The organism is Tenacibaculum sp. SDUM215027 (genome assembly GCF_050566205.1).
Lineage (GTDB): Bacteria > Bacteroidota > Bacteroidia > Flavobacteriales > Flavobacteriaceae > Polaribacter.
The window spans coordinates 115343-155972 of record NZ_JBNXUE010000007.1 but is presented as its reverse complement, the minus strand read 5'-3'; the positions used below and the strand labels follow the sequence as shown (position 1 = coordinate 155972).

General features: G+C 29.7%; 48 protein-coding genes and 1 pseudogene (1 of these 49 only partly in view). 43 read left to right on the top strand and 6 right to left on the bottom strand.

The genetic code is table 11. The features are described 5' to 3' along the window. Window positions 1-586 precede the first annotated feature (586 nt). Window positions 587-2062 carry a WG repeat-containing protein gene (locus ACQYZ7_RS15480; protein WP_430730617.1) on the top strand — a complete coding sequence of 492 codons (1476 nt, stop codon included), beginning with the start codon at window positions 587-589 and terminating at the stop codon, window positions 2060-2062. A gap of 535 nt (window positions 2063-2597) precedes the next feature. On the opposite strand, the gene ACQYZ7_RS15475 is transcribed toward ACQYZ7_RS15480, so the two are convergent. Continuing rightward, entirely contained in the window at window positions 2598-2765 is a 168-nt protein-coding gene (locus ACQYZ7_RS15475; RefSeq protein ID WP_430730616.1) for a transposase, read from the bottom strand. Here ACQYZ7_RS15475 and ACQYZ7_RS15470 point away from each other — a divergent pair. The 22 genes and pseudogenes from ACQYZ7_RS15470 (at window position 2729) to ACQYZ7_RS15365 (ending at window position 18708) form a co-directional block, all read left to right on the top strand. Further along, window positions 2729-2887 carry a hypothetical protein gene (locus ACQYZ7_RS15470; protein ID WP_430730621.1) on the top strand — a complete coding sequence of 53 codons (159 nt, stop codon included), beginning with the start codon at window positions 2729-2731 and terminating at the stop codon, window positions 2885-2887. The two genes, ACQYZ7_RS15475 and ACQYZ7_RS15470, sit on opposite strands and share 37 nt — an antisense overlap. Before the next feature lie 126 nt (window positions 2888-3013). After that, window positions 3014-3418 (top strand): OsmC family protein, encoded by a 405-nt coding sequence (locus tag ACQYZ7_RS15465; RefSeq protein WP_430730615.1) that lies wholly within the window; start codon window positions 3014-3016, stop codon window positions 3416-3418. Between the two features lie 267 nt (window positions 3419-3685). Further along, window positions 3686-4018: an ArsR/SmtB family transcription factor gene (locus ACQYZ7_RS15460; RefSeq protein WP_430730614.1), complete on the top strand. Its 333-nt coding sequence runs from the start codon at window positions 3686-3688 to the stop codon at window positions 4016-4018. Beyond that, on the top strand, window positions 4008-4514 hold the full coding sequence (locus tag ACQYZ7_RS15455) for an SRPBCC family protein (protein WP_430730613.1): 507 nt from the start codon (window positions 4008-4010) through the stop codon (window positions 4512-4514). The genes ACQYZ7_RS15460 and ACQYZ7_RS15455 overlap by 11 nt, the downstream gene beginning before the upstream one ends. Before the next feature lie 6 nt (window positions 4515-4520). Continuing rightward, the gene (locus ACQYZ7_RS15450; protein WP_430730612.1) at window positions 4521-5177 is read left to right on the top strand and encodes a DUF998 domain-containing protein; all 657 of its coding nucleotides are present in this window, start codon (window positions 4521-4523) and stop codon (window positions 5175-5177) included. Window positions 5178-5261: 84 nt separating this feature from the next. Further along, the gene (locus tag ACQYZ7_RS15445; protein WP_430730611.1) at window positions 5262-5837 is read left to right on the top strand and encodes a sigma-70 family RNA polymerase sigma factor; all 576 of its coding nucleotides are present in this window, start codon (window positions 5262-5264) and stop codon (window positions 5835-5837) included. 49 nt (window positions 5838-5886) lie between these two features. Beyond that, a complete protein-coding gene (locus ACQYZ7_RS15440; protein ID WP_430730610.1) occupies window positions 5887-6786 on the top strand; it encodes a sterol desaturase family protein in 900 nt (299 codons plus the stop codon). Between the two features lie 490 nt (window positions 6787-7276). After that, window positions 7277-7423 (top strand): annotated as a pseudogene (locus ACQYZ7_RS15435) (P1 family peptidase); the annotation flags it as partial. A 288-nt stretch (window positions 7424-7711) separates the two neighbouring features. Beyond that, entirely contained in the window at window positions 7712-8023 is a 312-nt protein-coding gene (locus ACQYZ7_RS15430) for a hypothetical protein (protein ID WP_430730609.1), read from the top strand. A 167-nt stretch (window positions 8024-8190) separates the two neighbouring features. Next, a complete protein-coding gene (locus ACQYZ7_RS15425) occupies window positions 8191-8646 on the top strand; it encodes a hypothetical protein (RefSeq protein ID WP_430730608.1) in 456 nt (151 codons plus the stop codon). Between the two features lie 220 nt (window positions 8647-8866). Continuing rightward, window positions 8867-9781 carry an alpha/beta hydrolase family protein gene (locus ACQYZ7_RS15420; protein ID WP_430730607.1) on the top strand — a complete coding sequence of 305 codons (915 nt, stop codon included), beginning with the start codon at window positions 8867-8869 and terminating at the stop codon, window positions 9779-9781. 274 nt (window positions 9782-10055) lie between these two features. Further along, window positions 10056-10229 (top strand): hypothetical protein, encoded by a 174-nt coding sequence (locus ACQYZ7_RS15415; protein WP_430730606.1) that lies wholly within the window; start codon window positions 10056-10058, stop codon window positions 10227-10229. 146 nt (window positions 10230-10375) lie between these two features. Beyond that, window positions 10376-12028: a hypothetical protein gene (locus tag ACQYZ7_RS15410; RefSeq protein WP_430730605.1), complete on the top strand. Its 1653-nt coding sequence runs from the start codon at window positions 10376-10378 to the stop codon at window positions 12026-12028. Window positions 12029-12285: 257 nt separating this feature from the next. Beyond that, the gene (locus tag ACQYZ7_RS15405; protein ID WP_430730604.1) at window positions 12286-13188 is read left to right on the top strand and encodes a hypothetical protein; all 903 of its coding nucleotides are present in this window, start codon (window positions 12286-12288) and stop codon (window positions 13186-13188) included. Window positions 13189-13266: 78 nt separating this feature from the next. Beyond that, entirely contained in the window at window positions 13267-13764 is a 498-nt protein-coding gene (locus ACQYZ7_RS15400) for a hypothetical protein (protein WP_430730603.1), read from the top strand. Between the two features lie 121 nt (window positions 13765-13885). Further along, the gene (locus ACQYZ7_RS15395) at window positions 13886-14758 is read left to right on the top strand and encodes an XAC2610-related protein (protein ID WP_430730602.1); all 873 of its coding nucleotides are present in this window, start codon (window positions 13886-13888) and stop codon (window positions 14756-14758) included. Between the two features lie 42 nt (window positions 14759-14800). After that, window positions 14801-14983, top strand: a complete 183-nt coding sequence (locus ACQYZ7_RS15390; RefSeq protein WP_430730601.1) for a hypothetical protein — start codon at window positions 14801-14803, stop codon at window positions 14981-14983. Continuing rightward, on the top strand, window positions 14973-15401 hold the full coding sequence (locus ACQYZ7_RS15385) for a leucine-rich repeat domain-containing protein (RefSeq protein ID WP_430730600.1): 429 nt from the start codon (window positions 14973-14975) through the stop codon (window positions 15399-15401). The genes ACQYZ7_RS15390 and ACQYZ7_RS15385 overlap by 11 nt, the downstream gene beginning before the upstream one ends. A 313-nt stretch (window positions 15402-15714) precedes the next feature. Next, window positions 15715-16650 carry a DKNYY domain-containing protein gene (locus ACQYZ7_RS15380; RefSeq protein WP_430730599.1) on the top strand — a complete coding sequence of 312 codons (936 nt, stop codon included), beginning with the start codon at window positions 15715-15717 and terminating at the stop codon, window positions 16648-16650. A 43-nt stretch (window positions 16651-16693) separates the two neighbouring features. Continuing rightward, window positions 16694-17149, top strand: coding sequence for an N-acetyltransferase family protein (locus ACQYZ7_RS15375; RefSeq protein ID WP_430730598.1), 456 nt, complete (start codon window positions 16694-16696; stop codon window positions 17147-17149). A 198-nt stretch (window positions 17150-17347) separates the two neighbouring features. Then, window positions 17348-18199 carry a hypothetical protein gene (locus ACQYZ7_RS15370; RefSeq protein ID WP_430730597.1) on the top strand — a complete coding sequence of 284 codons (852 nt, stop codon included), beginning with the start codon at window positions 17348-17350 and terminating at the stop codon, window positions 18197-18199. 113 nt (window positions 18200-18312) lie between these two features. Continuing rightward, on the top strand, window positions 18313-18708 hold the full coding sequence (locus ACQYZ7_RS15365; protein ID WP_430730620.1) for a VOC family protein: 396 nt from the start codon (window positions 18313-18315) through the stop codon (window positions 18706-18708). 21 nt (window positions 18709-18729) lie between these two features. Here the strand turns inward: ACQYZ7_RS15365 and ACQYZ7_RS15360 are convergent, their stop codons facing one another. Continuing rightward, window positions 18730-19578: an AraC family transcriptional regulator gene (locus ACQYZ7_RS15360; RefSeq protein WP_430730596.1), complete on the bottom strand. Its 849-nt coding sequence runs from the start codon at window positions 19576-19578 to the stop codon at window positions 18730-18732. Between the two features lie 100 nt (window positions 19579-19678). Here ACQYZ7_RS15360 and ACQYZ7_RS15355 point away from each other — a divergent pair, with 100 nt between their 5' ends. The 11 genes from ACQYZ7_RS15355 to ACQYZ7_RS15305 all read left to right on the top strand — a co-directional run bounded on the left by ACQYZ7_RS15355 (window position 19679) and on the right by ACQYZ7_RS15305 (window position 27218). Beyond that, complete coding sequence (locus ACQYZ7_RS15355) at window positions 19679-20662, top strand: polysaccharide deacetylase family protein (protein WP_430730595.1); 984 nt, start codon at window positions 19679-19681, stop codon at window positions 20660-20662. 10 nt (window positions 20663-20672) lie between these two features. Next, window positions 20673-21560 (top strand): SMP-30/gluconolactonase/LRE family protein, encoded by an 888-nt coding sequence (locus ACQYZ7_RS15350; RefSeq protein ID WP_430730594.1) that lies wholly within the window; start codon window positions 20673-20675, stop codon window positions 21558-21560. 4 nt (window positions 21561-21564) lie between these two features. Then, the gene (locus ACQYZ7_RS15345; protein WP_430730593.1) at window positions 21565-22029 is read left to right on the top strand and encodes a cupin domain-containing protein; all 465 of its coding nucleotides are present in this window, start codon (window positions 21565-21567) and stop codon (window positions 22027-22029) included. Next, on the top strand, window positions 22030-22452 hold the full coding sequence (locus ACQYZ7_RS15340; RefSeq protein WP_430730592.1) for a DoxX family protein: 423 nt from the start codon (window positions 22030-22032) through the stop codon (window positions 22450-22452). It abuts the gene before it with no gap. 14 nt (window positions 22453-22466) lie between these two features. After that, window positions 22467-22982 (top strand): GNAT family N-acetyltransferase, encoded by a 516-nt coding sequence (locus tag ACQYZ7_RS15335; protein WP_430730591.1) that lies wholly within the window; start codon window positions 22467-22469, stop codon window positions 22980-22982. 10 nt (window positions 22983-22992) lie between these two features. Next, a complete protein-coding gene (locus tag ACQYZ7_RS15330) occupies window positions 22993-23376 on the top strand; it encodes a hypothetical protein (RefSeq protein WP_430730590.1) in 384 nt (127 codons plus the stop codon). Window positions 23377-23478: 102 nt separating this feature from the next. Further along, entirely contained in the window at window positions 23479-24585 is a 1107-nt protein-coding gene (locus ACQYZ7_RS15325) for an alkene reductase (RefSeq protein ID WP_430730589.1), read from the top strand. Window positions 24586-24592: 7 nt separating this feature from the next. Continuing rightward, window positions 24593-24715 (top strand): hypothetical protein, encoded by a 123-nt coding sequence (locus tag ACQYZ7_RS15320; protein WP_430730588.1) that lies wholly within the window; start codon window positions 24593-24595, stop codon window positions 24713-24715. Continuing rightward, entirely contained in the window at window positions 24716-25060 is a 345-nt protein-coding gene (locus ACQYZ7_RS15315; protein WP_430730619.1) for a RidA family protein, read from the top strand. It abuts the gene before it with no gap. An 11-nt stretch (window positions 25061-25071) separates the two neighbouring features. Continuing rightward, window positions 25072-25848, top strand: a complete 777-nt coding sequence (locus ACQYZ7_RS15310; protein WP_430730587.1) for a glycine betaine ABC transporter substrate-binding protein — start codon at window positions 25072-25074, stop codon at window positions 25846-25848. A gap of 89 nt (window positions 25849-25937) precedes the next feature. Then, window positions 25938-27218 (top strand): APC family permease, encoded by a 1281-nt coding sequence (locus ACQYZ7_RS15305; protein WP_430730586.1) that lies wholly within the window; start codon window positions 25938-25940, stop codon window positions 27216-27218. A 57-nt stretch (window positions 27219-27275) separates the two neighbouring features. Here the strand turns inward: ACQYZ7_RS15305 and ACQYZ7_RS15300 are convergent, their stop codons facing one another. After that, on the bottom strand, window positions 27276-28310 hold the full coding sequence (locus tag ACQYZ7_RS15300; protein WP_430730585.1) for an RluA family pseudouridine synthase: 1035 nt from the start codon (window positions 28308-28310) through the stop codon (window positions 27276-27278). Between the two features lie 17 nt (window positions 28311-28327). Next, window positions 28328-28909: a PASTA domain-containing protein gene (locus ACQYZ7_RS15295; RefSeq protein WP_430730584.1), complete on the bottom strand. Its 582-nt coding sequence runs from the start codon at window positions 28907-28909 to the stop codon at window positions 28328-28330. A gap of 154 nt (window positions 28910-29063) precedes the next feature. Between ACQYZ7_RS15295 and ACQYZ7_RS15290 the strand changes: the two genes are divergently transcribed. The 6 genes from ACQYZ7_RS15290 to ACQYZ7_RS15265 all read left to right on the top strand — a co-directional run bounded on the left by ACQYZ7_RS15290 (window position 29064) and on the right by ACQYZ7_RS15265 (window position 36257). Next, window positions 29064-30047: a D-alanine--D-alanine ligase gene (locus ACQYZ7_RS15290; RefSeq protein WP_430730583.1), complete on the top strand. Its 984-nt coding sequence runs from the start codon at window positions 29064-29066 to the stop codon at window positions 30045-30047. After that, window positions 30047-30499 (top strand): pantetheine-phosphate adenylyltransferase, encoded by a 453-nt coding sequence (gene coaD / locus ACQYZ7_RS15285; RefSeq protein WP_303510865.1) that lies wholly within the window; start codon window positions 30047-30049, stop codon window positions 30497-30499. Before ACQYZ7_RS15290 ends, coaD begins: the two co-directional genes overlap by 1 nt. Before the next feature lie 65 nt (window positions 30500-30564). Continuing rightward, window positions 30565-32310, top strand: coding sequence for a M14 family metallopeptidase (locus ACQYZ7_RS15280; protein WP_430730582.1), 1746 nt, complete (start codon window positions 30565-30567; stop codon window positions 32308-32310). Between the two features lie 62 nt (window positions 32311-32372). Further along, window positions 32373-32891, top strand: a complete 519-nt coding sequence (locus tag ACQYZ7_RS15275; RefSeq protein WP_430730581.1) for an RNA polymerase sigma factor — start codon at window positions 32373-32375, stop codon at window positions 32889-32891. 76 nt (window positions 32892-32967) lie between these two features. After that, complete coding sequence (locus ACQYZ7_RS15270) at window positions 32968-33888, top strand: FecR family protein (RefSeq protein ID WP_430730580.1); 921 nt, start codon at window positions 32968-32970, stop codon at window positions 33886-33888. Continuing rightward, complete coding sequence (locus ACQYZ7_RS15265) at window positions 33885-36257, top strand: TonB-dependent receptor plug domain-containing protein (RefSeq protein ID WP_430730579.1); 2373 nt, start codon at window positions 33885-33887, stop codon at window positions 36255-36257. The genes ACQYZ7_RS15270 and ACQYZ7_RS15265 overlap by 4 nt, the downstream gene beginning before the upstream one ends. Before the next feature lie 38 nt (window positions 36258-36295). Here the strand turns inward: ACQYZ7_RS15265 and ACQYZ7_RS15260 are convergent, their stop codons facing one another. Beyond that, window positions 36296-37471, bottom strand: a complete 1176-nt coding sequence (locus tag ACQYZ7_RS15260; RefSeq protein ID WP_430730578.1) for a GlmU family protein — start codon at window positions 37469-37471, stop codon at window positions 36296-36298. Window positions 37472-37575: 104 nt separating this feature from the next. Between ACQYZ7_RS15260 and ACQYZ7_RS15255 the strand changes: the two genes are divergently transcribed. Genes ACQYZ7_RS15255 through ACQYZ7_RS15245 form a run of 3 tightly spaced genes read left to right on the top strand, consistent with a single transcriptional unit; the run spans window position 37576 to window position 39195 of the window. Further along, the gene (locus tag ACQYZ7_RS15255) at window positions 37576-37962 is read left to right on the top strand and encodes a 6-phosphogluconate dehydrogenase (RefSeq protein ID WP_430730577.1); all 387 of its coding nucleotides are present in this window, start codon (window positions 37576-37578) and stop codon (window positions 37960-37962) included. Then, entirely contained in the window at window positions 37952-38500 is a 549-nt protein-coding gene (locus tag ACQYZ7_RS15250; RefSeq protein WP_430730576.1) for an acyl-CoA thioesterase, read from the top strand. Before ACQYZ7_RS15255 ends, ACQYZ7_RS15250 begins: the two co-directional genes overlap by 11 nt. Window positions 38501-38502: 2 nt before the next feature. Further along, on the top strand, window positions 38503-39195 hold the full coding sequence (locus ACQYZ7_RS15245) for a cyclase family protein (protein ID WP_430730575.1): 693 nt from the start codon (window positions 38503-38505) through the stop codon (window positions 39193-39195). 61 nt (window positions 39196-39256) lie between these two features. Here the strand turns inward: ACQYZ7_RS15245 and carB are convergent, their stop codons facing one another. After that, a protein-coding gene (carB, locus tag ACQYZ7_RS15240; protein WP_430730574.1) for a carbamoyl-phosphate synthase large subunit crosses the window boundary here: on the bottom strand, window positions 39257-40630 show its end. It continues 1479 nt past the right edge of the window; only the last 1374 of its 2853 coding nucleotides appear in the window; its start codon lies off the right edge, out of view — the gene reads right to left on this strand; the stop codon is at window positions 39257-39259.

Sequence of the window (40630 nt, the reverse complement as noted above, 5' to 3'; positions counted from 1 at the left end):
TTTGAGTGTTCATATCTTTTATTGTTTTGATGAACTTTAAAGATACTCGACTTACTGCTTTTTCATGGATGCTATAATTAATGGCCAGTGAACGGCTGCCAGCAAGGTTTACGCTCCGTAGCCAACTTTGGTTTCGGTGGACAGGAAAGTGCTTCGAAACCGCCACAAGCCATATGCAAACCGTTGGCAGCAATTAAAACCTAGCCTAAAAATCAGGAATAAACACAAAAAATTGTGAAGAAGAACACCATATAGATATTAAAATATTACTAATTATATAATAATGACGTTTATCAGTTTTACTTTAATTACGGTAATTTATCTAGTTTTTTTTAGGGCTGCATAAAAAATTTGCACTAACCAAACAAAAAAAATATTTTAAATCTTTATCATTAACAATTATACCTATAAGTTTAATTTATGGTATTTCAGAAGGCACACTATACTCTCACGATTTTGATGTTCCTTGGTGGGTTTTTAGTTTTTTATTCATTATTACTATCCTAATAATAAGTATTTTATTTGTTTTAATAATACGAAATATACCTTTTGGCGGTAATTAACAAAATTCTTGTAAAAAAAATAAATGAAACAATTAACCACTATAATTAGCGCAGTACTTTTTCTATTAATATCTTCTTGTAATTCACAAAAAAAAGAAGTCATTGAGATAAAAAATAAACTTAATAAAAGTATTACTTCTATGCAATCAACATTAGACTATTTTGAAAATGGTTTTATTATGATTCCGACTAAATCTGAAGTCAATAAAAGACTTCAAGATAATGATTTTGATGAAGAATTTAAAATATCAGATTCTACATCTATTAAAAAGGGGTTTGAAGAAGTTTTTAAAAAAGCGTCTCTTCAGCAATCTTTTGAATATCCATTAGCATCTTCAATTTTAGTGAAAAAGGACTTAAGCCCTGTGAGTAAATTATTAAGAGATTATCAATATTTCAGAGAGTATGATGAAGAAAGGCCAAAATTTATACCAATAAAAATAGTATTCAAAAATAAGACCAAAAAAACAAGTTCTTTTGATTTTGACGGTTTAGATGGAGAAATATTTCTAAAAAATGCTAAGCCAGTTGAAAGTGTCACATTCAAAATTGATTATCAATTTCCTGTAATAAATAAATTTGAATTTAACAAAAATAGCACAAAAACTAATATTGATAGTAAGGAAATAATATTAAAAGAAATTAAAGACAACAAAGCAACTTTCATAATCCCAGAACACATAAAAAATAACATTATTGCTATAAATGGGATATATAAAGATGGAAGAGTTTTAAGAAACTTAGGCGAATCTTCCAAGAGTATTCCATCTAAAGAAAAACGATTATTTATTAAAAAAATGATAGCCTTTCAAAAGCAAGTTGTTAATAAGATTGAAAATAAAGATTTTAAAACAATAGAAGAAATAAAAAGTTTTATAACAAAAAACACACCTAAAACAGCCATTTTTAAAAAAAACCTGCTAAAAACCACAAGTTATACTTTTCATTTTTCAGGAGATATTAAATCCATAAATATATTTATGAAAACAAAAAACAGTTTTCAACAAAAGACTGTAGTTATTAATAGAGTAATAGGTTCATCTACATTCATAAACGAAAAAGACAAGTATTTCGTTGTAAATGATACTGTAACTTGGGAAGAAGGCTTAATAGATTTAAATGGAAAACTAATAATTAAACCAAAATATGATAAGTTATCCGTTTTTAACAATCATTTCTTTGAGCAATGTATTGTTAACGAAAAGTGTAAACTTTATTGGTTGAACACAAGAAAAAAACGTTTAGAAGAAGTGGACTATGAATTAACAACATATATGTCTAGCGCCAAATACAATTATTATCAAAAATATTTATTAATAGAGAATCAAGAAAGGCAAGGAGATATGATAAAAGTTCAATATGGTGTTGTAAATTGTGTAACAGGAAAAATAGTAGTGCCTATAAAATATGATGACATAAATATTATTGAAAATAAAATTCACACAAATAAAAATTCAAAAAAAGAGACATTTAGCCTTAATGGAGTCAAATTAAAATAACTATTGCCAACACCGTATCCTATGAAAAGCACTAGCCTAGTTCTCCAAAGTTAATATTTATTTTTTAATTATCTCATAATGATGATTCTGTGGTGTTGGAGTGTTGATAATTCCGATAGGATTATCAATACTTCAATACCTTATAACTTGCTCCGCATCCTATATGTGATCAACTCTTTTGGGTCGTCACCAGCATCTGTATGATTATAAGTTATAATAAGTCCAGCCACTTGCTATAAAAATGTGATCTTCAATTCAATACTGAAGTCACCCACGTTGTTTTGTGATATGAACTTTTAATACTTCTTTGTGAGCTTTGTTATTGGTTTATATACTATTCTATAACTCCTATCTCATAAGGAGTCTCTGTTTTTATAACTGCTAAAGTTCTGCTAAGTAACTTACGGGCTATTTTAATAATTATCTTTTTGGTGTCCTTGCCATAATCCTTTCGATAATAATCCTGCATCACCGGATCCGTTCGAATGGCTTGCCATGAAGCTTCTATAAAATAGCTACGCATCAAACTGTGTGCTCACATAGTGATACCTCTGTGTTTTTGGTTATCTCCGCTTTGATGAACCCCTGGAGCTAGACCAACGTAACCTCCCAAATGTTTTATACTGGTGAATCTCCGTAAATCGCCAAGTTCACAGATAATACCACTTGCAACTATTCCCCCAATCCCAGGAATACTGCGCATCAAGAGATTTAGAGATTAATGGCAAAACGGTTAAAGCAGATGATGTACATCATGCTATTTTAGCAGCGCTCGATTTTATTCCAGCAGATGTAAAAAACACAAAAGATTATCTTTCAGCTTAAATATGGAAACAATACTGATAAACTTATAAATATGTATCTTACTATCTGAAAATTAACACTTATAAATTCGCTACTACTCATACACATTGTTAACCACAAGTTAAATAATAAAAACCAAATTAATTTATGAAGTATTGTATTAAAGCAAGTTCCTATTCAAAAAATAACGCTTCAATAAACATTAAACACTCCGAAATTTATTTTGAGATTACTTCAGAATCAGCTGATAATTTATCAAACCCAGCCGAATTGTTTTTAGGTTCATTTTCTGCATTTATTCTTAAGAATGTTGAACGCTTTTCACATTTAATGAATTTTGAATACTCTAATACTGAATTAATAGTCAACGCAACACGTTTAGAAAAACCTCCAAGGATGGATGAATTAAACTATGAGTTAAAAATCTACAGTCAAGATGATAATTTAAATATTGATTTGCTAAAAAAGAATATCGAGAAATATGGAACAATATTTAATACAGTAAAGTCTTCTTGCTCTATTGTTGGTGAAATAAAAAAATATCTTAACTAAAACTGAATTGTTAAAAACCGGTGACTGACAACGTTAATAATTAATTGTTAGTTCTCGCCTTCTTACAAAAACCCTCACGGATTTTCAGTTTGACGCTTACTACACAAAACAAATAAAACCCAATAAATCAAATAATTACAAATCTATTAAAATAACTTACGAACTAACCACAAACATTCCAATTTCATACTATACTACATAAAATATTATTTAAATATTTGCGTAGCTAAATAACTTCACATATATTTGTAGTCAAATAACTTCATAATGAAATTAAGAAGAGATATTTTTCAAGCTATTTCCGACCCAACAAGACGAGCTATTTTAGTATTGCTTACATCACAATCTATGACAGCAGGTGCTATAGCATCAAACTTTGATGTGTCAAGGCCAACAATATCAAAGCACATTCAAATATTGAACGAATGTGAACTTGTTGAAGCAAATCAACAAGGAAGAGAAATTCATTATCAAATTAAAATTGATAAAATGAAAGAAATTGACAAATGGTTAGAGCAATTCAGAAAAATTTGGGAAAACCGCTTTAATCAATTAGACAACGTAATATCTAACCTAAAGAATAAAAAAAATGAACAGTAATTTATTATTTGACTTCACTGTCAATAAAGAAAATAATACGATTAACATAAAACGTGAGTTCGATGCCAATCTTCAATTAGTTTGGAAAGCATGGACCTCCGCTGAAATCCTAGACCAATGGTGGGCGCCAGAACCTTTTAAAAATAAAACTAAAATTCTAGACTTTAAGGAAGGCGGAATGTGGCATTATGCAATGGTAAGCCCTGAAAATAAAATGCATTGGAACAGATTCGACTACGAAAAAATTGAAGTGCAAAAAATGTTTACAGGTTGGGATGGATTTTGTAATGAAGAAGGGGCGTTTGTGGAGACGGAATTTTCGAGAATACATTGGAAAAACAACTTTAGTGATAACTCTGGAAGTACCATAGTAAATGTTACTCTAACACTAGATTCTCTTGAAGGTTTGGAAAAAATAATAGAAATGGGCTTCAAAGAAGGTTTTACCGCAGGCTTAAATCAACTAGACAAATTATTATTAGTGTTAAATAAATAACTACTTATGAAAAAGAAAACAAACTTTGGTAACATTTCAGTCTTTGTGGGTATTCTTGCTATTATTCTAACAGTTATTGCTCATTTTGTAAATCCCGAAATCGATCCGTCTTGGCAGCCTATTAGCGAAACAGCTCTTGGTAATAACGGTTGGTTAATGAACATTGCATTTTTATTAATGGCTTTGAGTATAATCTCTTTTATTATGCAATCAAGAAAATGTTACACAAATATTGGAGGAAAAATCGGAAAAATATTTTTAGCCATTTCGGCAATCGGATTTTTACTGGCTGGATTTTTCAACACAGACCCAGCAATTCTTCCACAGGAACAATCGACTACAGGCGGATTAATCCATAGCATCGGAGCAGGATTTTTGTTTTTTTTCGTAATTGCTTCATTGCTATTTATTTGGATTTTTATTAAAAATGCGAATTACAAAAAATATAAGACTCCTATCTTGCTAATGACAATTCTACTTTGGGTTTCGGAAATATATGTGATAATGGATATGGCAACAGAACTACCTAAAAATAATGGAGAATTAGGTCCTAATGTATTAATTGGTTGGTCAGGAAGAATAGTTATGCTATTATGTGTCTTATGGTTAATCACAATTTCATTACAAACTAAAAAGTATAAAATTGAAATAATCAAATATTAGTAAAGTATATACATAATAGAAAAGTAAATGAAATAAAACCACTACTATTCTTATACCCCCCCACCTACAAGCTAAACAAAGACAATGACATTTAACGAAATCTGGAATAAGCACAAAGATCATTTGCTAATTTTTATCAAAACTAAAATTGATGAAAACCATATTGCAGAAGATATATTACAAGAAGTTAGTATAAAACTACTTGACAATCTAAATCGAAAAACAATAATTAATAATGAAAAAGCTTGGCTTTTTCAAGTGACTAGAAATACAATTGTAGATTATTACAGAAAGAACAAAAAACAATTAGAGTTATTAATAGACCAACCAGAAATCAATATTCATTCAAGTGCTTGCTTCTGTGATTTGTCTGGTTTTGTAATCCAAACTTACCTACCAGAAAAATATAGCAAACCACTTTATTTAAGTGATATTGAACAGAAACCACAACAAGAAATATCCGAAATGCTTAATTTGAGTTTATCTGCAACAAAATCGCGTATTCAAAGAGGGCGAAAAAAACTAAAAGAAATAGTAAGTGACTGCATTGACATTACTTATAACAGTAAAGGTCAAATATCTGATTTTGAATTAAAAAACAACTGTGAACTCCCACAAGAGTTAAAAGATGAAATGGAAAGAATACATTTAATTCTATAATCCTGCATCTTTTTACTTTCATCTAACGACTACAAGAGAAAGTAAAAACATGAAACATAAAATTGTATCTACAGTAGCTGTACCAACACTATTATTTTTAACAGGTGTTTTTAGTTACTTAACAATCGTTTACAAATGGAATTTTGAAATAGCTTCGTATTCAATATTTCTATTTTCCCTCGTTTATATTTTAACATTAGAAAGAATTGTTCCTCTAAAACAAGATTGGCGGCCTAAGAAACAAATACTTTGGACAGATATTAAACATTTCATTTTTTCAACAGCCATATTTGACGCTTTAGGAAAAATGCTAGCATTATCATTGGTTATTTATATTCAAAAAAGATTCTTTACAGTAACTAATTTTTGGAACTCCTTACCATTTTTTACAACATACGTTATTGCAAATTTGATAGGTGAATTTCTTCCATACGTATATCATCGAATTAGCCACAAAGGTAATATTGACTCTTACTTAAGTCTTCTTATGTGGAAAATACATTCAATTCACCATTTACCTACAAGTATGAATTGGTTTAAAACAAATTGGATTCATCCCATTAATATGTTTTTAAACATTTTCCTTAAAATGACTCCTCTTCTATTTTTAGGATTTAATAAAAAAATCATTTTTTTAGTAGGTATTACACATACTGTTGTTGCATATATATCGCACGCTAACATTAAAACAAAGAAAAGTTTTTGGGATTATTTGATAGTAACACCTCAAACTCACCATTTTCATCATAGTAAAAAAATGGAAGAAGCTAAAAACTTTGGAAATATTTTTCCTTTTTGGGACTTATTGTTCGGAACTTATTACAATAGAAAAGGTGTAGTTAAAGAAGTTGGAGTTATCAAAAATTCTGAAACCAATTATCCAAAAGACAAAGAATATTTAAGGCAATTATTATTCCCTATAACAACTGTAAAGGAATGTTGTAAATAAAAACCTGTGGGTAATAATTCATAAAAAACATAAGCTAAATACAAAATATTTATATTCAGCTCTGTAACAACCCGAAACGAAGTGACATATAACCTCCCTGCGTTTTTTATATAAACCGCTGTAACACATTAAAACTAACTTATATGAAAAGAATATTTATATTTTTTTAGTAACACTAATTAATTCTCAATCTTACGGACAAAAACCGAGAGAAAGAGGTTTAGGAGTTCTATTTGTTGGTAAAACTAGAGAGTTTAATGCAATTACTGATGTTAAAGGAGTTGAAGTAGGATACAGCACTATAATTTCTGGAGATGAAAAAAATATTATTAGCAAAGGACCTGTAAGAACTTGGGTCACCGAATCGGGTTTTTAGAAACACCAATTATGATAACTAATAAATAGCGTTAGAGTTGTTCGAGACGCAGTTTTAAAGTGGTATGTGGATACGGATTGGTATAACGGAGAAGATTAGTGGTATACATATCCTGTAGTAGCTGAAACTTATGATGGTTTGCTTAATGACATATACGGTTTTCACGTAAAAGAAAAACACGTATTAGAAGCTATAGAAAATTCATTGAGCGGAAAAGAAATCTTTACGAGTTTTCTATTCTGTTCGTATTTGCTAAATTAGTTGCTTAAAAAGAGACAACTAATCATAAATATATTTGCATAAATAGCAAAAAAATATGACGCAAGAATTATATCAAAAAGCAATGAAATTTGCTGGTGAAAACATAGTAATCAAAAAGTTCCTGGAACAAGCGCTAACTATCTTTTACATATTTCTAATGTAGCTATGGAGGTTCTGATAGCCTATAATTTTGATAATAATTTTGACATTAACTTGCTATTCAAGTAGCAATACTTCACGACGTTATAGAGGATACTAATACTGATTTTGAAGAAGTAAAAAATAAATTTGGAGAGTCTTATAGCTAAAGCTGTACAAGCATTGAGTAAAGATGAAAACCTACAATCCAAAAAAGAAAGGATGATTGATAGTCTAAATAGAATAAATGAATTACAAAAAGAAGTCGGGATTATAAAAATAGCAGACAGAATCACAAACTTACAAAGACCTCATAGACATTGGGATAAGAAAAAAATAATTACATATTATGAAGAAGCTAAATTTATTTCATCTATTCTTTCTAACAAGAATGATTATTTAAACCAAAGGTTAAAATCAAAAATTTTAGATTATAAAAAAATGATTGATGATCTTATATGATAAGTGATAGACTAAATCAAATAATATTAGAAATTAAACAAAAGTGTGACGAAGTCAATTGTTTTGAATTTGAATATTATTGGGAAATATGGAGAGTAATATAAAAATTACTGTTTTAAACTAGATAAAAAAATCGTTGTACACTTGCTACTTCTAAAAATCAATAAATGAACAAAATACTAAAAGTCAGCTTAATAATAGCACTAACAATAGGTGTGTTATTCTCATATTTTTTATGGCGATTTCTTGGAAAACCTTATTATAAAATAACCCTTCTTGGAACTGAATACATAGAGAACTCGGATGAACTGAGATATGCTAACGACCAACTTAAAGATGACCTCTATTTAATTAAAAAATATAAATACTCAAAAGATGTCATGTTGATTGGTTTTGGTGGTGGAGGAAGTAGAACTGATGATTATTATTCTTACGGTATTGCCGATAGAAATAAAAACATCCTATTGAAACCTAAATATCAATTTCTAAATACTAAAACAAACTCGCATAAAGAATTAATTATATACGGGCTTCCGTATGTAGAAAAAGGAAATGAAAAGATGATGTTTTATAAAATTGTAAACGGACAAATAGAATTGATTGAAGAAAAAAATAGTTGGTAACAATGTATAGTTGAAATATACTTTTTTTAACTCTATATTTTTGTATGTTTTCTATTTTGTTTTATCTTGGCTAACGCTAATAAAAAAAGAACAAAAAATTGCTAAAAACCTTTACTTACCTTAGTAAAAAAGGAGTGTAATAAGTTTGTTATATATATAAACTAGTGCTAGCAATACATTCTAGATTCAGGTAAGAAATAACCCAACAGAAACATTACTTATGAAACATATCAGTCATCTTTTACTACTATCTTTATTTGTGATTTTAATTGGTTGTAATAAATTAAGTAAACAAAAAAACGTCTCAGTTACTCAAGCAAAAGTCGAATCAATAGATTCAATAAAAACAAAAGATGTAACATTCGAGAGTGAAGAAGTTACTTTGGCTGGTACAATTTACACACCCAAAAACCCTCTGGCATCTGTTGTTATGGTGCACGGTTCTGATAGTGTTCCTAGAATGACCAAATTTGCTGAATTATTAGCAAAAAATGACATTTTGGTATTTACTTATGATAAGCGTGGTGTTGGAGAGTCAGGTGGAATTTATGCAGGTCCCGAAGTAGGAACTAACAATATTAGCATGGATAACCTTGATTTATTAGCAAAAGATGCAAGTGCAGCTGTAAATTTAATTCAACAAGAAAACAAAAGCCTACCTATTGGTTTATTAGGTTTTAGTCAAGCAGGTTGGATAATTCCAATTGCTGCAAACAAAAATCCACATGTAGAATTCATGGTATTATTTAGTTGTCCTACTATTACTACTCTTGAACAGCTAAGGTTTCAATTTTACACTAATGGAAATTCTGACTTTTGGAAAAATCATACCGAAGAGGATGCCAAACAACACACTAAAAATGATCCTGACAGATACCAATTTAAAGCTACTGACCCTCTAGATGCGCTTAGCACTCTTTCAATTTCTGGTCTTTGGCTTTTTGGTGAAAAAGATATTCAGATACCTGTAAAATTATGCATACAAAACCTTAATAACTTAAAAGCTCAGAATAAACCTTTCGAACATGTTCTATTTCCAACTTTAGGTCATAATACTGGATATTCAGCCTCTAAAGAACCATTTAACATAGCAATGAAATGGATAAAAAAAGAAGCTATAGAATTACGACAATGATAATTGAAATAAACTATTATTCCTAGACAAGGAAAATATGGAAATATGAAGTAATTAGATTACACTATTAACTTATTTAAAACTAAATAGAAAAACATCAACTAATAATTTCCTTTAACAAAGCTCTAAAAATTAAATAAAAAGATTATAATTATTTAATGAATTTAATTACAAACCACCCTTATATATAACAATTATACTTATTTTGAATTCTATAATTAAAAAAATTATACGAGCTAAACATTCCCCACTTGTAAAAGTATCCTTGTTTATCATGGCTATAATTAGCCAAGCCTGTAGTCCTTTTGCAGGACCAGTTGATAAATCCATTTCAGATTCTTATTACTATTCAAAATCAAAAAGAAATATTTGTTATTCCCCTATGGGAAATTGGTTTGAACTGGGTAAAGAAAAAAAAGATATAAATAAAATAATTATGAAATTTTAGACAAACCATTTATACTGAACTCAAGCACTCGATTAATTATATTTAAAATAAAAATTCACTCAAATTAAAAATAAAAACAATAGTTGATGCTCTTTATGAATACTATTTTCTTACTATTAAAAAATCTTAAAATTAAAACAATTGTTATGTTTAAAGTAAAATCGGTAATCATATTATGTTTACTTTACTCTTGCCCTACTAAAGCTCAGGAAACAATTACCAAAGAACCTGTTACAGAACTAATGGTTATAAAACAAGAAAAGTTATGTGAAGACAAAAGCATAATCGAAAAAAAAGAAAAAGAAATAAAATCTTTTTTAGATACGATAAGCATTAATAATTTAAAGAAACAAGTTAATGAGAATTTAAATTACTACATAAAAAATGAAAGTAGTATCATTGAATCACTTAACAATCATCAAAAAGATATAAATGAAAGAATTAATAGTAACATAAAATTATACTTACCTAACGAAGAAAAATATACTAATAAGGAAAATATACTTTTAAAATTAGTAAACAACAACCATTTAGAATATAGAGATACTATACAAAAAGGCACTTATTTTAATCAGCTTTTTGAACACAATAAATCTTACATTAAACCTCTAGTAATGAATAGTGGTTTTACTACTTATAATTTAAAAAATAAAGTAACCACTCTCCCCTACTATTCTTTAAACTCTCATTCTGAACAGAATTTGAGGATTTTTAATATTTACTATCATGATGGTACAAGAAAAAAAACACCAATCATCATTGATCCACATTTATTCCCATTGAATTCTATTCCTGTTAAACAAATGAAACATGTTGACAGTTTACAAATGGAGTTTAAAATTAATTACTTAACCAAAATTGATTCTATTCATTTTAAAAAAAATGAAATAGGAATACAAAAAGGAAATTTTAAACTGCTTAAAATGAATAAAAATTATATAGAATATGAAACTCCAGATGCTTACTCTCCCTATCTTGAAGTATACTACTGCAATAATGAAGGAAAAGCCTTAAAAACTAAATTCAGTATAAGTAATCTATCCACTGAGACACCTGTACAAGAATACAATGAAACGCTGAATTATATAAAAAGTACTTCTGAATATATAAATAGAATAACTACTAAAGAAGAAGCTTTTCTTACATTAAAATACCTAGATTTAAAAAACTATAATAGTCCACTTAAAAAAACTAAATGTAGAGTAACCTTAGAAGGAAATGTTGATTCTTTTACCTTATATATAGAAAATAAGAGAGATACTATTACCTTCATAACCACACTTAAAAACAACTCATCTGTAAAAAAACTTTACCTTCATAAATTAGAGGACAAGACAGAGTTTATTGACAAAGACGGAAAAGTAATTACTTCAATTCCTTCTTCTGTTCACTTTTTATCACATCATACAGGCTATCATTCCGATAAATATTTCTACACAGAAAGAGCTAAAGAAAAAACTAGTTATTATCTTAACCAAGAGAAAAACTATTATTACCTTGATCAAAACAAACAAGTTGTTTCTAAACTTCCTCATTCTCAAATAGAGTACTTATGCTCGCCTATATTACTTGTTAAAGAAAAAGGAAAGGAAGGCTTTAAATTATTATCTGCAGAAAAAAACCTATTACTATCTGACAAAACATTTACTAATGTTTTTATTCAGCGTTATACAGGTGAAGGTATTTTGGTATATAACAGCGAAGGAAATTTTCTGCTTTATGATCAAGACAACAAATTAATTACCGAAAACACAAAAAAAGTAGATAAAATAATTCTAAAAAAATCAACAGGGTGGTAATACGTACATAATTTGCGTGTAAAGAATTGAAAGTTTTCGTATTACTTACATAGTATAGATTCAATAACTTACTTTCCAAAGCTCAAAAACTTCTAATTTAACCGTACATTTTTGTACGGTTTTTTATTTTGTTTTATCTTGGCTAACACTAATAGAAAAAGAATAAAAATTGCTAAAAACTTCTACCCATTATTTCTTTTATTGATTTTTATTCTCTGTTAAAATAAACTTTAGTACTAATAAAAATTGAAATAATAATGAACTTTAAAATCTCCCTTGTTATACTTCTTAACTTAAGTTTAACCTTCTCATGTTTAGCTCAAGATAATACCCCTATTACTCTTGAAGGAAAATGGCAAGTAGTTGATTGGACTTATATGAGCTTCGTAGGAAGAGGTCTTGATGGGAAAGAAAAACAAGATATAGACAAAACTGTAAGTGATTTAGTTTTAGATTTTAAATTAAATCAAACTTTTTCTAGTAACAAACCTGCTTTTCAGTTTTTAGAAAACCAAAAGTTCTTTGTAAATAATTTTAGCGAAGTTGTAATAAACAACCAATATTACCCCTTCTTTATTAAGAATAACACATGTTACTTTTTACTAAGTAATATTATGCTTCAAATTAAAAAAACAGAGAACTATAAGAATTCAAAAATAAACATTGAAAAGTTTCCTAGTAAATATAATGAAATAGAAGAAAGTTTCAAGAAAGAAAAGAAAATTTCAGGAGAAGTATATAGTATTAATGATTTAGATAAACCTCCTAAATTCAAGACAGTCGAATTTGATGAAAATTGTTTAATCGATTGCCTTCTTAACTCTTTTAACTCAAACATGAAGTACTATATAGATTTTTCAAAAGTAGAAAAAGATACAAGTTATTTTATAGAGTTTACTGTAGATAATACAGGTAACATTTATAACATACATATAAAATCTAAAAACAACAAACCCAGTAATGGACTTACTATGACTGCTAAAGTAATTTATGGAACTAAAGAAAATAACAAAGAAAGTAAAAAAGGTAAAATTACTGGAATTGAAAAAAATATTATAAGCAGTATACTAGCTTTTAAAAATCAACTGATTGCTGGCAAGAAGAATAATAAAAATGTAAATACCAAACTAAATTTAGAACTAAGGTTAATTTCAAAATAAGAGCACACATATCTTCAAATAAAATACAACCAACTTAAAATTAACACTAAACAAATACATTAGTAATAATTAAACTTTATGAATAAAAAGAAATACCTAATTGTATTTTTAGCGTTTTTAAATGTTTCTTATATCAATAAACCAAAAGAACATAATATTGATTATTATAAGCAAATTTTAAATCTAAAAAACATACGCTTTGACCAAATTGAAACATTACTAGTAATTGAGGAATATATTAATGATAAGGGACTCCAAAGTTCAGGCAGAAAAGGTATAGTTGTTTATAACACAAGTAACAATGGAGGCGGAATATATACTTACTCAGTAGATTTGAAAAAGAAAAACTCTTTAAGTTTATCTGATGAATTTTACAAAACAAATATGTATAGAAAAGAAAGAGACTTTATTTTTCAATTAGCTGTATCAGACTTCAAATATATTCATGTATTAGAAAAAATTAATCCTGATAAAGAAGGTAAATTAAATTATGTAATTGCTGGCTATAATAAAAGCAAAAATACAGGTTTAAAAATAATCAATTTATATGACATAGTAATGAATGAAGAAAAATAAACAAAACTTCTGTTAATATTATCTATAAATAATTGCTACCCTAACTACTCAATTATCTTTATATTTTTTGAGTTAGTTACTTAAATAAGTATTATATATAACTTAACAATTTTAGAGAAAAATGAAATTTCCATTATTTATATTATTCCTGTTATTTTCAATAACAAGTAAAGGTCAATCTAGTTATTCTGGTCATTTAGGAAAGCTCCCCATTACATTGGTTATGTACCACTATAGTGATGGAGTTTCTTTAGCTTATTATGTTTATAATAAATATGATAACCCGATAATAATAAACGGAAACCTTAAAAATGAAGAATTAAAACTTTTAGAAAAGGATAAGAAAGGAAACACTTCTGCTACTCTTATTTTTGAAAATTTTAAAGAAAGTGATACAGAAGTTACAGGAAAATGGATTAATGCTGACTCTACAAAAACTTATCAAATTTTATTGAAAAAAGATTTTGATGTAAGTTATGGAGACGATATAGAATGGAAAAGTAGAGAACTAATCCAGTCTAACACTACAAAAAAACACTACTTTAAAACCATAATAACTAAAGAAAAGGGAAATTTTTATGCTAGAGTTTCTGGTATAAAAATATTTAAAAAGAAAACAGATAAACTAATTCAAACTATTGAATTAGACTGCCAACTTTTTGGAATAGATAATGTAAGTATTGGTGATTATAACTTTGATGGAATTGAAGATTTTTCTGTTTTTGAAGCTAGTTATGCTGGTCCAAATACTTCCAGTATTTATATTTTAAGGACTCCTAATTCGAATAATTATTTTAAAAGTAGTTTCAGCGGTACTTCCTTAATATTCGATAATGAATCAAAGTTAATTCACGAGCACAACCAATGCTGTGCAGGAAGAATCCACATGAATGCAACTTACAAAGTGGTTAATAACGAAATGGTTTTAATTTCACAAAAATGTATTGAATATAATGACGATAAAGAAGAATTTATTGATACCAAATGTCAATAAAAAATAATAAAACAAAATCTATAAATAATTTAAACATAAGCTATGAAAACAAATACTTTACTTTACTTATTATTATTTTTTTCTTCATTTATATACTCTCAAGAAATTGAAGAAGTAATATACACAAAAGAAGAAATAAATAGTGAACCCGAAGAAATAGTTACTTATTACTCGTTAAAAGAAGCTTTAAAAACCCCAAAAAAAAGTAAAAGCTTTGCAAATTAGAGATAAAGGTTTACACGAATTACCTAAAGAAATTAAAGAACTAGTAAACTTAGAAACTTTAAGAGTTCATCATAATAGATTAACTGAAATACCAGATTTTATTTTTTCTCTTACTAAATTAAAAGAGTTAGAAATAGGAGCTAATAACTTAGGTATCTTAACTAAAAATATTGGTAAATTAACAAACCTTGAATACTTAGGATTAAAAGCTAATGGATTAACAACCTTACCTAAATCAATTGGAAAATTGACAAAATTAAAAACACTTAACTTAGATTTTAACCCTATTACTTCATTACCAGAATCAATTAAAAACTTAAAAAAACTAGAGCTCTTTTATTTAACTGGAAATAAAATACCTAAAAATGATATAAAAAAAATTAAAGCATTACTACCTCATTATTATAGAAGGTACTAGTTTAAATCACTAAACTCTTACATCTATAGATTAACTTAAAATGAAAAAGAAAACAACAAAAGTTAAAACCTAAGTTTACTTAATGAACTTAATTACAAACCATCCTTATATATCAACAATCATAATTATACTTATTTTGAATTTTATAATTAAAAAAATTACACGAACTAAACACTCTCCATTAAAAAAAGTGCTCTTATTTATCATAGCAATAATTAGCCATGCCTGTAGTCCTTTTGCGGGCCCCGTTGATAAATCTATCTCTGACTCCTATTACTATTCAAAATCAAAAAGTAACATCTGTTATTCTCCTATGGGAAATTGGTTTGAACTGGGTAATACCAAAATAAATGCGGATGTTAAGAGCTTTAAGGTTTTAGGAAGAGATTTTGGTAAAGACAAAAATCACCTATACTTTAAAACTCATATAATAGATAATGAAGTAGATGTTGCTACTTTTTATGTTCATAAAGACAATTACATCTGTTTTGATAAAGACCATGTATACTTAGCTGTAGATTATTTACCACAAGATATTAATGAAGTAAATCAAGAAAAAAAACACCTATGGAAGATAGCAAAAGCCAATCCAAAAACATTTAAAAAAATTGATAGTGACTGGTCTAAAGACGACAAGTTTTATTTTTACAACTATAAGCCTATAGATGTAGATTATAGTTCATTTACAATTATAAATAACAATTTTGTTAAAGATCAAAATCGAGTATACGCATTAAAAAATTATGAACTACTTGCATTAACAATAGATCCTACCATAACAAAAAAAATCAACAATAGATATATTTCAGATGAAAACAACATTTATGATTTTCAAGAATATCAAAATCGTCAAATAGTAGATTCATTAATCTCAATACCGTACCAAAATATTGATAATTTAACCATTTTAGAAGATAAATTTTTGTTATTTGACAATAAGGTTATTTATGATGGAGTAAGAGTTAAAAACGCTGAGGCTTCATCTTTTACAATAATTCAATTTCCGTATTCAAAAGATAAAAATCATGTATTCTATCACGGAGATGTTATTGAAAAAGCTGACCCAAATACCTTTAGTATTTTTGAAACATCTTTTTACTCAAAAGATAAAAACCATGTATTCGTTTATGGGAAGCTATTAAAAGATGCTGATGTAGCTACTTTTGGACCAGTAAACAAAAAACATTCTTTATTATATAAAGATAAAAATCATACTTATCGTGGTGATGAAATAGTAGAGAATAACTAAAGTTTTATAAAGCTATTGACAATAAGTTCAAAAAACTAAAAATATGATATTTAGAAAAGCGACAAGAAATGACGTTTCAAAAATAGTTGAAATGATTGCGGATGATGAACTTGGTAAAAAAAGAGAAAAATTTCAAATACCATTACCGCCTGAATATCTTGAGGCTTTTGAAAATATAAATGCAGATAAAAATCAAGAGTTAATTGTTATCGAAAATGAAAACTTCGAAATCATCGGAACTTTACAATTGTCTTTTATTCAATATCTGACTTATTGTGGAGGAATTAGAGCTCAAATAGAAGCTGTAAGGGTTAAAAAGGGAAAAAGAGGATTAGGAATTGGAAAAAAAATGTTTGAATGGGCAATTAATAGAGCAAAAGAGCGCAATGCACATTTATTACAACTAACAACTGACAAAGAAAGACCAAAAGCTATTAAGTTCTACGAAGATTTAGGATTTAAAGCCACTCACGAAGGAATGAAAATGCACTTTGAATAAAAACAATTATCAGTTAATCAGAATTACAATTAAAACGAGTTCAACTCCTCTTCTACTTCACTCAAGATAAACTGAATTCACTTTAAACTTTTATAATTAACACTTCACAAAAACAAACAGTTAAAAACTGTAAACAAAACACATAAATCTTTTATTATCATTTTTTTGTATTTTTATTAAGAATAAAAACATAAGATTATGAAAAACTCATTTAACACTGCCTCTCTTACTATTTTATCTTTTTTAATGTTCTTTTTATCTTTTTCTATTACTGCACAAGAAAGTTCTGATATAGTTGTAATGATGGATGGAAAAGAAAGGAAAGGAAAAGTAACAGCTATTGACGATAATGAAATTACATTTACTTTTACAGGTGAAACTTTAGAGTATAAAATCAAACGATCAAAAGTAAACAAGATAATATTTGCTAGTGGACGAACCCAGTTCATTTCTGAAAAGACAATGCAACAAAGCGCTCCTGAAACTTCACAAAACATCTCAAACCTTACGGTTAGAAAAGGCAAAATGGCTGTACTACCTTTTAAAATTATAACCAATATGACATCTATAGATAAAGAGGCTGTTGGTAGGCAAATTCAGACTGATTGCTCTAATACCATTAAGGAAGATGCACCTATGATTGATGTTGTAGACCCAAGAATAGTGAACGCTACCTTAGCTAAAAATAATATTTCTGTTGACCAGCTTCAAGTTATGCTGCCTAATGAATTGGCTTTACTATTAGGTGTAGAACATGTTGTTTTTGGTTCTTACGATATTGAAAACACAGGTACTCGAACCTCTGGATCAACAGTAACTTCATACAAATCGAAAAAAGAAAGAAAAAAGAGGAAAGGAACAACTATTAGCTCAGGAAATTCATCTACATCAGATACATATGACTCTAAGATTACAATGGATATATACAATGATAAAGGTTCTAATATTTACTCTGTTTCTCGCAAGCCTTTTATGTCAGGTTTAGACAAATATCATAGTACTATAAAGTATTTAATAAAAAGAGCTCCTTTTGGTAGTAAACACAAATAATGATTTTAATAAGTAAAACATTAAAACCTCGTAAACTATATATTGATGCTATTCTTTTTTAGAAAAAAAATTAAGTAATTTTACCTGTATTAAAAATGCTAAAGAAAAACTAAATAATGAAATACGGATACACAATACTTTATGTTGAAAATGTAAAAAAGACGATTAGCTTTTATGAAAAAGCTTTTGGCTTTACTCCTAAATTCATCACACCAGAAAACGATTATGGAGAGTTAATTTCAGGAGAAACAACCATTGCTTTTGCTTCTTACGAATTAGGAAAATCTAACTTTAAACAAGAGTTTAAGAAATCAAGCTCGTCTGATAGACCTTTGGGAGTAGAAATGGCTTTTGTATCTGAAAACATAGAAGCTGACTTTAAAAAAGCTATTGATATGGGCGCTGTTGAATTTGAATCACTCAAAGAAAAACCTTGGGGACAAAAAGTAGGTTATATAAGAGATATTAATGGTTTTTTAATAGAAATCTGTACACCTATAAAGCTCTAATAATATAAAAAACAACTTAAATTACTTAGAACCCTGATATTCACTCGGGTTTTTACCTATATATTTTTTAAATGTTTTATTAAAGTGGCTAGAGTCTGTAAAACCAATTTTATCAGCTATTTCACTTATACTTAAACTACTTTGTTTTAATAAACTTTCAGCCATTTTAATTTTAGTTTCCATTATATAACGCTGTAACGATATACCTGTATGCTTTTTTATAAAAATCCCCACATAATTTGGCGATAAATGAAAAGCTTCTGCAATAGCACCAACTTTTATAAGGTCTTTGTTTTGTACATTTTGTCTTATATAAGTCAACATTAAATCAACTTTATTCTTATCATAAACATCTCCACTATTTTTTAATGTCGACTTTAGGTTTCTGGACAATATAATTAACAAAGCTCCAAACAATTCAGTAAGTACATTACGGCTATAGGTTAACGGACTATGCAATTCACTTTTAATTAAATGATAAAGCCTAAAGAGCTGTTCTTTATCCGTAGCACAGCTAATCACACTTTTGGCAACAATATTTCGATGAAAAATTACAGACTCTAAATTCTTTCTCCAATAAGTACTTGTTGAGAAAGTCGCTTTTTCTATAAACATCTGTTCTGTAAATTTTACCACACCAAATTTTGTAGGTTCCCCTATAATAAACTCATGTTCATCTTTTGGAGTTAAAAAAAACAAATCTCCTTCTTTATAATCAATAACACTTTCGTTTAAAACATGTTTTCCACTTCCTTTTAAAACAAAAGTTAGCTCAAAAAAATGGTGTTTATGCCTTGGATAGCCCCACTCCTTTTCTGCATCAAACTCAAATACATCTAAATTCTTGGTAATATAAAAACGTTGTGTCATCAGAATGTTTTTATACAAATATACAATGTATTCATACAATAATATAGCTTAAAACAACTACTAATTTTGCAGTCACAACAGTTAATTAAACAATATAATAATGAAAAATAATAGCATTATAGCACTGGTTATCATAGCGGTAAGCTTAACATTAAATGCTTGTAAAAAAGAGCAAAAGAAGACAAGTAAAACAAATTCTACTTCAACAAAAAATGTAGCAAAAAAAAGCTATTGGCCAAATAAAGCACAATTAGTTATTTCTTTTTCAATGCAGTTTGAAACAGGAGGACAACCAGAAGGTGCTGAAAGCCCTTTTTCTGGAAATCCTTTACCTAAAGGAAACCCAGATTTATCTGCAGAAAGTTGGTTTCGCTACGGAGCAAGAGAAGGCATGTGGCGAATGATGGACTTATGGGATAAACACGGAATAAAAGTAACCTCACATGTTGTAGGTGAAGCGGCAATAAAATATCCTGAAATCGCTAAGGCTATGGCCAACAAAGGACACGAAATAGCTGCTCACGGAATTGCATGGGACGATCAATGGAATTTAAGTTACGAAGAAGAACTTGCCTTTGTTAAAAAAGGAATTGATACTGTAGAAGCCATAACAGGAAAAAGAGGACGTGGGTACAATGCAAACTGGTTACGTAGAAGCCCCAACACTCTTAAAGTTTTACAAGAACTTGACTTTTTATACCACATTGATGATGTAAGCCGTGATGAACCTTTCATTACCAAAGTAAGAGGTAAAAACTTTGTTGTTATGCCGTACACTCTACGCAACAATGATATTGTAAATATAGCCGGTAAAAACTGGTCGCCAGATCAATTTCTTTTTCAATTAAAAGCAGAGTTTAATCAACTTTATAAAGAAGGAGCTTCTAAAAGAAGAATGATGAGCGTAAGCCTACATGACAGAATTGGTGGAACACCAGCTGTAGTAAATGTTGTAAATCAATTTATTGAATATGCAAAACAGCATGAAGGAGTTGTGTTTATGCGTAAAGATGACATTGCAAAAATGGTCATAAACGACCCTAACACTCCTATTGATAATGCTGAACTAAAATTTAACCAATAAGAATACAAACATGAAACATTTAATTTCTCTATACTTTGTACTATGTACATTAACTGTTATCAATGCGCAAAGTAAGTTGCCTTTTCAATTAGAAAAAGACTGGGAGCTGGAAGGATTAAAAAACCCTGAAAGTGTAGTTCTCGATACATCAAATCAAGTATTATATGTATCTAATATAAATGGTGCTCCAACAGACAAAGATGGTAATGGTTTTATTTCTAAAATAAGTTTAGACGGAAAACTACTGGAACTAGAATGGCTTAAAGGCTTTGATGCACCAAAAGGGCTGACTATTTACAAAGGAAAACTGTATGCTACCGATATAAATACTATTGTTGAAATTGATATAGCTACTAAACAAGTACAACGTTTTACAGCCAAAGACGCTACTTTTCTCAACGATATTGTTGCTGACAAAAAAGGAAATGTCTATGCTTCTAACACCTTTGGTTTTAGTGGAATTTACAAACTACCTGTAAAAGGTAAAAGAAAGGTTGAGTTGTGGTTAAAAAACGATAGTTTAAATATGCCCAATGGCTTACTTATAGAAAAAAACAACTTAATAGCTGCTGGTTGGGGCATGGATTTAGACCCTAAAACATTTGCTACTAAAACACCAGGCCGTTTAGTTAAAATCAATTTGAAAACAAAAAATATTAAATCCATGAGTCAACCTTTTGGAAACTTAGACGGGTTGAGTGAAACACTCCATGGTTTTCTTATTACTGATTGGTTTGCCGGTAGCTTACTTTACTTCAAAAAAGACTATCATAAAGGTCAAAAAGTAATCGACTTACCCCAAGGAAGTGCTGATACTTATTTTGATAAGACTACTAAAACGCTATACATTCCATTAATGTTGAATAATAAGTTATTAAAGTATCATTTTAAAAAATAATAACATGAAAATAAAACTAATATTCTTGTGTGTTTTTTTATCTTTTTTCGGACAAATAACTGCCCAAGATAATACCACAACAAGTAAAAAAGTAGAAAGTATTCAAGTTATTGACTTTGAATCAATGCCGCACGATACAATTAGTAAAGGAATTACACGACAATGGTTTCATGGTGCTAAAGGGCAAATGGCCTATTTTCATTTAAAAAAGGGATCACATATTCCAATGCACAAACACCCAAATGAGCAAATTACCTATATCCTTAAAGGAAAAGTAAAAATTAACACTATTGATAAAGGAAAAAGAAAAACCTATATCATCTCTGCTGGTCAAGTAATCGTGTTTCCTGAAAACGTATCTCACGAGTTTTTTGCACTTGAAAACACACTTGATTTAGATGTACATGTACCTGTAAGACAAGATTGGTTGACTAACGAATTACCTGCATATTTAAAGAAAAGTAAATAAATGAAAACAACACCTAAACAAACAGCGTATGCGTTGTTACGTATTACCATGGGAGTTAATTTTTTGGGACATGGATTGGCTAGATTACCAAAAATCTCTGCATTTCGTAATTGGATGGTTACTCAATTTCAAGAAAGTATACTTCCAGATTTTCTTGTATACACATGGGGAAGCGTATTACCTTTTATAGAATTTATCATAGGTACATTATTAATTATTGGCTTATTTACTTACAGAGCAGCTATTGCTGGGGCTCTTGTTATTGCCATACTTATTCTTGGTTCGTGCTTAATAGAACATTGGGAGTGGGCTGGTGCCCAAATGCTATATGCTTTATTTTATTTCTTTATTATAAGTCAAGTATCAGAGAATAAATGGTCTATTGACAACAAATTATCAACATTAAAAGAAAAACACCTGTAAATAATTAATATAAAATGAATTCAAAATATCAAACAGAAAGATTAATTATACGTCCAACAAATACTAAGGATGCTGACTTTATTTTCAACTTATTCAATACTCCAAAATGGATTGAAAATATTGGAAATAGAAATATAGCATCAACTCATCATGCAAAACAATACATAGAAACAGTTATGCTTGAGCAATTCAACCAACTAGGGTACTCTAGTTATACCATAATTAGGCAATCTGATAATGAAAAAATAGGAACTGTTGGTCTATATAATCGTGATGGTGTAGACGGAATTGATTTAGGTTTTGCTTTTTTACCTCAATTCGAAGGTAAAGGGTACGCTTTCGAAAGTGCTTCTAAAATGAAAGAAGTAGCTATAAACGAGTTAAAAATTAAGAACCTAGTTGCTATTACACGTCCTAGTAATACTGGTTCACAAAAATTACTCAATAAATTAGGTTTCAACTTCAAAAAAGACATCATTCTTCCTAAACATGAGTTTAAAGAATGGCTTTTATATACTATAAACAAATAACAAAACTCTTATGAAAGTAGCAACAATAAACACAGCAGGTAATTGGTCTCCTTTTTGGACAGAGTCATTAAAAAAAGCTGCTCTATTAGGAACTAATTGTCATGAAATTGGACAAAAATTATTGTTAGAAAACAAACGAATTAAAGTATGGAATATTCAGTTAAAAGCTGGTAGCTCACTACCTTTTCATAAACACGATAAACCTTATTTTTATGTTTGCCACACAAAAGGTATCTCACGCTCCTATTATTCAAACGGCTCTATAATTGAAACACAATATGAACCTAATGATATTAAATACTTTAAAGATTTAAACGCCGAAAACTTTTTTATACACAATTTAGAAAATATTGGTAACACTACCCTACATTTTACAACTGTTGAATTCACATAACAACACAATATATTTTTACAAATAGAGCATGTAATTATACAACAAAAACATCTCTAAATAACAGTAAATTTGTAGTATTAAATAATTAAAACTTTATAAATCATGGCTTTTGAAAAGTTATATCAAACATATAATAAAAATAGTTTAACATTAAAAAATAGGTTTTTAATGGCTCCTATGACTCGCTCTAGAAGCTCTCAACCTGGTGATATCCCTAACAAATTAATGGCGGAGTATTACGGACAAAGAGCTTCCGCAGGAATAATTATATCTGAAGCTACTCAAGTTTCACTACAAGGAAAAGGGTATGCAAAAACACCTGGAATCTATACGCAAGAACAAATAGGAGGTTGGAAATTAATTACGGAAGAAGTACATAAAAAAGGAAGTAAAATATTTTTACAACTATGGCATGTTGGCCGTGTATCTAGTTCTAAAGTAAACGGATTGCAACCTGTAGCTCCTTCTGAAAAAGCTGCTAAAGAAACTAGTGTTTATATTTTTGAAGGTGCTCCAAATGGTGATGCAACTTTTGTACCTGTAGAAGAGCCTAGAGCAATGACTAAAGCTGATATTAATCAAGTAATAGAAGAATTCAGGATAGGAGCAAAAAATGCTATTGAAGCAGGTTTTGACGGTGTTGAGATTCACGGGGCTAACGGATATTTAATCGATCAATTTTTAAGAAGTAACTCTAATCTACGAACAGACGAATACGGAAGTACCAAAGAAAATAGAGTACGCTTGTTAACTGAAATCACTCAGGCAGTTGCTCAAGAAATAGGTAGTGAAAAAACTGGCGTTCGCCTCTCTCCTTTTATTAGTTTTAAAGACATGAACGATCCTGAAATATTAGATACTATAATGATTGCTACCAAAGAGCTTGAAAAAATCGGGGCTACTTACTTGCATCTATGTGAAGCTGATTGGGATGACGCTCCAGAAATTCCTAATAGTTTTAGAGATAACCTTCGTAAAACATTTAGCAAAACTATTATTGCTACTGGTAACAAAACACCTGAGCAAGGAGAGGATCTATTAAAAAAAGATTTAGTTGACCTAATTGGTTTTGGACGCAATTTTTTAACTAATCCTGATTATCCGATAAGAGTCAAACAAAATGTTCCACTAAACAAAATTACTGATACACATACGTTATTTGGTGGTGGAGATGCTAGAGGATATACAGATTATCCGTTTTTAAAATAAATAAACTATGAATACTATTGAAGAAAAAATAAAAAAATTAGGTCTAAAACTACCAACACCCAAACCTGGAGTTGGAGCTTATAAAGCTTGGACTATTTTCTCAAATAATATTGTTTGTACATCAGGATAAATTCCATGGAAAGAAGACAAAGTAGCTTTTACAGGTAGACTAGGAGATCAAGTAACTACAAAACAAGGAGCTCTTTCTGCTCAATTATGCGCTTTACACGCTATTGCACAATTAAAAGAAGCCACTAATGGTGATTTAACTAGAGTTAAACAAATTATTAGAATTGAAGGTACTATTTATACTGCTCCAAATTTTAGTGAACATTCGCTAGTATTAGATGGTGCAAGCAACCTTTTTAATGAAGTATTTGGAGAAAAAGGCAGACATACTAGAACAGCTCAAGGTATGAATGCTTCGCCCCTTAATGCTAGTACTCTAATTTATGTTTTTGCCGAAATTGAATAAATTCTATAGTCATGAAAATTACTCCTTTACAAATAGGTCAAATTGATCTAAGCTTTCATAAAGTTACTGCTGCTATTGTTTTAGCTTATTTTGATACTATAGGACAAGCTTACCAATTGCACACCGAGCCTCACGAAAAATTATTTGAAAAATATAGAAAAAAGGAAATAGATATGATCTTGGGTGCGTGGTTACCTTCCTCTCATGGAAAATACATAAGAGAAGTAGAAAACGAAACACATAAATTTTCAACACTATATACACCTTTTTGTATTTGGGGAGTTCCAGATTATCTTCCAAAGGGGATAGAAAAAATAAGCGATATCACAAATCCTACAACCGCAAAAAAAATTAATAAAACCATTCAAGGTATTAATGAAGGTGCAGGTATTTCAAGGTTTTCAAGAAATATTATAAAATCTTATGGTTTAGATTCTTTAGGTTTTAAGTTTAAGACTGGAACTATTTCAGATTGTACTAACACCTTTATTGACGGCTATAAAAAGAAAAAATGGCTAATTATTCCACTATGGAAACCACAATATCTTTTTCATACGTATACTATAAGACCTTTAAAGGAGCCTAGAGGATTATTAGGTGGTAAAGACAAGTCTACAATTATAATTAATAAAAATGCTGTAAATAAATTAACCCCTAAAGCTCTTAAATACATTAAAGATGTAACGTTTGGTAACCAATTAGTTACTAAACTTGACTACGAGTATCAAGTAAATGGGAATACACTTCAAAATATTGCAAATACATTTTTAGAAAATAAGTTTGAGTAATTTATTATTTTCTAATACTCTTCATTAATCAATATTTCAAAATAAATAAGTATTTTAGTGGCTGTTACATTAACTAACAGTCACTAACTATGTCCAAAAAAATAGGGTTAAAAGAAGCCATTTCAATAGGAATTGGCGGTATGGTAGGTGGTGGTATTTTTGCTGTTTTAGGTCTCGCTGTTTTACTTGCCAAAGGAGGAACTCCAATTGCTTTTTTACTTGCAGGAACACTAGCTTTACTAACTTCATACAGCTATGTGCATCTTTCAAAAAAATATCCAGATAGAGGTGGCACTGTAAAATTTATTAATCAAGGGTTTGGTAGAACTATTTTTAGCGGAGCTATTAATAATCTTTTATGGATTAGTTATATTGTCATGCTCTCGTTATATGCTTCTGCATTTGGATCTTATGCTCCTAACCTTTGGGAAATTACTCAAAACAAAACAATCAATTTTCACATATACGCTAGTGCAATTATTATAATAGCTACAGCTATTAACTACTATAGCATTGCCGTAGTTGGAAAAATTGAATCATACGCAGTAATTATAAAACTCATTATTCTTATTGGTTTTATTGCTATTGGAACTTACGGACTAATTGGAAACCCTAACGTAGCTCAATTATCTATTAGTAATTGGGAAAATCCCATCAAACTATTTGCTGGAGGTATGGTTATTTTTGTAGCCTATGAAGGTTTTGAATTAATAGCCAACGCTGCTCCTGATATTATAAATCCTGAGAAAAACATTTCAAAAGCTTATTACTACTCTGTAATATTTGTAATTGTATTGTACATTATCATTGCTCTTGTTACTGTAGGTTCCCTCCCATTTAATCAAATTTCGAAAGCACAAGATTATGTATTAGCAGAAGCCGCTAAACCAATGTTAGGACAAATAGGTTTTACTATTATAACTATAGCCGCATTAATTTCTACATTTTCTGCTATTAATGCTTCATTATATGGAGGTAGTAAAGTAAATTATGAAATTGCAGAAGACGATGAACTACCCCATCACTTTCTTGCCAAGTTTTGGAATCAACCTATCGGGTTACTAATTACAGCTATAGCAACTTTAATATTAGTTAACACATTGAATTTAGAAAGTATTTCTACTGCTGGTAGTGTTGGCTTCATCCTTATCTTCGGAATTGTAAATTATGTAGGCTTTAAGCTTTCAAAAGAAACAAACTCTAATAAAACAATTCCTTTATTAGGTTGTATTCTATGTGTAATCGCCTTAGTTATTTTAATAAAACAACAGCTAGAATCAAATCTTATCGGAGTGTTTGTTTCTTTAAGTATTGTCCTTTTTTGTTTTATCACTGAGTGGCTTTACAAGAAGAGTGAAATAAAAAAATAAATAAAAGGCTATGTAAAATGAATTCATTTTACATAGCCTTTACATTTTAATAAATTATTATTCCTCTAGTTTAGAGTGTTCAGAATAGGTGCGCCATTTTTCTAAACAAGCTTTAATATCTTCCGGTACTTCAGTATTAAATTGTAAAAATTTCCCTGTAGTTGGATGTGTAAAACCTAAGGTTTTTGCATGTAATGCTTGTCTTGGTAATACTTTAAAACAGTTATCTACGAATTGTTTGTATTTAGTAAACGTAGTTCCTTTTAAAATTGCGTTTCCACCATAACGCTCATCGTTAAAAAGCGTATGACCAATATGCTTAAAATGGGCTCTAATTTGATGTGTTCTACCCGTTTCCAGCTTACATTGCACTAATGTTACATACGTAAGTCTTTCTAATACTTTAAAATGAGTAACAGCATGTTTACCATGTTCCCCATCAGGGAAAACATCCATCTGTAAACGATTTTTAAAGCTACGTCCTATATTTCCTTCAATAGTACCTTCATCTTCTTCAATATTTCCCCAAACTAAAGCATAATACAAGCGTTCCGTGGTACGATCAAAAAACTGCTTAGATAAATGTGCCATTGCATATTCAGTCTTAGCAACCACCAACAATCCACTAGTATCTTTATCAATTCTATGTACTAAACCAGGTCGCTCATTTGAGTTCTTAGGTAAATTTTCAATATGGTGTATTAGTCCGTTAACCAATGTTCCAGAATAATTTCCATGCCCAGGGTGCACTACCATTCCTGCTGATTTGTTCACTACTATTACTTCATCATCTTCATACACTATATCAATAGGGATATCTTCTGCAACTAATAAGTTTTCGTGAGGTGGGTATGTTAATACAACTCTCACAACATCCTTAGGTTTTACTTTGTAGTTTGGCTTTACAGCAACATCATTTACCAAAACATTTCCTGCCTTAGCTGCTTGCTGTATTTTACTTCGAGTAGCATTTTCAATAAAATTCATTAAAAACTTATCTACTCGTAAAGGTACTTGTCCTTCTGTTGCTACGAATTTATGATGTTCGTATAAGTCATCATTTTCTATCTCTGGAGTGTTATCTTCCTGCATCAATCAATTATAAAAAATTAGTATCCATTACCATCACCTAAAATCAAGTCGATGGTTGTTTGTTTTGGTAACTTAGTTCCTGGCTCTATTTTTTGTCCGTTATGTTTTAATCCACGAACCACATCTTTTCCTATATCATGAACCCAAGTAACTTTTGTTCCTACCTTAAATCCAATAGAACGTAAATGTGTTGTTGCTTGACGCCTTGTACGCCCGTTTAAATTAGGCACTTCCACATCTCTATACTTTGACGGATTCAAGGTTAAGTATATCTTACGCTTTTCTTTTACAAAATCACCTGCTTCCGGATCTTGTTCAATAATTGATTTCTTTGGATAATCTGGGTTATAGCTAGCACTATCAATTACCACAAAATCTAAGTTCAACTCATCTAACTTTTGCTCAACGTCACTTAAAGACATTTTGTGCAAGTTAGGCACCTGTATTTTTTGATTATGATTCGTTGTAACTCCTAACCACCATTGTAAAACAAATACAAAAACAAGTATCGAAACAATTGCTATAATTACGTTTTTTAAAAAAGATTTACTTTTAATAAATTGAAATAAACCTTTAAACTTTTCTGTAAAATTACTCATATCATTTTTTTGTAAGATCGCACAAATTTACAGTAAAAATATTACTATTTTAAATTCAATAAGTCTTAAACGAGTTTTTTTGGTAAGTTTGTATAATCCAACGGTTGGATTTTAGGCAAACAATGATAAAAACAGTAATTGAAATACATTTGAAGTGAAAAAAAACATCGCTATTATTATGGGAGGTTATTCCTCAGAAGTAGGAATTTCTCTAAAAAGTGGTAATGTAGTTTACAAACATATTGATACAGAAACATATAACGCATATAAAATTCATATTTTAGAAGATAAATGGGTATATGTTGACGATAATGAAGCGGAATATCCGATAAATAAAAAAGATTTTTCAGTTGAAATTGAAGGACAAAAAATCACATTCGATTGTGTTTTTAATGCCATTCATGGTACACCTGGTGAAAACGGTGTTATCTTAGCTTACTTTGATCTTATTGGCTTAAAACACACCTCTGCCCCATTCTATCAAATGGCTTTAACCTTTAATAAGCGTGATACCTTAAGCGTGGTAAAACAATACGGAATAGCAACTGCTATTTCTATTTATCTTAATAAAGGTGATGAAATAGATTGTGATGCTTTTATTAAAAAAGTAGGACTTCCATGCTTTGTAAAACCAAACGGGGCAGGTTCTAGTTTTGGTATTTCAAAAGTATACAAGAAAGAAGAATTAATTCCGGCCATAGAAAAAGCTTATGAAGAAGATACTGAAATATTAATTGAAAGTTTTTTAGATGGTACTGAGGTTTCTGTAGGAGTAATTCAATATAAAGGAGAAACAAAAGTATTACCAATGACCGAAATTGTTTCTGAAAATGATTTCTTTGATTACAAAGCAAAATATGAAGGAGAATCACAAGAAATTACCCCTGCGCGTTTAACAGACTCTCAAAGAAAAAGAGTTAAAGAAGTAGCAAAACGTGTATATGAAATTTTAAACATGCGTGGTTTCTCTCGTTCTGAATATATTTTAGTTAACGATGAACCTCATTTTATAGAAATGAATACTGTTCCGGGACTAACCGAAGCTAGTATTTTACCACAGCAAGCCAATCATGCAGGTATTTCGTTGTCTCAATTATTTGGAAATGCTATTGAAATGGCTTTAAACGACAAAATATAATGAAAAGAGCAATTTTTCCTGGGTCTTTTGACCCAATTACTTTAGGACACTTAGATATTATTGAACGTGGCGTTACACTTTTTGATGAATTAATCATCGCAATTGGTGTAAATGCAGATAAAAAATATATGTTTTCTTTAGAAGAACGTAAGCGTTTTATAGAGGAGACTTTTAAACACGAACCAAAGATAAAAGTGCTTACCTATAGCGGACTTACCGTGAACTTTTGTAAAGAGCAAGATGCTCAATTCATTCTAAGAGGTTTACGTAACCCTGCTGATTTTGAGTTTGAAAAAGCTATCGCACATACCAACAGAAAACTTTCTGAAATTGAAACTGTTTTCTTGCTAACCTCTTCGGGTAAAAGCTATATTTCTTCATCTATTGTAAGAGATGTTATTAGAAACGATGGAGACTATACAGGCTTGGTTCCAGATGCTGTTAGAATTTAATCGCAGGGCGATAGCCAAGAAGTTAATTATCTAGGCTTACCTCTAAACACCTAAAATATTATTCATTGAAAAAGCTAGCTGTATTATTTCTACTAATTACTGTTGCTTGTAAACAAGAGTCAACAAAAGAAACAAAAAAATTTACTACGTTGTTTGAAACTTCAAATGGTACAGAAACTCCCATTTATCAAGAGGTTATTTCTTACTACAAAGATTTAGCTGACACCTATTCTGAAATTTCTTTGTTTGAAATAGCTACTACAGATATTGGGAAGCCTTTACACTTAGTTGTTTTCAATACAGATGGAAAAACTAATATTAAAGAGCTAAAGAACTCTTCAAAAAACAGAGTTTTAATCAACAATGGTATTCACCCAGGAGAGTCTGACGGAATTGATGCTTCCATGCTTTTATTAAGAGACATCGTTCAAAATGATTCTTTAAAAAACAAATACAAAAACTCATTGATTTGTGTTATTCCTGTCTATAATATTGGTGGTGCATTAAATAGAAACTCACATACAAGAACTAATCAAAATGGACCTAAAGAGTATGGTTTTAGAGGTAATGCTCGTAATTTTGACCTAAATCGTGATTTTATTAAACAAGACACTAAAAATGCGGCTGCTTTCGCTGAGATTTTTCATACTGTAAATCCCGATGTTTTTATTGATAATCATGTGAGCAACGGGGCAGATTACCAATATGCAATTACACATTTATTTACACAGCATAATAAATTAGGAGGAAAACTAGGTGAGTTTATTGAAACTAAAATGCGTCCTCAAATAGAACAATCTTTGGTAGAAAAAAACATTATTATTACTCCATATGTAAACGTTTGGGGAACTACTCCAGAAAATGGATGGTCTCAATTTTTTGATTCTCCTAGGTATTCTACTGGCTACACTACTCTATTCAACACATTAGGATTAATGGTTGAAACTCACATGTTGAAGCCATACAAAACTCGAGTAGAACAAACCTATGAATTGTTATTTTCTACTTTAGATTTTTCCGAAGATAATAGTCGTAAAATAAAAGACCTACGAAAAAATGCTGTTGATGTAATAATAAATAAGAAAACGTACCCCGTTGTATTTACAGTTGATAAGAATAATCCTACAGCTCTTCATTTTAAGGGATATGAAGGAACTTTTATAGACAGTAAAGTTACCAATGGAAAACGTTTGTTTTATGATAGAACAAAACCTTACAATAAAAAAGTTTCTTATTATAACAACTTTGTTCCTACCAAAGAAATCACCATACCTAAAGCCTATATATTAGAACAAGGTTGGCATAATGTTGTAGATCGATTACAAAATAATAAAATTGAATTTACTCGTTTTGAAAAAGATACCTTATTAACTGTCGAAGTTCAACACATAAAAGACTTTAACACTCGAAAAATGGCTTATGAAGGTCATTATTTACATTATAACACTACAGTATTAAAAAACAAAAAAGACATTTCATTAAAAAAGGGCGATATCTATATTCCAACTAACCAACAAGGCATTCGATATATTATAGAAACATTAGAAGCCGAAGCTACTGACTCTTTTTTTAATTGGAACTTCTTTGATACTATCTTACAACAAAAAGAAGGGTACTCTGCTTATGTTTTTGAGGATATTGCTGAGGGTTTCTTAAATGATAATCCTTTAATAAAAGAAGAGTTTATTAAGAAGCTAAAACTAGAGATAGATTTTGCTAAAAACCCACAAGCACAATTATACTGGATTTATCAAAAAACACCTCACTACGAAAAAGCACATAAGAAATTGCCTATTTTTAAGTTATATTAATAATTTTTTAACCTCTTAATTACATTTTCATACATTTGTTGCTGATTAGTAACTTAATCTAAATGAATAAAGAACCCTTGAAATCTGTTTGTGAGCAGAGAAATTTTGAAGAAATTTTTAATCAACACTCACAAACATTGAGAAACTATATATACTATAAATGTGGCGATACTCAGCAAGCTGAGGATATCGTACAAGAAGCATATATAAAATTATGGAGTAATTGCGCTAAAGTTATTTTTGAAAAAGCAAAATCTTACCTATATACAGTGGCTAACAATCATTTTTTAAATGATATAGCACACAAAAAAGTTGTTTTAGAACATCAAAAACAAAGTGTTTCTTCTGGTACAACTAATGAGACACCTCAGTATATTTTAGAAGAAGAGGAATTTCACACAAAACTTAAAAAAGCAATTGCCAACTTACCAGAAAAACAACGAGAAGTTTTTTTGCTTAGCAGAATAGATAAGAAAAAGTATAGTGAAATTGCAGATATCGTTGGAGTTTCTGTGAAAGCTGTAGAAAAAAGAATGAGTAAGGCGTTGCTAACTTTAAAGGAACAAATAGGTAAAGTATAACAGAAAATAATATTTGTAACAGGTAGGGTAATTAGTCTTTTACTTGTTTCTATACAAATAGCACGAATCATAGAAAATGAAAATAAATTATAAAGATGAAACTTTTTTAGCCAGATGGATAGCCAACGAGCTATCTACTGAAGAGTTGAAAGAGTTTCAACAAACAGAAGTTTATCATCAATTTAAAGCTATTGATGATGCTTCATTATTATTAAAAGCCCCTTCCTACAATAAAGAGGATGCTTTTAATAAAGTTATGAAAAACATAGAGCCTGCAAAAACTAACAAAAAAGTAGTGAAATTAATACCTACTTGGATGTACGGTGCGGTTGCCTCTATAGCATTATTAATTAGTTTTTTATATTTCAACAATAGTACTACTGATTTCTCTACAAATTATGGAGAGCAATTAACTATTACTTTACCAGACAACTCTAAAGCTCATTTATCACCTAAATCTACAATAACATACAAAAAGAGAAATTGGGATTATAAAAGAGTGTTATCTTTAAAAGGGGAGGCTTTTTTCGAAGTTGAGAAAGGAAAATCTTTTACTGTAAAATCTAATCAAGGTAATGTAACTGTATTAGGAACTAAATTTACTGTAAATACTTCAGAAGGTTACTTTGAAGTTAAATGTTATGAAGGGAAAGTAAAAGTTACTTCAAAGAATAAAGAAGAAGTTATTTTAACTAAAGGTAAAGCTTACCGAAATTATAGTAATTCTATTGAAAAATGGGAGTTTTTGGATAGCGTTCCTTCTTGGATAGTAGGTGAAAGTTCTTTTAACAATACTCCGTTACATCAAGTTATAAAAGCTTTAGAAAATCAATTCAAATTAAAATTTGACACTTCAAAAATAGATACCAATCAACGATTTACAGGTACTTTTACACATGAAGATGTTAATATAGCATTGCAAACTGTTTTTGCTCCTATGAAAATTTCTTATAAATTAGCAGAAAATAGTTCAGTTATATTGACATATAATAAATGAAGATAAAATTAAGTATACTTTTTATATGCTTAGCGATGTCTATTTTTTCTCAGGAAAAGGTAGACATTTCTTTTGTTGATGTGCCTTTATTAGATGTTTTAAAAGAAACAGAAACTAATTTTGGCGTAAAGTTTTCTTTTAATACAGAGATAATTCAAGGAAAAAACTTCTCTTTCAAAAAGGAGAAGTGTGAATTAGTATATCTCATTGGTGAGATTGAACGTCAAACTCCTTTGGTTTTTAACCAAATTAACAAACGCTATTACTATATAACTAAGGATTCAGACTTTGATACTAATGAGTATAATCTTTTAAAAGAAGTTCTTGTTACTAATTATATTACCTCTGGTATTAATAAAAAAAGAAATGGAGCTATATCTATTCTTCCTAAGCAGTTAGGTGTTTTACCTGGTTTAACTGAGCCTGATGTATTAGAAAGCTTAAAAATTATACCTGGTGTTCAAAGCCCTAATGAAACAGCAGCCGGTATTTATATAAGAGGAGGAACACCAAATCAAAACCTAATTTTGTGGGATGGAATAAAAATGTATTACTCTGGACACTTCTTCGGAATGATTTCTGCATTTAACCCCTACACTACTAAAGAAATTACTCTTTCTAAAAGTGGTACAGGAGCAAGATATGGAAATAGAGTTTCTGGTGTAATAGATATTAAAACAACAGAGAAAATTCCAGAGAAAATTACAGGTAACTTTGGATTAAATATGACGCATGCTGACGCGCTTCTTACAGTTCCTCTTTCTAAGAAAACAGCTCTTTCTTTTTCCGCTAGAAGGTCTTTTTCTGATATTTTAAAAACGTTTACTTTTAATAAAATATCTATGCGTGTTTTTCAAACATTTGATAATAATCAAGAAAATCAAATCATAGATAAGAATATTAAATTTAATAGAGATAATAAATTTAAATTTTTAGACTACACTACAAAGTTTGTGTATAAGCCTAATGAAAATGAATCTTTAAGCCTTAGTTTTTTACACACAAAAAACAAAATGTTTAATAACTTTGCTATTCCTTTTTATAAAGACAAATACAACGATGAATTAGATATTGACAATACTGGAGCAAGTATTAACTGGAAAAAACAATCAACTGAAAAAAAGACTCATAATATAAAAAGTTATTTTTCTAGTTTTCATTTACATTATAAAGGAAATTACAATTATATAGATGATTATCTTATTTTATCATCTGCCAAAAGTAATTCCTTAACAGATTTTGGTATTTCATACAACATGAACTATTCTTTTAACGATAGAACAGATTTGTTTTGGGGATATGACTTTACTTCAACTAAAGCTGCTTATGAGCTAAAATATTCTATTGATTTAGAAGGAGAGAACCGATATTCTTTATTACAAGAAGACAAAGCAACAAATAACACACATTCTGTCTTTGCAGAATACTTATACGACAACGATAATTGGAATATAAACTCTGGTATAAGGTTTAATTACTTTTCTAAGATTAATAAGTTTGTTTTAGAGCCTAGATTATACTTTGAAAAGAGACTAACATCAAGTTTAAGTGTTAAAGCTTCTTTTGAACAAAAGCATCAAACTCTAAGTCAAATAGTAGAATTTTTAACTTCAAGTTTAGGTTTTGATTTAGAAAATCAAATATGGGCGCAGGTAAATAACGATGATATTCCTCTTCAAAAAAGTTTGCAAGTTTCTTCTGGAATACTTTTTAATAAAAACAATTGGAAAATAGATATTGAACCTTACTATAAAAAAGTTAGTGGAATGACGTCACAAACTAGTGGCTATAATGATCAAACTGACGACTTTTCAAATGGTGAAGGAAAAGTATTTGGTATTGATATGTTAGTTAATAAAAAGTTTAATAATTATAGAACCTGGATTAATTACTCATACACTAAAAACAGTTTTAAATTCTTAGATTTAGAAAACAAGTACTTTCCTGCAAACCATGACATTACTAACTATTTTTCTTGGTCTCATGCATACAAGTTAAACAATTATGAATTCTCTCTTGGGTGGATTTATAGAACTGGTAATCCTTACACTGCCGTAAAAGAGTTTTACACTGACGAAGATGGTACCCCTCATATTAACTTAGATTCAGATAACATTAATGCTCTTAGGCTTCCTAACTATAGTCGATTAGACGCCTCAATGACTTACTCTTTTAATTTCTCTGAAAAATGGAAAGGTAAATTAGGGTTCTCATTACTTAATATCTTTAATAAAAAGAATATCTTGAGTAGAACCTACAGTTCTATTCCTATCCGAAATTCTAATGATGAAATTGAGTACCAACTAAAAGAAGCTGATAAAATGTCTTTAGGGGTTACCCCTAACTTTGTTTTTAGAGTTAGTTTTTAACTAAAAAGACTTTACAAAATGTAAAGCCTTTCTTCAGTTTAATAGTTTCTATATTGTTTTGTTTCGTCAAAAACATGTTCTAAAATTTGTTTTTCCCTTTCATCAAACTCAACACCTCTCCTTTTCATTACTACTTCTGCAACTTCAAAAACTTTATTTGTTTTATATTCAGTAAAACCTGAAGCTCCTCCCCAACTAAATGATGGAATAAAGTTTCTAGGAAATCCGCTTCCAAAAATGTTAGCTGAGACCCCCACAACTGTTCCAGTATTAAACATGGTATTAATTCCACACTTCGAATGATCTCCCATCATTAATCCGCAGAACTCCAATCCTGTTTTAGAGAAACGTCCTAACTCATAATTCCATAATTTAACTTCAGCATAATTATTTTTGAGGTTTGAATTATTACTATCTGCACCAATATTACACCACTCTCCTAACACTGAATTCCCTAAAAATCCGTCGTGACCTTTGTTTGAGTATCCAAATAATACCGAGTTATTCACCTCTCCTCCTACTTTACAATAAGGCCCTAAAGTAGTAGCTCCATAAATTTTTGCTCCTAACTTTAATACTGAATTTTCACACATAGCCAAAGCACCACGTACAACTACTCCTTCCATTATTTCAGCTTCCTTACCAATATAAATTGGACCTATTGAAGCATTTAATGTTGCAAAAGTCAGTTTAGCACCCTTCTCAACGAAAATATCATTTCTATTAACACAATTAACAGTTTCTGGTATTGGTTGAGACTTTCTACCTTCAGTAATTAAATCAAAGTCAGCTCTAATCGCTTTGTCATTTAATGAAAAAATATCCCAAGTATTTTTTATTTGAATTATATCATCTTCAAATTCTATATGCTCATAAGTATAAAAATCTACTTCATCTTGAGTGTCAGTCGTATAAAAAGCAATTACATCTTCACCTTTAAAAATAGCTTGATTAACTTGGAGATTTTTAACCATTTCAACCAGAGGTTTAGTTGGTAAAAAAGAGGCATTTAATAACACATTTTCTTCCATTTCAACCATTGGGTATTTCTCTTCTAAATACTCTTCTGTAACAGTTGTAGTTGTTAGACCTAAATACTTTTCCCATTTTTCTCTAATGGTTAAAATTCCTACTCTAATATCAGCTACTGGTCGTGTATATGTAAATGGTAGTAACGCTGTACGCACATCACCATCAAATAAAATATAATTCATATTAATCATTTTTTGAAGCAACACAAACTTACCACTTTCAATTCATTTTACAAGTCAAAATATAAACCTTACTTTTGTTATTATACATTCTTCAATATTTTACTATGAAAAAAATTTTAGGATTAATTTTAGTTGGTATTGCTGTTATAGCAGCGCTATACTACGCTTTTATTTATTTTGTTCCTTACAGTGAAGGAGTTCGCTCGGGTGAACTAATAAAAATTAGCTATAAAGGTGTGGTAGTAAAAACTTGGGAAGGTGAAATTAGCCAAGGTATTTCAGGTGCACAAATTTTTTCTTTTTCTGTAGAAGATGGCCAAAAAGAAGTTATTAAGAAGCTTCAAGAATACCAAGGTCGTTATGTAAAAGTGACTTATAAGGAACGTTTCGGAACCTTCTTTTGGTTAGGTGACACAAAACATTTTATAACCCATGTTGAAGAAGAACAATCTCCTCACTTTAGAGGAATAAAAAAAGACAATGAACAATAATAGTTATAGAAACATAGAAGATACTCATATTACTATTTCTGAGTTAATGCTTCCTTCTCATGCTAATTTTAGTGGCAAAATTCACGGTGGATACATTTTGAAGCTAATGGATCAAATTGCTTTTGCTTGTGCCTCTAAACATTCAGGAACTTATTGTGTAACAGCATCAGTAGATACTGTTAACTTTATTAATCCTATTGAAGTAGGTGAATTAGTTACCATGAAAGCCTCAATTAATTACGTAGGTAAAACTTCAATGGTCGTTGGTATACGAGTAGAAGCGCAAAATATACAAACAGGAAAGACCAAGCATTGTAATTCTTCTTATTTTACTATGGTTGCCAAAAAGGATAATGGTGACAATGCCAAAGTTCCTGGAATTATTATTAATGATGATAATGAAATGCGTCGTTTTTTAGAAGCTATCCATAGAATAAAAATGAAAAAAAATAGGCAAGAGAAGTTTGACAACGATAATTTTACTGCTAAAAACTACATTGAAGAGCTTAAAAATCATAATGTAAAGATTAAATTGTAACTATGCCTGAAATTATCGATTTAAGTCAAGATATTTTTGACGGAATGCCTGTTTACAAAAGCCTTCCACAAGTTAAAATGTCTGTACACAATACCCATGAAGAATGGGACGGAATTAAAAACCCTATTACTAAAACTCCTGCTGTATATAAACTAGAAATGGGAGAGCATACAGGAACTCATGTTGATGCTTTAAACCATATGGCTGCTAAACATAAAGGAAAATCGATAGATACCATGCCACTTTCTATGTTTTATACCGAAGGCATTTGTTTAGATTTTTCTCATAAAAACTTACAGGAATTAATTACTTCTGATGAAGTTAAAGAACAGTTAGAAAAAGAAAAACTCAGCATTAAAAAAGGTGATACTGTTCTTATTTGCACAAACCATTATACTAAACATTTTAATACTGAAAACTGGGGAAAAGGCCCAGGTATTACAGCTGAATGTGCTACTTGGTTAGGTGAGCAAAAAATTGCTGCTTTTGGTGTAGAAACTATGTCTCCTGGTGTTCCTAAAGTATCCAACAAAAAAGTACATCATATTTGTGGAGAAATGGGGTTTACTCATTATGAAAACATGATAAATCTAGATAAACTATTAGGCAAAGGTAGATTTCGTTTCATCGCTTTACCTTTAAAAATACGAGGAGGAACAGGCTCTCCTGTAAGAGCTGTTGCCATTTTTGAATAAAAAAATCCGAAGTTTAAGCTTCGGATTTTTTTATTCAATATATTGTATTTATTCTTACAACTTATTTGCTTAGATACATTTTACGTCTTGCATATAAATCGTAAAAAGCATCATCTCTAAGTGAATCTATAAACAGAATACTTTCTCCTGTCGATTTCATCTCAGGTCCTAAATTCTTATTTACATTAGGGAACTTATTAAAAGAGAATACAGGTTGCTTAATTGCAAAACCTTCTAACTGTGGATTGAAATTAAAATCAGTTACTTTTTTGTCTCCTAACATCACTTTTGTAGCATAGTTAACATAAGGTTCTTTATATGCTTTTGCTATAAACGGAACCGTACGAGATGCACGTGGGTTTGCTTCAATGATAAATACTTTATCATCTTTAATAGCAAACTGAATATTAATTAATCCAACCGTATCAAGTGCTAAAGCAATTGTTTTAGTATACTCTCTAATTTGTTCTAATACTAACTCTCCTAAGTTAAACGCTGGTAAAGTAGCATTTGAATCTCCTGAGTGAATTCCACAAGGCTCAATATGCTCCATAATTCCAATGATATATACATTTTCACCGTCACAAATTGCATCTGCTTCTGCTTCAATTGCTCCTTCTAAATAGTGATCCAACAATAATTTATTATTAGGAATTTTGCGTAATAAATCTACTACATGCTCTAATAACTCTTCTTTGTTAATCACAATTTTCATTCCTTGCCCTCCTAATACATATGATGGACGCACTAAAATTGGAAAATCTAATTCATCTGCTAACGCTAAAGCTTCATCAGCATTTTCTGCAACTCCAAACTCTGGATAAGGAATATTATTTTCTTTTAATAAGCTAGAGAAACTTCCACGATCTTCCGCTAAGTCTAACGCTTTATAGCTAGTTCCTAAAATCGGAATTCCGTAACGCTCTAACTTTTCAGCTAATTTCAAAGCTGTTTGTCCTCCTAACTGAACTATAACCCCTTCTGGTTTTTCATGCTTGATGATGTCATAGATATGTTCCCAGAAAACAGGCTCGAAGTATAATTTATCTGCTGTATCAAAATCGGTAGAAACAGTTTCTGGATTACAGTTAATCATAATAGTTTCATAACCGCACTCTTTTGCTGCATACACACCATGAACACAACAGTAGTCAAATTCAATACCTTGACCAATTCTATTAGGCCCAGAACCTAATACAATTACTTTTTTCTTATCAGAAACCACACTTTCGTTTGATACAGAAACGATACCATCCGCTGTTTCTATTTCACTTTCAAATGTTGAATAGTAATAAGGAGTTTGTGCTTTAAATTCCGCAGCACAAGTATCTACTAATTTGTAAACACGTTTTATTTTTAATTCCTCACGCTTTTTATACACTTCACTTTCTAAACATCCTAACATGTGAGCTATTTGACGATCACCATATCCTTT

What these genes read in the sequence shown, in the direction of transcription:
- ACQYZ7_RS15245 (WP_430730575.1), top strand. Translation starts at nt 38,503, where the DNA reads ATGCCTGAAATTATCGATTTAAGTCAAGATATTTTTGACGGAATGCCT.
- ACQYZ7_RS15300 (WP_430730585.1), bottom strand. Translation starts at nt 28,310, where the DNA reads ATGCAGGAAGATAACACTCCAGAGATAGAAAATGATGACTTATACGAA.
- ACQYZ7_RS15350 (WP_430730594.1), top strand. Translation starts at nt 20,673, where the DNA reads ATGAAACATTTAATTTCTCTATACTTTGTACTATGTACATTAACTGTT.
- ACQYZ7_RS15305 (WP_430730586.1), top strand. Translation starts at nt 25,938, where the DNA reads ATGTCCAAAAAAATAGGGTTAAAAGAAGCCATTTCAATAGGAATTGGC.
- ACQYZ7_RS15390 (WP_430730601.1), top strand. Translation starts at nt 14,801, where the DNA reads ATGAAAACAAATACTTTACTTTACTTATTATTATTTTTTTCTTCATTT.
- ACQYZ7_RS15465 (WP_430730615.1), top strand. Translation starts at nt 3,014, where the DNA reads ATGAAGTATTGTATTAAAGCAAGTTCCTATTCAAAAAATAACGCTTCA.
- ACQYZ7_RS15415 (WP_430730606.1), top strand. Translation starts at nt 10,056, where the DNA reads ATGGCTATAATTAGCCAAGCCTGTAGTCCTTTTGCAGGACCAGTTGAT.
- ACQYZ7_RS15330 (WP_430730590.1), top strand. Translation starts at nt 22,993, where the DNA reads ATGAAAGTAGCAACAATAAACACAGCAGGTAATTGGTCTCCTTTTTGG.
- ACQYZ7_RS15455 (WP_430730613.1), top strand. Translation starts at nt 4,008, where the DNA reads ATGAACAGTAATTTATTATTTGACTTCACTGTCAATAAAGAAAATAAT.
- ACQYZ7_RS15400 (WP_430730603.1), top strand. Translation starts at nt 13,267, where the DNA reads ATGAATAAAAAGAAATACCTAATTGTATTTTTAGCGTTTTTAAATGTT.
- ACQYZ7_RS15460 (WP_430730614.1), top strand. Translation starts at nt 3,686, where the DNA reads ATGAAATTAAGAAGAGATATTTTTCAAGCTATTTCCGACCCAACAAGA.
- ACQYZ7_RS15360 (WP_430730596.1), bottom strand. Translation starts at nt 19,578, where the DNA reads ATGACACAACGTTTTTATATTACCAAGAATTTAGATGTATTTGAGTTT.
- ACQYZ7_RS15260 (WP_430730578.1), bottom strand. Translation starts at nt 37,471, where the DNA reads ATGAATTATATTTTATTTGATGGTGATGTGCGTACAGCGTTACTACCA.
- ACQYZ7_RS15425 (WP_430730608.1), top strand. Translation starts at nt 8,191, where the DNA reads ATGAACAAAATACTAAAAGTCAGCTTAATAATAGCACTAACAATAGGT.
- coaD (WP_303510865.1), top strand. Translation starts at nt 30,047, where the DNA reads ATGAAAAGAGCAATTTTTCCTGGGTCTTTTGACCCAATTACTTTAGGA.
- ACQYZ7_RS15375 (WP_430730598.1), top strand. Translation starts at nt 16,694, where the DNA reads ATGATATTTAGAAAAGCGACAAGAAATGACGTTTCAAAAATAGTTGAA.
- ACQYZ7_RS15450 (WP_430730612.1), top strand. Translation starts at nt 4,521, where the DNA reads ATGAAAAAGAAAACAAACTTTGGTAACATTTCAGTCTTTGTGGGTATT.
- ACQYZ7_RS15320 (WP_430730588.1), top strand. Translation starts at nt 24,593, where the DNA reads ATGAATACTATTGAAGAAAAAATAAAAAAATTAGGTCTAAAACTACCA.
- ACQYZ7_RS15335 (WP_430730591.1), top strand. Translation starts at nt 22,467, where the DNA reads ATGAATTCAAAATATCAAACAGAAAGATTAATTATACGTCCAACAAAT.
- ACQYZ7_RS15345 (WP_430730593.1), top strand. Translation starts at nt 21,565, where the DNA reads ATGAAAATAAAACTAATATTCTTGTGTGTTTTTTTATCTTTTTTCGGA.
- ACQYZ7_RS15480 (WP_430730617.1), top strand. Translation starts at nt 587, where the DNA reads ATGAAACAATTAACCACTATAATTAGCGCAGTACTTTTTCTATTAATA.
- ACQYZ7_RS15250 (WP_430730576.1), top strand. Translation starts at nt 37,952, where the DNA reads ATGAACAATAATAGTTATAGAAACATAGAAGATACTCATATTACTATT.
- ACQYZ7_RS15380 (WP_430730599.1), top strand. Translation starts at nt 15,715, where the DNA reads ATGGGAAATTGGTTTGAACTGGGTAATACCAAAATAAATGCGGATGTT.
- ACQYZ7_RS15295 (WP_430730584.1), bottom strand. Translation starts at nt 28,909, where the DNA reads ATGAGTAATTTTACAGAAAAGTTTAAAGGTTTATTTCAATTTATTAAA.
- ACQYZ7_RS15405 (WP_430730604.1), top strand. Translation starts at nt 12,286, where the DNA reads ATGAACTTTAAAATCTCCCTTGTTATACTTCTTAACTTAAGTTTAACC.
- ACQYZ7_RS15445 (WP_430730611.1), top strand. Translation starts at nt 5,262, where the DNA reads ATGACATTTAACGAAATCTGGAATAAGCACAAAGATCATTTGCTAATT.
- ACQYZ7_RS15475 (WP_430730616.1), bottom strand. Translation starts at nt 2,765, where the DNA reads ATGCGCAGTATTCCTGGGATTGGGGGAATAGTTGCAAGTGGTATTATC.
- ACQYZ7_RS15325 (WP_430730589.1), top strand. Translation starts at nt 23,479, where the DNA reads ATGGCTTTTGAAAAGTTATATCAAACATATAATAAAAATAGTTTAACA.
- ACQYZ7_RS15410 (WP_430730605.1), top strand. Translation starts at nt 10,376, where the DNA reads ATGTTTAAAGTAAAATCGGTAATCATATTATGTTTACTTTACTCTTGC.
- ACQYZ7_RS15440 (WP_430730610.1), top strand. Translation starts at nt 5,887, where the DNA reads ATGAAACATAAAATTGTATCTACAGTAGCTGTACCAACACTATTATTT.
- ACQYZ7_RS15395 (WP_430730602.1), top strand. Translation starts at nt 13,886, where the DNA reads ATGAAATTTCCATTATTTATATTATTCCTGTTATTTTCAATAACAAGT.
- ACQYZ7_RS15310 (WP_430730587.1), top strand. Translation starts at nt 25,072, where the DNA reads ATGAAAATTACTCCTTTACAAATAGGTCAAATTGATCTAAGCTTTCAT.
- ACQYZ7_RS15340 (WP_430730592.1), top strand. Translation starts at nt 22,030, where the DNA reads ATGAAAACAACACCTAAACAAACAGCGTATGCGTTGTTACGTATTACC.
- ACQYZ7_RS15370 (WP_430730597.1), top strand. Translation starts at nt 17,348, where the DNA reads ATGAAAAACTCATTTAACACTGCCTCTCTTACTATTTTATCTTTTTTA.
- ACQYZ7_RS15420 (WP_430730607.1), top strand. Translation starts at nt 8,867, where the DNA reads ATGAAACATATCAGTCATCTTTTACTACTATCTTTATTTGTGATTTTA.
- ACQYZ7_RS15265 (WP_430730579.1), top strand. Translation starts at nt 33,885, where the DNA reads ATGAAGATAAAATTAAGTATACTTTTTATATGCTTAGCGATGTCTATT.
- ACQYZ7_RS15355 (WP_430730595.1), top strand. Translation starts at nt 19,679, where the DNA reads ATGAAAAATAATAGCATTATAGCACTGGTTATCATAGCGGTAAGCTTA.
- ACQYZ7_RS15255 (WP_430730577.1), top strand. Translation starts at nt 37,576, where the DNA reads ATGAAAAAAATTTTAGGATTAATTTTAGTTGGTATTGCTGTTATAGCA.
- ACQYZ7_RS15270 (WP_430730580.1), top strand. Translation starts at nt 32,968, where the DNA reads ATGAAAATAAATTATAAAGATGAAACTTTTTTAGCCAGATGGATAGCC.
- ACQYZ7_RS15275 (WP_430730581.1), top strand. Translation starts at nt 32,373, where the DNA reads ATGAATAAAGAACCCTTGAAATCTGTTTGTGAGCAGAGAAATTTTGAA.